The 57032-nt window shown below is 72.7% G+C and carries 49 protein-coding genes and 1 tRNA gene (2 of these 50 only partly in view); 21 read left to right on the forward strand and 29 right to left on the reverse strand.

Annotated elements, in window-relative coordinates; translation table 11 throughout:
• The 4 genes from ACH35V_RS08450 to ACH35V_RS08465 form a co-directional block, all read left to right on the forward strand.
• Positions 1–618: the 3' portion of a MaoC/PaaZ C-terminal domain-containing protein gene (locus tag ACH35V_RS08450; RefSeq protein WP_395971048.1), read on the forward strand. 174 nt of this gene lie to the left of the window's left edge; 618 of the gene's 792 nt are visible here — the last part of the coding sequence; the start codon falls outside the window, past its left edge; it ends in the stop codon at positions 616–618.
• Positions 619–765: 147 nt separating this feature from the next.
• A complete protein-coding gene (locus tag ACH35V_RS08455; RefSeq protein WP_395971049.1) occupies positions 766–1125 on the forward strand; it encodes an ArsR/SmtB family transcription factor in 360 nt (119 codons plus the stop codon).
• Complete coding sequence (locus tag ACH35V_RS08460; RefSeq protein ID WP_395971050.1) at positions 1115–1639, forward strand: SRPBCC domain-containing protein; 525 nt, start codon at positions 1115–1117, stop codon at positions 1637–1639. The genes ACH35V_RS08455 and ACH35V_RS08460 overlap by 11 nt, the downstream gene beginning before the upstream one ends.
• Positions 1636–1950: a YciI family protein gene (locus ACH35V_RS08465; RefSeq protein WP_395971051.1), complete on the forward strand. Its 315-nt coding sequence runs from the start codon at positions 1636–1638 to the stop codon at positions 1948–1950. The genes ACH35V_RS08460 and ACH35V_RS08465 overlap by 4 nt, the downstream gene beginning before the upstream one ends.
• Before the next feature lie 6 nt (positions 1951–1956).
• Here ACH35V_RS08465 and ACH35V_RS08470 read toward each other — a convergent pair whose 3' ends face one another.
• Positions 1957–3129 (reverse strand): FAD-dependent oxidoreductase, encoded by a 1173-nt coding sequence (locus ACH35V_RS08470; RefSeq protein WP_395971052.1) that lies wholly within the window; start codon positions 3127–3129, stop codon positions 1957–1959.
• Positions 3130–3191: 62 nt separating this feature from the next.
• On the opposite strand from ACH35V_RS08470, the gene ACH35V_RS08475 reads away from it, so the two are divergent.
• Both ACH35V_RS08475 and ACH35V_RS08480 read left to right on the forward strand, forming a co-directional pair.
• Positions 3192–3695, forward strand: coding sequence for a MarR family winged helix-turn-helix transcriptional regulator (locus ACH35V_RS08475; protein WP_395971053.1), 504 nt, complete (start codon positions 3192–3194; stop codon positions 3693–3695).
• A gap of 73 nt (positions 3696–3768) precedes the next feature.
• Complete coding sequence (locus ACH35V_RS08480; protein ID WP_395971054.1) at positions 3769–5352, forward strand: FadD3 family acyl-CoA ligase; 1584 nt, start codon at positions 3769–3771, stop codon at positions 5350–5352.
• On the opposite strand, the gene ACH35V_RS08485 is transcribed toward ACH35V_RS08480, so the two are convergent.
• On the reverse strand, positions 5336–6262 hold the full coding sequence (locus tag ACH35V_RS08485) for an acyl-CoA dehydrogenase family protein (RefSeq protein ID WP_395971055.1): 927 nt from the start codon (positions 6260–6262) through the stop codon (positions 5336–5338). The two genes, ACH35V_RS08480 and ACH35V_RS08485, sit on opposite strands and share 17 nt — an antisense overlap.
• Positions 6259–7389, reverse strand: coding sequence for an acyl-CoA dehydrogenase family protein (locus ACH35V_RS08490; protein ID WP_395971057.1), 1131 nt, complete (start codon positions 7387–7389; stop codon positions 6259–6261). The genes ACH35V_RS08485 and ACH35V_RS08490 overlap by 4 nt, the downstream gene beginning before the upstream one ends.
• 456 nt (positions 7390–7845) lie before the next feature.
• Between ACH35V_RS08490 and ACH35V_RS08495 the strand changes: the two genes are divergently transcribed.
• The 3 genes from ACH35V_RS08495 (at position 7846) to ACH35V_RS08505 (ending at position 11784) form a co-directional block, all read left to right on the forward strand.
• Complete coding sequence (locus tag ACH35V_RS08495) at positions 7846–9486, forward strand: carboxylesterase/lipase family protein (protein ID WP_395971058.1); 1641 nt, start codon at positions 7846–7848, stop codon at positions 9484–9486.
• Positions 9487–9759: 273 nt separating this feature from the next.
• Positions 9760–10152 carry a LytTR family DNA-binding domain-containing protein gene (locus ACH35V_RS08500; RefSeq protein WP_243719174.1) on the forward strand — a complete coding sequence of 131 codons (393 nt, stop codon included), beginning with the start codon at positions 9760–9762 and terminating at the stop codon, positions 10150–10152.
• A gap of 48 nt (positions 10153–10200) precedes the next feature.
• Positions 10201–11784 (forward strand): PQQ-binding-like beta-propeller repeat protein, encoded by a 1584-nt coding sequence (locus tag ACH35V_RS08505; protein WP_395971059.1) that lies wholly within the window; start codon positions 10201–10203, stop codon positions 11782–11784.
• A gap of 126 nt (positions 11785–11910) precedes the next feature.
• Here ACH35V_RS08505 and ACH35V_RS08510 read toward each other — a convergent pair whose 3' ends face one another.
• Positions 11911–13206, reverse strand: a complete 1296-nt coding sequence (locus ACH35V_RS08510) for a phosphodiester glycosidase family protein (RefSeq protein ID WP_395971060.1) — start codon at positions 13204–13206, stop codon at positions 11911–11913.
• Between the two features lie 188 nt (positions 13207–13394).
• Here ACH35V_RS08510 and ACH35V_RS08515 point away from each other — a divergent pair, with 188 nt between their 5' ends.
• Positions 13395–15590 carry a BTAD domain-containing putative transcriptional regulator gene (locus ACH35V_RS08515; protein ID WP_395971061.1) on the forward strand — a complete coding sequence of 732 codons (2196 nt, stop codon included), beginning with the start codon at positions 13395–13397 and terminating at the stop codon, positions 15588–15590.
• Positions 15591–15709: 119 nt separating this feature from the next.
• Positions 15710–16516 (forward strand): hypothetical protein, encoded by an 807-nt coding sequence (locus ACH35V_RS08520; RefSeq protein WP_395971062.1) that lies wholly within the window; start codon positions 15710–15712, stop codon positions 16514–16516.
• A gap of 82 nt (positions 16517–16598) precedes the next feature.
• Here the strand turns inward: ACH35V_RS08520 and ACH35V_RS08525 are convergent, their stop codons facing one another.
• The 3 genes from ACH35V_RS08525 to ACH35V_RS08535 all read right to left on the reverse strand — a co-directional run bounded on the left by ACH35V_RS08525 (position 16599) and on the right by ACH35V_RS08535 (position 20058).
• Complete coding sequence (locus tag ACH35V_RS08525; protein WP_395971063.1) at positions 16599–17561, reverse strand: DUF5954 family protein; 963 nt, start codon at positions 17559–17561, stop codon at positions 16599–16601.
• A 133-nt stretch (positions 17562–17694) separates the two neighbouring features.
• Complete coding sequence (locus ACH35V_RS08530; RefSeq protein WP_395971064.1) at positions 17695–18873, reverse strand: cation:proton antiporter; 1179 nt, start codon at positions 18871–18873, stop codon at positions 17695–17697.
• 132 nt (positions 18874–19005) lie between these two features.
• Entirely contained in the window at positions 19006–20058 is a 1053-nt protein-coding gene (locus tag ACH35V_RS08535; RefSeq protein WP_395971065.1) for a glucose 1-dehydrogenase, read from the reverse strand.
• A gap of 366 nt (positions 20059–20424) precedes the next feature.
• On the opposite strand from ACH35V_RS08535, the gene pqqA reads away from it, so the two are divergent.
• Genes pqqA through pqqE form a run of 5 tightly spaced genes read left to right on the forward strand, consistent with a single transcriptional unit; the run spans position 20425 to position 23592 of the window.
• A complete protein-coding gene (gene pqqA, locus ACH35V_RS08540; protein ID WP_131969690.1) occupies positions 20425–20547 on the forward strand; it encodes a pyrroloquinoline quinone precursor peptide PqqA in 123 nt (40 codons plus the stop codon).
• A 10-nt stretch (positions 20548–20557) separates the two neighbouring features.
• Positions 20558–21460 carry a pyrroloquinoline quinone biosynthesis protein PqqB gene (pqqB, locus tag ACH35V_RS08545; RefSeq protein WP_395971066.1) on the forward strand — a complete coding sequence of 301 codons (903 nt, stop codon included), beginning with the start codon at positions 20558–20560 and terminating at the stop codon, positions 21458–21460.
• A gap of 5 nt (positions 21461–21465) precedes the next feature.
• The gene (pqqC, locus tag ACH35V_RS08550) at positions 21466–22197 is read left to right on the forward strand and encodes a pyrroloquinoline-quinone synthase PqqC (RefSeq protein ID WP_395971067.1); all 732 of its coding nucleotides are present in this window, start codon (positions 21466–21468) and stop codon (positions 22195–22197) included.
• Positions 22187–22453 carry a pyrroloquinoline quinone biosynthesis peptide chaperone PqqD gene (pqqD, locus tag ACH35V_RS08555; RefSeq protein ID WP_395971068.1) on the forward strand — a complete coding sequence of 89 codons (267 nt, stop codon included), beginning with the start codon at positions 22187–22189 and terminating at the stop codon, positions 22451–22453. The genes pqqC and pqqD overlap by 11 nt, the downstream gene beginning before the upstream one ends.
• Positions 22450–23592 carry a pyrroloquinoline quinone biosynthesis protein PqqE gene (pqqE, locus tag ACH35V_RS08560; RefSeq protein ID WP_395971069.1) on the forward strand — a complete coding sequence of 381 codons (1143 nt, stop codon included), beginning with the start codon at positions 22450–22452 and terminating at the stop codon, positions 23590–23592. The genes pqqD and pqqE overlap by 4 nt, the downstream gene beginning before the upstream one ends.
• On the opposite strand, the gene ACH35V_RS08565 is transcribed toward pqqE, so the two are convergent.
• Positions 23529–24392, reverse strand: a complete 864-nt coding sequence (locus ACH35V_RS08565) for a DUF1932 domain-containing protein (RefSeq protein WP_395971070.1) — start codon at positions 24390–24392, stop codon at positions 23529–23531. The genes pqqE and ACH35V_RS08565 overlap by 64 nt on opposite strands.
• A 92-nt stretch (positions 24393–24484) precedes the next feature.
• Here ACH35V_RS08565 and ACH35V_RS08570 point away from each other — a divergent pair, with 92 nt between their 5' ends.
• Entirely contained in the window at positions 24485–25153 is a 669-nt protein-coding gene (locus ACH35V_RS08570; protein WP_395971071.1) for a GntR family transcriptional regulator, read from the forward strand.
• A 12-nt stretch (positions 25154–25165) separates the two neighbouring features.
• Here ACH35V_RS08570 and ACH35V_RS08575 read toward each other — a convergent pair whose 3' ends face one another.
• The 7 genes from ACH35V_RS08575 to ACH35V_RS08605 form a co-directional block, all read right to left on the reverse strand.
• Entirely contained in the window at positions 25166–26071 is a 906-nt protein-coding gene (locus ACH35V_RS08575) for an endo alpha-1,4 polygalactosaminidase (protein WP_395971072.1), read from the reverse strand.
• A 19-nt stretch (positions 26072–26090) separates the two neighbouring features.
• Positions 26091–26792: a spherulation-specific family 4 protein gene (locus ACH35V_RS08580; RefSeq protein WP_395971073.1), complete on the reverse strand. Its 702-nt coding sequence runs from the start codon at positions 26790–26792 to the stop codon at positions 26091–26093.
• Positions 26793–26803: 11 nt separating this feature from the next.
• Positions 26804–28426 carry a hypothetical protein gene (locus ACH35V_RS08585; RefSeq protein WP_395971074.1) on the reverse strand — a complete coding sequence of 541 codons (1623 nt, stop codon included), beginning with the start codon at positions 28424–28426 and terminating at the stop codon, positions 26804–26806.
• Complete coding sequence (gene pelF / locus ACH35V_RS08590; RefSeq protein ID WP_395971075.1) at positions 28423–30018, reverse strand: GT4 family glycosyltransferase PelF; 1596 nt, start codon at positions 30016–30018, stop codon at positions 28423–28425. Before pelF ends, ACH35V_RS08585 begins: the two co-directional genes overlap by 4 nt.
• Before the next feature lie 17 nt (positions 30019–30035).
• Positions 30036–32042, reverse strand: a complete 2007-nt coding sequence (locus tag ACH35V_RS08595) for a hypothetical protein (protein WP_395971076.1) — start codon at positions 32040–32042, stop codon at positions 30036–30038.
• Between the two features lie 218 nt (positions 32043–32260).
• The gene (locus ACH35V_RS08600) at positions 32261–32932 is read right to left on the reverse strand and encodes a LuxR C-terminal-related transcriptional regulator (RefSeq protein ID WP_395971077.1); all 672 of its coding nucleotides are present in this window, start codon (positions 32930–32932) and stop codon (positions 32261–32263) included.
• Positions 32933–33606: 674 nt separating this feature from the next.
• Positions 33607–33679, reverse strand: a tRNA-Leu gene (locus ACH35V_RS08605).
• 459 nt (positions 33680–34138) lie between these two features.
• Between ACH35V_RS08605 and ACH35V_RS08610 the strand changes: the two genes are divergently transcribed.
• On the forward strand, positions 34139–36712 hold the full coding sequence (locus ACH35V_RS08610) for a BTAD domain-containing putative transcriptional regulator (protein ID WP_395971078.1): 2574 nt from the start codon (positions 34139–34141) through the stop codon (positions 36710–36712).
• 137 nt (positions 36713–36849) lie between these two features.
• Here ACH35V_RS08610 and ACH35V_RS08615 read toward each other — a convergent pair whose 3' ends face one another.
• On the reverse strand, positions 36850–37266 hold the full coding sequence (locus ACH35V_RS08615; RefSeq protein WP_131966473.1) for a cold-shock protein: 417 nt from the start codon (positions 37264–37266) through the stop codon (positions 36850–36852).
• Positions 37267–37604: 338 nt separating this feature from the next.
• Between ACH35V_RS08615 and ACH35V_RS08620 the strand changes: the two genes are divergently transcribed.
• From ACH35V_RS08620 to ACH35V_RS08630, 3 genes are all read left to right on the forward strand, one after another.
• Positions 37605–38198 carry a lytic polysaccharide monooxygenase gene (locus ACH35V_RS08620; protein WP_395971079.1) on the forward strand — a complete coding sequence of 198 codons (594 nt, stop codon included), beginning with the start codon at positions 37605–37607 and terminating at the stop codon, positions 38196–38198.
• Between the two features lie 311 nt (positions 38199–38509).
• Entirely contained in the window at positions 38510–39079 is a 570-nt protein-coding gene (locus tag ACH35V_RS08625) for a TerD family protein (RefSeq protein ID WP_395971080.1), read from the forward strand.
• A 7-nt stretch (positions 39080–39086) separates the two neighbouring features.
• A complete protein-coding gene (locus tag ACH35V_RS08630) occupies positions 39087–40772 on the forward strand; it encodes a TerD family protein (RefSeq protein ID WP_395971081.1) in 1686 nt (561 codons plus the stop codon).
• Positions 40773–40838: 66 nt separating this feature from the next.
• Here the strand turns inward: ACH35V_RS08630 and ACH35V_RS08635 are convergent, their stop codons facing one another.
• From ACH35V_RS08635 to ACH35V_RS08695, 13 genes are all read right to left on the reverse strand, one after another.
• Positions 40839–42473, reverse strand: coding sequence for a carboxylesterase/lipase family protein (locus ACH35V_RS08635; RefSeq protein ID WP_395971082.1), 1635 nt, complete (start codon positions 42471–42473; stop codon positions 40839–40841).
• Between the two features lie 126 nt (positions 42474–42599).
• Positions 42600–43955 (reverse strand): cytochrome P450, encoded by a 1356-nt coding sequence (locus ACH35V_RS08640; protein WP_395971083.1) that lies wholly within the window; start codon positions 43953–43955, stop codon positions 42600–42602.
• Positions 43956–44009: 54 nt separating this feature from the next.
• On the reverse strand, positions 44010–45260 hold the full coding sequence (locus ACH35V_RS08645; RefSeq protein WP_395971084.1) for a sensor histidine kinase: 1251 nt from the start codon (positions 45258–45260) through the stop codon (positions 44010–44012).
• A gap of 8 nt (positions 45261–45268) precedes the next feature.
• Positions 45269–46003 carry a response regulator transcription factor gene (locus ACH35V_RS08650; RefSeq protein WP_395971151.1) on the reverse strand — a complete coding sequence of 245 codons (735 nt, stop codon included), beginning with the start codon at positions 46001–46003 and terminating at the stop codon, positions 45269–45271.
• A gap of 60 nt (positions 46004–46063) precedes the next feature.
• Entirely contained in the window at positions 46064–47065 is a 1002-nt protein-coding gene (locus tag ACH35V_RS08655) for a S1C family serine protease (RefSeq protein ID WP_395971085.1), read from the reverse strand.
• A 65-nt stretch (positions 47066–47130) separates the two neighbouring features.
• On the reverse strand, positions 47131–48078 hold the full coding sequence (locus tag ACH35V_RS08660) for a VWA domain-containing protein (RefSeq protein WP_395971086.1): 948 nt from the start codon (positions 48076–48078) through the stop codon (positions 47131–47133).
• Complete coding sequence (locus tag ACH35V_RS08665) at positions 48075–49013, reverse strand: DUF58 domain-containing protein (RefSeq protein ID WP_395971087.1); 939 nt, start codon at positions 49011–49013, stop codon at positions 48075–48077. Before ACH35V_RS08665 ends, ACH35V_RS08660 begins: the two co-directional genes overlap by 4 nt.
• Positions 49010–50035 carry an AAA family ATPase gene (locus ACH35V_RS08670; protein ID WP_395971088.1) on the reverse strand — a complete coding sequence of 342 codons (1026 nt, stop codon included), beginning with the start codon at positions 50033–50035 and terminating at the stop codon, positions 49010–49012. The genes ACH35V_RS08665 and ACH35V_RS08670 overlap by 4 nt, the downstream gene beginning before the upstream one ends.
• On the reverse strand, positions 50032–50298 hold the full coding sequence (locus tag ACH35V_RS08675; RefSeq protein ID WP_395971089.1) for a hypothetical protein: 267 nt from the start codon (positions 50296–50298) through the stop codon (positions 50032–50034). The genes ACH35V_RS08670 and ACH35V_RS08675 overlap by 4 nt, the downstream gene beginning before the upstream one ends.
• 93 nt (positions 50299–50391) lie before the next feature.
• Positions 50392–52044: an amidohydrolase gene (locus tag ACH35V_RS08680; RefSeq protein WP_395971090.1), complete on the reverse strand. Its 1653-nt coding sequence runs from the start codon at positions 52042–52044 to the stop codon at positions 50392–50394.
• A gap of 1 nt (position 52045) precedes the next feature.
• A complete protein-coding gene (locus tag ACH35V_RS08685) occupies positions 52046–55060 on the reverse strand; it encodes an aminotransferase class III-fold pyridoxal phosphate-dependent enzyme (RefSeq protein ID WP_395971091.1) in 3015 nt (1004 codons plus the stop codon).
• Between the two features lie 27 nt (positions 55061–55087).
• Positions 55088–56248: an ABC transporter ATP-binding protein gene (locus tag ACH35V_RS08690; protein ID WP_395971092.1), complete on the reverse strand. Its 1161-nt coding sequence runs from the start codon at positions 56246–56248 to the stop codon at positions 55088–55090.
• On the reverse strand, positions 56245–57032 hold the 3' portion of the coding sequence (locus ACH35V_RS08695) for an ABC transporter permease (RefSeq protein ID WP_395971093.1). The gene runs 40 nt beyond the window's last position; only the last 788 of its 828 coding nucleotides appear in the window; its start codon lies off the right edge, out of view; the stop codon is at positions 56245–56247. The genes ACH35V_RS08690 and ACH35V_RS08695 overlap by 4 nt, the downstream gene beginning before the upstream one ends.

The raw sequence follows: 57032 nt of genomic DNA on the forward strand, positions 1-57032 counted from the left end.
GACGCTCTGGGTTCGGCAGGCGCGTTCGATGCGCGAACCGCCGTCCACGGCTCGCAGCGCCTACGCGTCCTGAAACCGCTGCCACGCTCGGGATCCGTCGAAATGACCGCCCACGTCTCCGAGGTCTGGGACAAGGGTTCTGCCGCAGTCTTCGACGTCACCGTAGAAAGCCAATACTTCGAGGCCACCTGGTCTCTGTTCGCCCCAGGCTGCGGTGGCTTCGGCGGCGAACGAGGCCCGTCCGCACGCCGCCGTCCAGAGACAGAGCCCGACGAGACGACCCTCACCGTCAAGACAAGTCCAAACCAAGCAGCGCTCTACCGGCTCCTAGGCGACCGTCACCACCTGCACATAGACCCGGACGCAGCAAAGACCGCCGGAATGCCGCGCCCCATCATGCATGGCCTGTGCACACTGGCCGCCACAACCCTGCCACTAGCCAGATCCCTAAACGCACACCCAGCCGACCTGACCGAACTAGAAGGCCGCTTCGCCGCCCCAGTCTTCCCCGGCGACCTCCTCCAAATAACCACCTGGAAGTCCGCCGACTCCACCCTCTTCGAAGCGAATGTGGACGGCAAGAAGACAATTTCATCCGGCCGAGCCCTTTTCACCTGACCTCCCGCCGAGTTCGGTGGGCGCCCGGCCGCGGCTTCGACGTCACCATGCTTGACCTCTATGTCAGTCATCGCTAACGTTAGCGACAACTGACGAACTGGGGGGCGCGACCATGAGACGGCCGATCGCGTGACCTCCGCTGCCGACATGACCGGCGCTGACGACACGACCGACCGGGCGTTGCAGGCGTTGGCTGAGCCGCGGCGGCGTGCCATTTTGCGGCTGGTCGCGCATGAGGAGTTGCCCGCTACGCGGATCGCCGAGCAGTTCGAGGTGAGCCGGACCGCGATCAGCCAGCACCTGACGGTGCTCAAGGGCGCGGGGCTGCTGTCCGAACGCCGCGAGGGAACCCGCCGTTTCTACCGTGCCCGTCCCGAAGGGCTGGCCGGGTTGCGCGCCTTCCTGGACGAGATGTGGGCCGGTTCGCTGGACACCGCTCGCCGTCTCGTCGAGGCCGAGCGCGGGCTGTCCGACACCGACGAACGGGAGGAAGGCCGTGCCGGCTGACCCGTCCGTCACCCCGCTGCGACGGCCGCCGATACGCCAGGCCACGCTGGTCCGCAGCGACATCGGCCACACCTTCGACGTGTGCGTGCGCACCATCGGCGTGTGGTGGCCGGTGCAGCCCTTCTCCGCCGGCAAGGACCGGGTCCGCGACGTCACCCTCGAACGGCGGGCGGGCGGCGGCGTCTACGAGACCTGGGAGGACGGCACCGTCGTGGTGTGGGGCGAGCTGCTGGTCTGGCAGCCGCCCGAGCGGTTCGCCATGACCTGGACCAGCACCCCCGCCCCGACCGAGGTCGAGCTGACCTTCACCGCTCTCGGCCCCCTCCTCACCCGCGTCACCGTCGAGCACCGGGGGTGGGAGGCGCTCAGCGACGCCCAGCTGTCCGAGGACTGCGCCGTGCCCGGCGGCTACACCGGTGGCGCCTACCGCACCGGCTGGACGGTCATCCTCGGCCGCCTCGCCGACGCCGCGGGAGCGCCGCGGCGACACCCGCGACCGGAGAGGCGATCATGAGCTACTTCGTCTACAAGCTCGAACCGCACCGGCCCGACTTCCCGGCCGGCATGACCGAAGCCGAGGCGGGCACCATGGGCGAGCACGTCGCCTACTGGCAGGCGCTCGCCGACAAGGGCACCGCCGTCGTCTTCGGCCCGGTCGCCGACCCGGCCGGTTTCTGGGGCCTGGCGGTGGTCGAGGCCGAGGACGAGGACCAGGTCCGCGCCATACGAGCCGCCGACCCCGCCGTCCGCGACGGCATCGGTCGCGTCGGCATCCACCCCATGCCGGACGCGATCACCGGCCGGCCGAGACGGGCCGCACCCTGACTTCCCTCATTGGCGGGTTGTGCTTGCGGAGGACGGGTTCTGGTCGTCGGCGGGACGGCTGGTGGGGACGGTGAGGCGGTTGCTGAACCGTCCCAGCATGGTGGTCTGGGACGTTTCCGGGAAGAGGCGGCCGATCATGGGTGGGATGCGCCAGTTGGCGGGGTTGCGCTTGGCCATCCGGGAGACCCTGGAGATCTGCGGGTAGCGGGTCTTCTCGTATTCGCGCAGGCGCGCAGCAGGGTCCTTGTCTTCCTTGGCGAGTTCGCGTCCCAGGACCCAGACGTCCTCAAGGGTCTGGTTGGCGCCCTGGCCGAGGGTGGGCGGCATGGTGTGGGCCGCGTCGCCGACCAGGGTGATGCGGCCGTCTCCCCAGACGCGGCGGACCTTGTTCCAGTGGTGGCCGAAGAATTCGAGGTCGTCGTCGGTGGCGGCGGCGAGGACCTCCGGGACGGGCGACGCCCAGTGGCCGAAACGCTGCCGCAGGTCGTTCAGCGGGGAGGCGGGGCGCGGGTCGGTGGGGGACCAGCGCACGTCGAACCACCATTGGAGGAGGCCGTCTCCGGCGGGCATGAGGCCGCACGCGCCCTCCCGTCCGGTGATCATGCTGTGGTCGTGGGTGCCGGTGAGGTCGATGTCGATCGGGCTGAGGCCCTGCCAGGTGCCGAAGGTCGCCGGCTGGACGGCCCCGTCCCCCCAGAGGTGGCGCCGGACGATCGAGTGGTGGCCGTCCGCTCCGATGAGCAGGTCGGCGGTGTCGGTCGATCCGTCGTCGAAGGACGCCGTGACGCGGTCGCCGTCCTGGGTGATGCGCTCGCAGGTCATGCCGTAGCGGACGAGGTCGTCCGGCAGGCCGTCGGCCAGGCGTTCCAGCAGGTCGCGGCGGGCGATGGCCTTGGTCTCGAAGCCGAAGCGGGCGGCGGTGTGGGCGATGCTCTGGGTGGTGCGCAGGCGGCCGTCCGAGGTCAGGGCGTCGATCCTGTCGATGCGGTTGCCGACGCCGTCGAGGCTGATGCCGAGGTCGTGCAGGACGGCGGTGCCGTTGCTCCAGATCAGGATCGCCTTGCCGCCCGTCCGGCGGGCCGGGGCCTGCTCGTACACCCGGACGTCGTGACCGTCGGCCAGCAGTTCGCGTGCGGCGGCCAGGCCCCCGATGCCGCCGCCGATGACGAGAATCTCCATGTCCCCTCCGAAATGAAGTATCTTCGATATGAAGATACATCGGGGCGGAGTAGGGTGCGACAGTGGGTCAGCGGAAGCAGGCGGATCGGGTCCGGGCGGATCAGGTGCGGGCGGATCAGGTGCGGCAGGGCGAGGACGTGTTCCGCGATTTCGTGATCGCGGTCCTGCTGCACAACGAGGCGGTCGCCGACCGGCTCGGGCTGCAGCCCGTCGACGTCGCCGCCGCGATCCTGCTGGAGATGCGCGGGCCGCTCGCCGTGGGGACGATCTCCGAGGAGCTCGGGCTGCCGTCCGCCTCCACGACCCGGCTCGTCGACAGGCTGGAGAAGGCGGGCTACGTGCGGCGCGTGCGCGGCGCGCAGGACCGGCGGACGGTCACCGTCGAGCCGGTCGCCGGCGGCATGGACGACTACGAGGCGGCATGCGAGTCGTCCAGGCGCTACCTGGACGAGGTCGGCGCGCACTACACGCCGGAGCAGGCGCCGCTGCTGCTCGACATGCTCGTCCGCATCTCCGGGGCCTACCGGACGGCCGCCAGGGAGCTGCGCCGAGGCCCGGACCAGTAAGCCCTCGCGCGCGTACCGGTGAGCGGGACGAGGCTTCGCCCGACCGGCGCGGCCGCGCCCATGATGAAGGGTTATGAACGAGCTGACGATTCCGGGCGTTCTGGCGCGGGCGGCCGAGGAGTTTCCGGAGGCGAAGGCGGTCGTCGACGGCGACGTCCGGGTGACCTACGCCGAGCTGCGGGACCGGGCCCGGCAGGCGGCGGGCGCGTTCATCGGCGCCGGGATCGAGCCGGGCGACCGCGTCGCGATCTGGGCGCCGAACGGGCTGGCGTGGATCGTCGCCGTGCTCGGCGCGATGGGCGCGGGCGCGACGCTCGTCCCGCTGAACACGCGGTTCAAGGGGGACGAGGCGCGCTGGCCGCTCACCAGGGCCGAGGTGAAGATCCTCTTCGTGGAGGACGGGTTCCTCGGCATCGACTATCCCGGCATGCTCGGCCTGGACGAGTCGGGGGTCATGGCCGGGCTTCCGGCGCTGGAGGCCGTCGTCACGTTCAACGGCGCCGCGCGGCCGGGCGTCAGTACGTGGGACGAGTTCGTCGCCAAGGCCGTCTCCCGGGCGGAGGCCGACGCGCGAGCCGGAGCCGTCCGTCCGGACGACATCGCCGACGTCCTGTTCACGTCCGGGACGACCGGAAAGCCCAAGGGCGTCATGAGCACGCATGAGCAGAACGTCCGCACGTTCGAGGCGTGGTCGGAGCGGACGGGTGTCCGGGCCGGCGACCGGTACCTGATCGTCAACCCGCTGTTCCACTCGTTCGGCTACAAGGCGGGCGTGCTGGCCTGCCTGCTGAAGGGCGCCACGATGGTGCTCCAGCGGACGTTCGACGTCCCGGAGACGCTGCGGCTGATCGAACGGGAGAGGATCACGGTCCTGCCGGGGCCGCCGACGATCTACACCTCGCTGCTCGACGCCCCGGGCGGGGACGAGCGCGACCTCTCGTCCCTCCGGCTGGCCGTGACGGGCGCGGCGGACGTGCCGGTGGCGCTGGTGCGGCGCCTCCGTGCCGAGCTGTTCCCGCAGGTCGTGACCGCGTACGGGCTGACGGAGTCGACCGGCACGGTGTCTGTCTGCTCGGTGGACGACGATGCCGAGACCATCGCGACCACCTGCGGCAAGCCCATCGCCGACGTCGAGGTCGCCATCGTCGACGAGAACGGCGAGAGGGTTCCTGCGGGCACGGACGGCGAGGTGCTCGTCCGCGGCTACAACGTGATGAAGGGCTACCTGGGCGACCCGGCGGCGACGGCGGAGGCGATCCGGGACGGCGGCTGGCTCGACACCGGCGACCGCGGCCGCCTGGACGAGCGCGGCAACCTCGCCATCACCGGACGGACGAAGGAGATGTTCGTCGTCGGCGGCTTCAACGTCTACCCGGCCGAGGTCGAGGACGTCCTCGCCCGCCACGACGCCGTCGCCGAGTCGGGCGTCGCCGGTGTTCCCGACGCGCGCCTGGGCGAGGTGGGGCGCGCCTACGTCCGGCTCCGGCCGGGGCGGAGCGCCACCGCGGACGAGCTGATCGGGCACTGCCGGGAGCGGCTCGCGAACTTCAAGGTCCCGCGGGAGGTCGTCTTCGTGGACGACCTCCCGAAGACCGCGTCCGGCAAGGTCCGCCGCGTCGAACTCAAGGACGGCGGGGCGCTCAAAGAGCTGCCATGACGCGCGCCCTGTGCTGGGACACCGTGCCCCACGCCGAGTACAGGGCGCGGGCCTTGCGGATCCAGAGGGACGGGTCGTACTCGTCGGTGTAGCCGATCGCGCCGTGCACCTGAAGTGCGGTCTTGGCCGTCGCGTAGGACGCCTCGGACGCGGCGGCCTTGGCGGCGGACACGTCCCGCGCGAAGTCCGGCGTCCCGTACGCCAGCGCCGCCCCGTACACGAGCGGCCGCGCGAACTCGAGCTCCACCAGCGCGCTTGCCAGATGGTGCTTGATCGCCTGGTATTCGCCGATCGGACGCCCGAACTGCTGCCGAGTCTTGGCGTAGGCGACGGACACGTCCAGCAGCGCCCGGCCGAGCCCGATCTGCTGCGCCGCGCACAGCAGCGCACCGAGATCAGTGAAACCGGGGACGGGGACGTCACCTCGGATGCGGAAAAGGCGTCGCGCCGGGTCCAGTGATGTGGCGCGCTCTCCCGGCTCGCGTTCGACGCCGTCCGCGTCCAGGACGAGGTCGGCGACGTCGGCGTCCAGCGCGTGCGGGACGGCGAGCGACACGATCGCCTCGCCGTCCGCGATCCGCGGCAGCCACGGCGACCCGCCGCCCACGCCCATGCCGCCCAGGAGTTCGGCGGCGGCGAGAGTTTCCACGTACGGGCCGGGTGCGGCGGCGCGGCCCAGCTCCTCGGCGGCGACGCACAGCTCGACCGGCAGCGGCCCGGCGCCGCCGGAGCCCTCCGGCACGGCGACCGCGAACACTCCCGCCTCGGCGACCGACGACCACAGCGCCCGGCCGGGGCCCGTGTCCCCGGCCGCCCACGCGCGGACGGTTTTCGGTGTTTCCGACTCGGCGAGGATGTCGCGCAGCGTTTCCCCGAACATGCGCTGCTCGGCGGACAGGACGAACTTCACCGGGACCCCCTCGGCAGGCCGAGCAGCCGCTCGGCGATCACGTTGCGCTGGATCTCGTTGGTGCCCGCGTAGATCGGTCCGGCGAGCGAGAACACGTAGTTCTCCAGCCAGTCCGACTCCAGCTCGCCGTCCGGGCCGAGCAGGTCGAGGGCGGTCTCGTGCAGCGCCACGTCCAGCTCCGACCAGAAGACCTTGTTCAGGCTCGACTCGGAGCCGATGTCGTCGCCGCGCGAGATCGTCTCGAACCCCTTGAGCCGGTAGGCCCGGGACCTGATCCAGGCGTCGGCGACCCGGTCCCGCATCGCCGTGTCGGACGCGTCCGCCCGTTCCTTCCACAGCTCGACGAGGCGTTCCGCCGCCGCGGTGAAGCGCCCGGGGCTGCGGAGGGTGAGGCCGCGCTCGTTGCCCGCCGTGGCCATCGCGACGCGCCACCCGTCGCCGGCCGTCCCGATGACGTCCTCGTCCGGGACGAACACCTTGTCGAGGAACAGCTCGGCGAACGCGGGCTTGCCGTCCAGCCGCCCGATCGGGCGGACCGTCACGCCGTCCGCGTCCAGCGGGAACATCAGGTACGTGAGCCCGCGATGGCGCGCCGAGTCCGGATCGGAGCGGAACAGGCCGAAACCGCGGTCGGCGAACGCGGCCCGCGAGCTCCACGTCTTCTGGCCGTCGAGCATCCAGCCGCCGTCCGTGCGCGTGGCGGTCGCGCGGAGCGCCGCGAGGTCGCTGCCCGCGCCCGGCTCCGACCACGCCTGCGCCCAGATCACCTCGCCCGAGGCCATCGGCGGGAGGACGCGGGCGAGCTGCTCCGGCGTGCCGTGCTTGAGCAGCGTCGGGGCGAGGAGGTTGATGCCGTTCTGGCTGACGCGTCCCGGCGCGGCGGCCGCGTAGTACTCCTCCTCGAAGATCAGCCACTGCAGGACGGACGCGCCGCGCCCGCCGTACTCCTCCGGCCAGGACACGACGCCGAGCCGGGCCCGGCCGAGCGTCCGCTCCCACTCGCGGTGCGTGGCGAAGCCGTCCGCGGTCTCCAGCGAAGGCAGCGGCCCGGACGGGACGTGCTCGCGCAGCCACGCCCGCACCTCCGCGCGGAACTCCTCGTCCGCCGCCCCGAACTCAAGATCCATGTGCTGCCGCCCTCATGCTCGTCCCGGCTCGTCCCGGCATTATTCTAACAATTGTTTGGTAGAGTAAACGCCCGGCCGACGATGGCGCGAGCCGCCTCCCATCGACCGGGACTGCCGAACCCGCCCGCCTGCCCGCCGCCGCTTCTCGATCGTCCGCGCACGGCGCCCTCGGACGACCGTGCCGTGCGCCGGGGCCGTCCGCCGTTGGGGCGGTACCGCTTGGCGAGTGGACGGCGCCGCTCAACGCGGACGGCGCGAATTCGCCTGTCATATCGGCTTATGCGGGACTTATCGTCCAGCCGCCGGGGGGACGGGACGGCCGGCGCCGAATTACCGCCTGCCGGGAGCCCGTCGAACTGTAGTCGACGGTAAAGGACGCCGAGCATGAAAATGCCGAGAATGAGGACTCGCGCAACGGTCTCGGGCGCGAGAAGAACCGGCAGGAAAACGTCGGGTGTGAAAATCAGTAAATGGATCGTCCCGGCCATAGGCGCGGCGGCGGTCGCGTTCGCTCCCGTGCTCCCCGCGGCCCAGGCCACCGCCGACGCCGCGCCCGGCGCCGCGCCCGGCGGCGCGGGCAAGGCGCTGGTGTGCGCGGACGGCACCACCGTCCAGACGGACAAGGGCCCGGTGTGCGGCGGGATAGCCGACGGCGTCAAGACTTGGCTCGGCGTCCCGTACGCGACCCCGCCCTTGCGGAATCTGCGCTGGGCTCCGCCGCAGCCGGCCGCGCCGTGGACGAACACGCTTGAGGCCACCGCCGCGGGCCCGACCTGCCCGCAGCCGCCGGGGCTCGGGCAGGGCTCGACCAACGAGGACTGCCTCCGGCTGAATGTCACCGCCCCGGAGAAGACCGACGGCAAGCCGCTGCCGGTGATGGTGGAGTTCCACGGCGGCGGGTTCCGGTTCGGCGCGCCGTCCGACGGCAAGCACCTGGTGAAGAACGGCGGCGTGCTGCACGTCGGCGTCCGGTACCGGCTCAACATCTTCGGTTTCATGTCGGACAAGGCGTTCGGCGAGAACTCCGGCAACTACGCGTTCCGCGACCAGCAGGCCTCGCTGCGCTGGGTGCAGGCCAACATCGCGAAGTTCGGCGGCGACCCGAAGAACGTGACCATCTACGGCGCGTCCGCCGGCGGGTCGAGCGTGTGCGCCAACGCCGCCTCGCCGACCGCGAAGGGGCTGTTCCACAAGGGCATTCCGCAGAGCGGCGAGTACAACTCGCGGCGCGGCGCCGACGTCCAGTGGCAGCCGCAGGACTGCATGGCCGACCTGCCGACCCGGGATGAGGCGCAGCAGGCGGCCGACCGCTTCGCGGCGGCCGTGGGCTGCGCGAACACGGCCGACAGGGCCGCCTGCCTGCGCGCCGTGCCCGTCCAGCGGCTCCTGGACCAGACCGGCCGCGGCGTCGGGGCGGACGTCGGGACGCAGGGCCCCGTCGTCGACGGGGAGGTGCTGCCCGTATCGCCCGCGCAGGCGTTCGCCGAAGGGAAGGTCAACGACGTCACGCTGATGCACGGCGTCGACCGCGACGAGACCCAGCTCCCGGCCGCGAACACGCCCGCGGAGTACCAGGCGAACATCCGGCAGCAGTACGGCGACGCCGCGGACGAGGTCATGAAGCTGTACCCGCTGGAGCGGTTCCCGGACCCCTCGCCGTTCATCGCCTACCGGACGATCGTGGCCGACTCCAACTCCGTCTGCCCGGCGCTCATCAACGACCAGCGGATGGCCAAGCACATCAAGGTGTTCGCGTACCAGACCGACAACGCCGACGCCCCGCCGATGTTCTTCCTGGACGCGACCAAGCCCAACGGGTCGTACCACATCAGCGAGAGCATCTTCCTCAGCCCGTTCGGCAACACCACGCTGACGCCGAACCAGGCGTCGTTCGGCAAGCAGCTCACCGCCCAGTGGACGGGATTCGCCCGCACCGGGAACCCGACCGTGGACGGCACTCCGCTGTGGACGCCGTTCACCGAGTCCGACCAGGGCGTCATGTCGCTGGTGCCCGCGGGCGACAGCGAGATGACCAGGGAGATCGGAAGGCAGCACCACTGCGACTTCTGGAAGAAGTACATGCCGTTCGGTAAGTAATCGGGATAACTGGATATCGGCTGACTGAGCACTTCATCGACCAGGTGGATTGACGTGGAATGCCGCGGATTGTGCGCTACGTGCCAGATTTCGCAGCGGCCTCTTGAACGCCTCCGGCCGCGCGGATTCCATGAGCGCATGCGAGCCACAGCGGTTCATTCTCGCCCGGTCCCATTCCAGGGCCGGACAACCCCGCCGAATCGTACGCAGGCTCAGAGCCGTGCACGGCAGGGGCGATCGCCGTCCCGCCCGACCGGGGATGAAGAGCGCCTGGTGGTCGTGGTCGTCGTCAAGGACGCCGGCGCCGACGAGCTCATCCCGGTCGGGCTGGGACGCGCGACCCATTTCGTCCGGCGGTCGGACGTCCGGTACGCCGAGGCCCACGGCGACTACGCGCGCCTCTACACCGGGGCCGGCAGCCATCTCGTCCGGGTCTCCCTGGCCGCCCTGGAGGAGGCGTGGCGGGACGCCGGGTTCGTCCGCATCCACCGGTCGCACCTGGTCTCGCTCGCGCACATCGACGAGATGGTCGTCGAGTCGGGACGGTGCACGCTCAGGGTCGGCGGCACGCGGCTGACCGTCAGCCGGCGCAACACGGGCGCTCTGCGCGACCGGCTGCTCAGGGGCGCCCTGCCGGGCCCGACCCGGCGCTCCCAAGGTTCCTGAAGTTTCCTGAAGCACCCCCAAGCTCCCAATTCCCGAAGGGAACTGAACATGCGTCGCAAAAGACGGGCGGTCGCCCTGGCCGTCGCCGCTTGCCTGCTGGTGAGCGGGGCCGTCGCCTCCGGGCCCGCCGCGTCCGGAGAGCCCCCCGCCGCGGACTGGCCCACCTGGACGAAGGACCTCCAGGGCAGCCGCCACGCCGCCGCGGAGAACCAGATCACGCCGAAGAACGTCGGCGAGCTCAAGCTCAAGTGGGCGTTCGGGTTCCCGCGCCAGGCGGGCGGGCCGCGCAGCCAGCCCGCCGTCGTCGGCGACACGGTCTACTTCGGCGGGCCGGACGGGATCTACCGCGCCGCCGACGCGAAGACGGGCGCGGTCAAGTGGCAGTTCGACCTGTCCACGGTCGGCACCGGGTTCGCCCAGGTGCGGGACGGCGCGTCCGTCGCCGAGGGCAAGGTGTTCTTCGGCGACTCCCGCGGCTACCTGTACGCCCTCGACCAGGCCACCGGGAAGCTCGCCTGGGCCGAGCGGATCGACGACTTCCCCGGCGCCATCCTGACCAGCTCGCCGATCGTCTTCCAGGGCCGCGTCTACGTCGGCACGTCCAGCGGCGAGAACCTCAACGGCAAGAACTACCCCTGCTGCCGGTTCCGGGGCCACGTGGACGCCCGCGACGTCAAGACCGGCAAGCTCGACTGGCGGTTCTACACCGTCCCCGAGCCGAAGCAGGACGGCACCTGGCCTAACGGCCAGCCCCGCTACGGGCCGTCCGGCGCGGGCGTGTGGAGCTCGCCCGCGATCGATCCGTCCACCAAGACGCTCTACGTGGGCACCGGGCAGAACTACAGCGGGAGCGGGGGGCACTTCGACTCCGTCCTCGCGCTGAACACCGAGACGGGCGAGGCGCGCTGGACGCGCAAGATGACCGACGTCGACACCTGGCGCCGGGAATGCAACAGCCCGTCGCCCGAGGACCAGCAGTACTGCCCCAACCTGCCCGACGGCACCGCGCTCGACTTCGACCTCGGCGCCACGGCGAACATCTTCACCGCGAACGGGCGGCGCCTCATCGGCATCGGCCAGAAGGTCGGCGTCTACCACGTGCTGGACGCGGCCACCGGCGAGATCGTCTGGCAGCGCCAGCTGTCCGAGCCCATGCCGGGCGGCGGTCTCAGCGGCATCCAGTGGGGGTCGAGCTATGACGGCGAGCGCCTCTACGTGGCGACCTACATGGCGAACCCCGGCACGCTGTTCGCGATCAACCCCGCCGACGGCCACATCATCTGGAAGACGCCGAACCCGGCCGACGGCTGCACGACCGGCGGCGCGGCGCAGTACCCGAACGTGTGCCGGCTCGGTCACCCGCCCGCGGTGACGACCTCGCCGGGACTCGTCTGGGAGGGCAGCATGGACGGCAAGGTCCGCGCCTACTCGGCCGAGACCGGCGACGTGCTGTGGAGCTTCGACACCATCGCCGACTTCCCGACCGTCAACGGCGGCACGGGACGCGGCGGCGCGGTGGCCGGAGGCGGCGGGGCCGTCGTCGCCAACGGGATGGTCTACGTCCTGACCGGCGACATGTTCACCAACTATCCGAATGACAAGGGTCACGTGATGCTGGCCTTCGGCCGCTAGCCACCGCTCGGGCCACCCGCTTCGGCCGCTTGCCTCGGGCGGTCGAAACGCGCGGGCGGGGACGACGCCGTCGAGGGAGTCGTCCCCGCCCGCGCCTCTCCCGTTTCAGGGACGGGCGCTCCGGTTTCAGGGACGGGCGCTGTGGAGGAACACGCCGATGCCGTTGGCGACGGCGCGTTCCCGGCCGTCCGAGGGCTCGTTGCGGACGACCGACCTCCCGCCGCTCCGGGTGACGAACGTGGACGAGCCGCCGCCGTCCAGGTTGACGGCGTCGTCCGCGCCCGCCTCGTCCAGGAGCGCGGCGAGTTCGGCGACGGTCAGCCCGGCGCTGCGCTCCGACCGCCCGTCCGCGACGACGAGGTACATGCGGCGGCCGTCGCGGCTCACGCCCGCGGCCGTCCGCGGGGCCGGGCCCTTCGGGTCGAGCCCGGCGAGCGGCTCGCCGTCCCGCAGGACGGGGAAGCCGCCGATGGCGAAGCGGAACTTCATCGGGCCCGTGAAGCGGTAGCCGATCCGTACGCGATCGCCGGGACGCAGCTTGCGCAGGGCGTCCGCGCCGTCCTCCCGTCCGACCAGAACGGTCGTGTCGTCGGGGATGGCGCCCGCGCCGATCTCGTCCGCGACCTTCGTGACCACGCCCCGCCGGACGGTCACCTCGGCGGTGTTCGTGCTGCAGGGGTCGTTCCGGGCCGTGTCCGTCCCGCACACCGAGCGCCGGCGCGACACGCTGCCCCACTCGTCGGTGAACGCGCCCGCGCTCCCTACCGGCAGCGCGTACTGGTTGAGGCCGCGCACCGGGATCCGCGCGGTTCCGGCGCGGACGGTGCCGGTCAGGTGCAGGCGGCCGAGATGCCCGCGCCGGTCGGCGCCGATGCCGATGACGTCCTCGGCGGACGTTCCTGGCGGCAGCGCGGGGCCGAACCGCTGCCCGTCCGGCACCGCGCCCTTGAGCGGGCCGCCGGCGTCCACCTCCGGGCCGGACGACGCCCCGGTCGGCACCACGCCCGGACGCGTCTCGCTGATGTTGAAGAAGTCGCCGTTCACCCCGGCCAGCGCGCGCTGCGCGTCCGCCATGCCCGAGACCGTCTGCCGCGCCGCGACGTTCGGCGGATGCAGCAGGCCCATGCTGACGCCCGGGCTGCGCAGATCCACGTCGAGCAGGTCGCCGAGCACCGGGCCGCCGATGCCGGTCGTCTCGAACGTCTTGAACACCACGCCTGGCGCGAGCCGGGTCGTCGAGGTGAACCGCAGCTTCCCGATCGTGCTGGACGACGGCAGCAGGGCGGCCCGCGCGTCCGGGCGCTCACCCGAACCGGCGCCGTCCACGCCCGGCGGACCCGGCGCGTCCGCGCGCACCGGGACGGCCCCGACGCCGCCCACCAGCACTGCGGTGACCAATACGACCGTGAGTTTCCGTGGCATGGGCGACGCCCCTCTCAGCGAAGATCAAGCTCGCTGATGATTACGCAAGCGGGGTGAAGATCGGGCGATCCGGCAGCCAACAATCTCCGAAGATCACCTGATCCGGCGCTCGGGAATCTCCCTGTTTCCTGGACAAGCCGGTGCCGGGGATGGCATGAAGTATGGCCATCCGACCTGAAGGGACGCGCATGCACGAGGTCGTCTTCGCCGTGCTCGGGCCTGTGGAGGCGAGCGTCGGCGGCCGTGCCGTGGCTCTCGGCGGGGGGCGGCGGCGGGCGCTGCTCGTCCGGCTGCTGCTCAGCGCCGACCAGGTGGTGTCGGTCGACCGGCTGGTGGACGAGCTGTGGGGCGACCTCCCGCCCGCGTCGGCCCGCACCCAGGTGCACACGCTCGTGCATCGAGTGCGCCGCGCGCTCGGCGAGGCCGGTGCGCTGATCGAGACGCGTCCGCCCGGATACGTGCTGCGCCTCGGTTCGGCCCGCCTGGATCTGGCCGTGTTCACCGACCTCGTTGAGGACGCCCGGAAAGAGGCCGGGGCCGGACGTCCGGAAACGGCGGCGGGAACGTTCCGCGAAGCGCTCGGGCTGTGGCGGGGCCGCCCCCTGGACGGGATCGACGCGGCGTTCGCCTCCCGCGAGGCGGCGCGGCTGGAGGAGACGCACCTGACGGCCCTGGAGGAATGCCTGGGCCTCGAACTCGCCCTCGGACGGCATGCCGCGGTCGTGGCGGAGCTGTCCGCGCTGGTCGCCGAGCATCCGCTCCGCGAGGAACTGCGCGCCCGGCTGATGCTCGCCCTCTACCGGTGTGGGCGCCGGTCGGAGGCGCTGGAGGCGTACCGGGAGGGACGGGCGCTCCTGGTCGAGGAGACGGGGCTCGAACCCACGGCCGGGCTCCGCGCCCTCCACCAAGCCATCCTCCAGGGCGACGCCGCGTTGCGGCACCCGACGCCGGAGCCCTCGCCGTCAAGGCGGCCAGACGCGGAGAGCCGCCCCGGCTCCGCGCCGTCCGAAACCTTCTCCGGCACGCGGCCTGTGCCCGGACGGGTGGGCGCGCGGGGACGGCTCCGGGCGCGGGGAGCGATTCTCGTGCTGGCGCTGGCGATGCTGCCCGGCGTCGGCGGCGGCGCGGCGGGAGCAGACCCGTCCCGTCCGAACTCGTCCGGAACGGACGGGACGCCGCTCGGGCAGGGACGGCAGCGGATCGGCGGGCCGACGTGGGTGAACTCCCCGCCCCTCGACGTCCCGGCGGCGTTCTTCGGGACGACGGTCGGGAGCGGCAGCGGCGCCATGCCCGGGTTCCGCGTGGGCGCCGTCCGGTTCTGGGACAGCGGGACGCGCTGGTCCAACGTCCAGCCGCGGCGGGACGCGTTCGACTGGTCCGCGCTCGACCGGATGGCGGCCGGTGCGCGCCGGGCCAGCCTGCCGATGACCTACACCATGGGCATCACCCCGGCGTGGGCGGCGCCCGGCGGCCCGAGGAGCGCGTACTCCGACGGCTCCAGGACGGCGCCGCCCGACGACCTGGCCGACTGGGACCGCTACGTCCGCGCCGTCGTCTCCCGCTATCGCGGGCAGATCGAGGCGTACGAACTCTGGGACTTCCCCAACACCCCGTACCACTACACCGGCGACGTGGCGACGCTCGTGGAGCTGACCCGCCGCGCGGCCGCGATCATCAAGGCGGTGGACGCGCGGGCCACGGTCGTCTGCCCGTCGTTCGGGGAGATGTGGAAGCCGGAGGGGCTCCGATACCTCATCCGTTTCGGAACGCTCGGCGGATTCCGTTCCTGCGACGCGATCGCCGTCAAGCTGCATCCCCGGCTCGGCGACGGACGGCCCGAGGAGATGACCGAGCAGGCGATGCTCATCTACAACGCCCTGCATCAGGTCGGGGTGCACCTGCCGATGTGGGCGACCGGCCCCGCCCACGACATCCCGACCGTCGAGCCGCTGGGCGAGGACGACGCCAACAACTACGCCGTCCGCCACTACCTCGCCGGGCTGTACGCCCGCTACAGCCGCATGTACTTCTACAGCTGGGGGCCGCGGAACCTGCCGCTCGTCCTCCAGGCGGAGGGCGGGCCGCCGACGCGCGCCGCGCTGTTCGTCCAGCGGCTCCAGCAGTGGCTGGACGGCGCCCGGATCCGGTCCTGCGGGAAGGGGCCCGCGGTCGGCCTCCCCGAAGGCGCCTGGCAGTGCCGGTTCCTGCTGCCGGGATCGGTGGAGGCCGCGGTGCGGTGGATGGCGGACGCCACGGCCGAGACGAGCGCCGAGCCGGGCGCCCACCGGGTGGACCACCTCGACGGCCGGACGGTCCCCGTCCAGGCTGGGCAGGCGATGCGGATCACCGAGACCCCCGTCCTGATCCGCTTCCGCCCGTCCTGAGCTGCTTCCGCGCTTCTTGAGCCGCTGACCTGGTGTGACAGGGATCTGATAGCGGATGGACAGCCGTGACGCGCTATCCATGCGGGGCAAACTGCGCAGCGCGTCGGAGGTCTTTGTTCATGAAGTGGCGGGGGACGGGGGCCGGTATCGGCGTCCTCGTGTTGGTGCTCACCGCGTGCGGGCCGGCGGAGGAGTCACCGGAGGAGAAGGCGGCGGGAAAGCTGGAGAAGGCCCTCGCCGCCTTGAGCGGCCAGCCGCACCGGGCGGACGTCGAGGTCGACGTCTACGCCCTCAACGGGATGATCCCGGGTTTCAAGCTGACCGCGGAGATGCGCGGGACGCACCGCTCGATGCCGGGGAACCCGGCCACCGATCTCGACCTGTCCTCGGTCGCGACGGAGATCGAGCTGCGGCCCGGCCCGACCCGGAACGACTCCGGGGCCGTCCGCGTGATCACGATCGGCGACCAGACCTACGTCCGCAACACGCTCCAGTCCGGGCAGTGGCGGACGCTCCCGGCGGGCCCCCGGCTCACCGGGAAGGACGGCTACGACCCGGCGAGCACCGCGAAGATGGTCGACACCACCATGATCGCGGAGATCTACCGCGGGCAGATCGCGGCGCCCCGGCCGTCCCCGACGACGGAGGGCGGCGAGGCGATGAGCGTGTTCTCCGCGTCCTGCACCGTGGCGCAGTGCCTGGAGGACTCCCCGGAGGCGCGGAAGGCAGCGCTCAGCGTGTATCCGGGCGACGCGATCTTCAACTCCACGCTCTGGGTGGACGGCCGGGACCGCCCGCGGCGCCTGACGATGACCAGCGAGTTCTTCCTCAACGCCGGAAAGCAGAGCATGGACGTGAAGTTCAAGGCGACGCTGACGCTGCACGACCTCGGCAAGCCGCAGGACATCACTGCACCGTCCGGCTGACGCGACCGGCGGTGCGGAGGGTTCGGCCGACCCGATCGGCAGGGGGCGCGGTGGGCCGGCGCGGGGGCGCCGGCCGCGGGGGTCATGACTCGGCGGCGCCGGTGAGGCCGTAGCGTTCCTCGTCGCACGGGCGCGGGCCTTCGGGGCCGTCGCGGCCGAGGCGCAGCATCCGGGACACGCGGACGGTGCTGAACTCGCGTCCGCGCGCGAGGACCCGGTGCCCGGGGGCCGCCTTGATCTCCTCGGCGAGCGCCGTCCATTCCGCGAGCTCCTCGGGGGCGGCCGGGTCGTTCTGGAACTCGCGGAGCCGGGGCAGCAGGTCGGTGAAGTGGCGGGCGAGCCGGTCACGGGCCTCGTCGGGGTCGTCCCCGCCGGTGATCGGCGACCAGCAGCCGCCGTCGATCTCGACCACGACGAAGGTCGGCGGGAGCAGCACGACCCCGGGGTGGGTCTGGATCGCGTGGCGGGCCTCGGCGCGGACGATGTCGGGGACGGTCCCGGCCACCGGCATGTGCCCGACCAGGTTCAGCCGGAGCTGCGCCTCCCACTGCCCGCACGGGGCGGGCGGGTCGATCAGGTGGCCGCGCAGGCTGCCGTCCCCGGGCAGGTCGGCGTCGGTGGAGCGGGGCGGCTCCATGACGCGGTCGCCGATCAGGACGAACTTCTCCACGCGGATGATCCGGTAGCGACGGTCGCCGATCTCCCATTCGTCCTTTGCGAGCTGGTCGCCCTCCTCGGGGTCGAGCCGGTCGGCCGCGGCGAGCATGGCGCGGGCGGTCGCGGGGTCGGGGTCGCCGGGCGCGTCCGTCCGGAGGTCCATGGCGAGGCTGTACCGTGCTGAGGACGGGTCGTCGCAGCCGAGCGACGCGATCCGCCACTCCTTTCCTTTTTGCACCGCATGCCCGAAATCCGGGGAGCCGCCGGGCAGGAGTTTCGGGTATTGCCGAATTCGCTCGCCGAGTTCCCTGTCGCGCACCGCCGCGACGGGGTCGAGCTGGGCGACCACATTGATGTGGTCGTACCCGTGCATCAACGGGAAGGTCATGCCCGCATCCTGGCCGCACGGCCCAGGTCCGCGCATGATTTCGGCCACATTCGCCAGCCCGTAATGCCCGCATTAATCGGAAATGTGGAAAACGGCTTTTCGTACCTAGGACTTCGATTGGGAAGGCGGGTCTTTACCAGGCGGGAATCTCACGCTCCTCGTCGAAGCCGCGCGCCACCACGATGTCGGTGGACGAGTGCGCCAGGATCGACAGGACGATCGTCACCGCGACGAGGTGGAAGATCTGGTCGCCGTCCGGGATGCCCGATTCGAGCACCAGCAGCCCGTACACGACCGACGCGAACCCCTTCGGCCCGAACCACATCACCGCGGCCTGCTCGCGCGCGGTCAGCCCCGACCGCAGGAACGACACCCAGATCGCCGCCGGACGCGCGACGACCAGGGCCAGCACCGCGAAGACCCAGCCCGTCCAGCCGACGTCGCCGAGGAACGTCGGCGACAGCAGCGCGCCGAACACCAGCAGGGCGGCGAGCTTGAGCAGTTCGGCGAGCAGCTCGCCGAACTCCTCGAACGACTCCCGGTACCGGTCGCCGACCGACGCGACCGTGACGCCGGCCGCGAACGCCGCGAGGAACAGGTTCCCGTGCGTGACCTCGGCCAGCGCGAGCACCAGCAGCCCGATCGCGACGGCGTTCAGCGGCTCGTACTTGCGCGAGACCGCGAACAGCCGGGTCCGCTCCAGCGCGAGCGCCGCCAGCGGCACGGCGACGCCGATCGCGAGCCCGCCCGCCAGCTCGGCGCCGAGCTCGCCCAGGTGCAGGTCGTCCGAGCCCTGCGCGATCGCGAGGAACAGCACCACGAACGGCAGGACGAGCCCGTCGTTGACGCCGGACTCCACGTTCAGCAGGTGCCGCAGCCGCGGCGGCACCCGGTCGTTGCCGACGAGCGCCGCCGCGAACACCGGGTCGGTCGGGGTGAGGACGGCCGCGATCAGCAGCGACTCCGTCCAGCCGAGGCCCACGACGAAGTGCGCGAGGACCGCCGTGATGAGCAGCGTCAGCGGCAGGCCCCAGCCGAGCGCCCGGCCGGGCAGCCGCCACGCGCTGCGCAGGTCCGCCCAGCCGGCGTGCATGCCGTCGGTGAACAGCACCGCGAACAGCGCCAGCTCCGCCAGCGTGGCCACGATCTCGTCGTCCGGGTGCAGCGGCAGGACGCCGCCGACGCCGTCGCCGAGCAGGAAGCCGCCGATGAGGAACAGCGCGGCGGTCGACAGGACGGTCCGGTGGGCGAGGCTCGACACCAGCACCGCCAGCAGCAGCAGGGCGGCGAACACCAGCAGCAGGTTCGTCATCACCGGGGTCCTTCGGGGTCGACTGACGTGAGCGCCGACCAGGCTTCCCGGCTCACCGATCGACGACTCTAACGGCCGCGCTCGCGCTGGTCCACGCGTTATCCCGGCCTACCGTCCTGGCCGGGGGCCGGATCAGTCGTCGAGCGTGATGACGACCTTGACGTCGTCGGGGCGCGGGGTGAACGCGTCCTCGTAGCGCTCCAGCGGGACGCGGCGGGAGATCAGCCGTCCGAGCCAGTCCAGGTCGGCCTCCGCGAGGGCCCGCGCGGCGGCGGCGTAGTGCCCGAGGTTCGCGTTGACCGACCCGATGATCGCGTCGTTCTCCAGGACGATGTCGCGGTTGAGCGCGCCCGCGTCCACCTCCACGTGCCGGCCCGCCGACGAGACGCCGGTCAGGCAGACGATGCCGTAGGCGGCGTTGTTCGCCATCGCGCCGAAGACGAGCTGCGACACGCCCGTCGCCTCGATCACGATGTCGGGCATCGCGCCCGCGACCGCCTTGTCCAGGCCCTCGTGATGGTAGGTCGCGCCGAGGTCGGCGACGAGCCGCGGCTTCGGGCCGTCCGCGACCTGGTCGAGGACGTGCACGTCCAGGCCGCGCTGCACGCCGAGCAGGGCGGCGAGCAGCCCGATCGGCCCCGCGCCCGTCACCAGCGCCTTGCGCGGCTCGAACCAGCCCCGCGCGCCGACCTTCTCGATCTGGTCCCACGCCTTGGCGACGATCGTGGTCGGCTCCATGAGCACGCCCACCTCCGCCAGGCGCGGGTCGAGCGCGACGGCGTAGCCGGCCTCCACCGTCCACGACCGGCTCGCGAACCCGTCGATCTCCTTGATGCCGCGCTCGGTGTAGCGGCCGTTGCGGCACATGTCGAACTCGCCGTGCGCGCAGGCCCCGCACGGCACCGGGTCGGGACGCCGCACGACGCCGACGACGAGGTCGCCGGGCGCGAACCCGGCGCCGGACGGGGCGTCCCGCACCCGGCCCAGCGACTCGTGCCCGATGACGAGGCGGTCGCGGCCCGGCGGCGCCCAGCCGTAGTCGCCGGCGGCGATCTCCCGGTCGGTGCCGCACACCCCGACGGCGACCCCGTCCACGAGCAGGTCGTTCTCGCCGGGCTCCGGGTCCGGGACGTCGGTGACGGCGAGCGAGCCGCGCTTCTCCGGCAGGACGGTCAAGGCACGCATGACACATCTCCTTTCAGCGCTGGGCACCGCGCCTTCTCCGACGTATCCCGTGATGGTGGATCCATGCCCCGCCCACCCCATGTTCGGGTCAACTCATCGCCACCCGCCCGGCGCCGCCGCGACCCGCGGGCGATAAACCATTCGCGATCAGGCACGGGCGGCTTAGCATTCCTGGAATTCGCCACCGAACGTGATCACCGGCGGCCGTTCCGTAGACGTTGGCAGGGACTTCATGTCTTTTTTGGCACGGAGCGCCCTAGAGGGCCCGTTCCAACCGGGCATACGATCGGGATGAAGGGACTTGGAAAGCGCTTTCTGTAGTAGCAAGGCGCTTCCCCGGTACCAGTCGAGAGGAAGGAGCTTTGCATGGCCGTCCACAGCTCAGACGCGGACCGGACCGACGAACGCGCGGACCGCTGGGTCACGCCCGACTACCAGATCGTGGAGACCTCCTTGGAGGTCACGGCCTACTTCACAGCCGAGGGCTGACCCGTCCGCGATGCGGCTGCTGATTCTCGGCACCGCGGCGGGTGGCGGCGTGCCTCAATGGAACTGTGCCTGCGCTGGGTGCGTCGCCGCCCGTTCCGAGCCCTCCCTGCGGAGGCGACATGCCTCCATCGCCGTCGAGGCGGGGGAGGGCGGCTGGTACGTGGTCAACGCGACGCCCGACATCGGGGAGCAGATCGAGGCTTGCGCCGTCCTGCATCCCGGTCCTGCCCGGCGCGCCACCCCCATCGCCGGGGTCATCCTCACTGACGCCGAACTCGACCACACGCTCGGCATTCCGCGCCTGCGCGAGGCGTCCGGGCTGCGGATCGTGTCGACCGGCGCGGTGCGCGCGGCGCTGTCCGGCGGCCTCCGCCTGGACCGGGTCCTCGCCCCTTACGCGGGCCTTTCCTGGACGGTTCTGCCGGAGAAAGATCTGGCAGAACTCGACGGCGGGCCATTGGAGGTCCAGGGAATTCGCGTTTCGGGGAAACGGCCCCGCTACGCGGCCGAACTGGACGAGCCCGCGGGCGACGCCTGGGTGGTGGCGCTGCGCGTCCGGGACCGGCGCGACGGCAAGGTCGTCGTCTACGCCCCCGCGCTCGCCGACTGGCCGGACGCCCTCGACCGCGCCCTCCAGGACGCCGACTGCGTCTTCATCGACGGCACTTTCTGGGACGACGAGGAGCCCGTCCGCTCCGGGTTCACCCAGAAGACGTCCACCCAGATGGGACATCTGCCGATCACGGGCCCGAACGGCACCGCCGAGCGGATGGCCGCGCTGCCCGCCGAGCGGCGCCTCTACACGCACCTGAACAACACCAACCGCCTCGTCCACCCGGACGACGCGGGGCACCGGCGGCTGGCCGAGGCCGGGCTGGAGGTCGCCCGGGAGGGAGCGCTGATCGAACTGTGACCACCGTGACCACGGGGTTGAGCGGACGCATGGCGACGGAGGCCGAGCTCGAAGCGCGGCTCCGGGCGCTGGGCGAGGAGCGCTACCACCACCGGCACCCGTTCAACCTGCGGATGCACGAGGGCGCCCTCACCCGCGCGGAGCTGCGGCGCTGGGTCCTCAACCGGTTCCACTACCAGCGGCACATCCCGGTGAAGGACGCGCTGATCCTCGCCAAGCTCGGCACCAGGGAGCTGCGGAGGTCCTGGATCCGCCGCGTCCACGACCACGACGGCTCCCCGGACGGCGACGGGACCGACGGCGGCATCGAGCGGTGGCTGCGCCTCGGCGAGGCGGTCGGGCTGGACCGCGAGCTGCTGCTGTCCGGCGACGCAGTGCTGCCCGGCGTCCGGCTGGCCGTGGACGGCTACGTCAACTTCTGCCGGAACGCGTCCACCCTGGAGGCGGTCGCGTCGTCGCTGACCGAGCTGTTCGCGCCCGACCTGATGGCGACGCGGATCGCGGCCTGGGAACGCCACTATCCGTGGGTGGAGCGCGAAGGGCTGCGCTACTTCCAGGTGCGCGTCGGCCAGGGCCGCCGCGACTCGGAGGAGGCGCTGCGGCTCGTCCACGAGTGGGCGCGGACGCCCGGCGACCAGGAGCGGGCGCTGGCCGCGTTCGCGTTCAAGTGCGACCTGCTCTGGGCTCTGCTGGACGCGGTCGAGCACGCGCCGGGAGGGGGATCCGATGCCGGCTGACGGGCCGTGGCGCCCCGCCCTGGACAGGTCCGTCATGCTGCGGCACGACCGCGTCCGCGACGCCGACCTGCTCCTCATGCCCGAGCGCGCGGTGCGGCTCAGCGGCACGGGCGGCCGGATCCTGCGGCTCTGCGACGGCAGCCGCACCGTCGACGACATCGTCGCCGAACTCGGCGAGTCCTTCCCGGACGCGCCGCTCGCCGACGAGGTGCCCGCGTTCCTGGAACGCGTGCGCGCGGAGGGCTGGCTGCGATGACCGCACCGGCCGTCCCGGCGCCGTGGGCGCTGCTCGCGGAGGTCACCCACGCCTGCCCGCTGCACTGCCCGTACTGCTCGAACCCGCTGGAGCTCGTCCGCAAGAGCGCGGAGTTGGGCACCGACGACTGGGCGCGGGTGTTCGGCGAGGCCGCCGATCTCGGCATCGTTCAGGCGCACGTGTCGGGCGGTGAGCCGCTGCTGCGCCCCGACCTCGCGGAGATCGTGGCGGCCGCGCAGCGCGCCGGCGTCTACACGCAGCTCGTCACCAGCGGCGTCGGGCTCACGGCCGGGCGGCTCGGTGAGTTGCTGGACGCCGGGCTGAACAGCGTCCAGCTCTCCTTGCAGGACGCGCGGCGCCCCGGCTCCGACCTCATCGCGGGCCGCGAGTCCTACACCGACAAGGAGCACGCCGCCCGAGTGATCAGGGACGCGGAGGTGCCGTTCGGGCTGAACGTCGTCCTGCACCGCCGCAACCTCGACAACCTCCAGGAGATCATCGAGGTCGGCGCCCGCTGGGAGGCCGACCGGATCGAACTCGCCAACACCCAGTTCTACGGCTGGGCCCTCCACAACCGCGCCGCGCTGCTCCCCACCCGTGACCAGCTCGACCGCGCGAAGGCCACGGTCGCCGCGTGGCGCGACGCGCACGGGCCCGGCGAGGGGCCCGAACTCGTCTGGGTCATGCCGGACTACTACGAGGGCGTCCCGAAGCCGTGCATGGGCGGGTGGGGCGCGCGTTCGATCACGGTCGGACCGGACGGCACCGCCCTGCCGTGCCCGGCCGCGTACGCGATCCCGGACCTCGCGCCGCCGAACGTCCGGGAGAAGCCGCTCGCCTGGATCTGGACGGAGTCCGCCGCGTTCACCTCCTATCGCGGGACGGACTGGATGACCGGGCCGTGCCGCGAATGCCCGCGCCGCGAGATCGACTTCGGCGGCTGCCGCTGCCAGGCCCACGCCCTGACCGGCGACGCCGCCCGCACCGACCCGGCCTGTTCCCTGTCGCCGGACCACCATCTCGTCCGCGACGCCACGATCACTGTTCAGGACGGGCCAGGCGCGGACGACTTCGTCTACCGCAAGCCGGGCGCGTCGCTCCGGACCGATGGATCGCCGAGAGTCCCGGGATCTGTCTGATCCATCGGTGCCGTGGCCTTCGCGGAGAGGCGCTCCAGGAGGTCCCGGCTCGCGCTCGCCACGAGCGGCGGGACGCCGAGGTCGGTCAGCATGTCGGCCGCGGCGGCCATCTCGGCGGCGCGGCGGACGGAGTGCCGGTGCGTCCCGGTCACGAGCCGGTCCACTGTGTCGGCGCTTGCGCGGGTCAGTTCGGCGGTGATGTCGTCCCGCAACCAGCTCTCGCAGCCCGCGGAGCGTGCGGCCTCCAGCGACTCCACGACCGCCGCCGCCAGCCCCTTGAAGAAGACGCTGCGCAGGAGTTTCCTGGCGGCCGCGGCGCCGGGGCCGTCCGGCAGGACCTCGACGGCGGCGCCGAGCGGGGCGAGGACGGCCGCGACGTCGGCGGCGCCGTCCCCGCTCGCCAGCATCGGCGTGCGCAGGCCGCGCCCCGGGACCGGCGCCATGATCGCGACGTCCGCGAACCGGACGCCGTGCGCGCGGGCGATGCCGTCCAGGCTCCGCTTCAGGCCGGGGGACGCGGTGTTCAGGTCCGCCCACACCGCGCCCGCGCGGACGCCCGCGACCCCGGCCCGCAGGGCGCCGGCCGCGTCGTGGGCGCTGTTGACGCTGAGGACCAGGTCCGCGCCGTCCGCCGCCTCGGCCTCGCCGCCCACGCGGGCGATGTGCGCCGGGGCCGGGACCGCGGGGTCGTAGCCCCGGACGACGGCTCCGGCGGCGGCCAGATCACCGGCGATCGCGCTCCCGGCCTCGCCCAGCCCGAGGACGGCGATTGTCGGCTTCCAGGCGGTCTCCTCCGGCATCCGGCCTCCTTGGCGCGCGGCGGTCGCTACACTCGAACTGTAACAAAATTGTTGACAATCTCGTCCGTCCGATGCTGAGCCGGGAGTGGGCCGTGCCGAAGGGGAAACCGGAGGAGCCGGTCGTCGCGGGGATCCGGGACGCGATCCTCAACGGGGAGTTCGTCCCGAACCAGCGGCTGGTCGAGGCGGACCTGTCCGAGCAGTTCGCCGCGAGCAGGTCCAGCGTCCGGGCCGCGCTGATCGCGCTGACCAACGAGGGGCTGATCGAGCGCGTCCAGAACCGCGGCGCCCGGGTCCGCGCCGTGTCGCTGGCGGAGGCGATCGAGATCTGCGAGCTCAGGATGGTGATCGAGGGGCTGTGCGCCGCGAAGGCCGCGCAGCGGATCGGCGCCGGGGACGCCGCCGAGCTGGCCGACATCGGAGACGACATGCGCCGCGCCGTCGAGACCGGCGACGTGCTCGGCTACTCGGACCTGAACGAGCGGCTGCACCGCCGCATCCAGGAGATCAGCGGCCAGCGGACCGCGTCGGACGCGCTCGAACGGCTGCGGGCGCAGAACGTCCGGCACCAGTTCCGGCTCGCGATGCATCCCGGACGTCCGCGGGAGTCGCTGCCGGAGCATCTGGCGATCATCGACGCGATCCGCGCCCATGACGCCGCCGCCGCAGAGGAGGCCGCCCGCGCGCACCTGCGCAGCGTCCTGCGGACCCTTCCCGAGATCGACCGGGCCAGGCCGCAGCCGCACCGCGCGGGCGCCTGAAGGCCCCGCCCGCTAGCAGGGCTGGCGCCAGGCGTCCAGGTCGAGGCGCTTGCGCATGGACGCGAAACCGAGCGCGCGGGTCTGGCGGCAGAAGTCCGCCGCGGCCATGTTGTACTCGACGTGCAGGACGGCCTTGCCCGCGCGGACGAACGGCAGCAGCCTGCGGCACTCGCCGAACTCCGCGCACTGCTCGTTGACGGCGAAGTCGAACGTCCCGACCAGCGCCGGGACCTGCGCCAGGTCGTTCTTGAGCCCGACCGACATGCCGCGCTCGTGCGCGAGCTTCGCGATCAGCCGGTTGTAGCGGAGCTGGTGGGCGGCGGTCAGCGGGAACCCGGTGTCGGAGGCGTACCCGTCCAGGAGGTCGGGCTCGACCGCGTCGAACCCCTTGTCCCGGCACATGTCGAACCGGCGGGCCATGATGGGGGCGAGGACGTCCGTCCGGCGGATGTCGAGCCAGCGCTCGCCCGGCCACCCGTTCCCCTTGCCGAGGACGGCGGGCGGGAACGCGGCGTTGTCGGGACGGTAGCTCTCGGCGGCCCCGACGTTGATGTAGCAGATGACCCGGCGTCCCCGCCGGTGCAGTTCCCGGACGACGTCCGCGCCGTTCCCGAATCCGTCGATGTCGTGGACGGGCACGTCCACGCCGACGTCCACCGGCGTGGTGAGCTGCCACTGCCACCGCGTGCCCGGCGCCGGAGCCCAGACCCGTGCGCGACGTCTTTCCGCTTCCGCCTCGTTCGCCGGAGCGGATTTCTTGGGCGGGGGAGATGTGCGCGGCGAGGACGGGGTCGGGGACGCGGACGCGGCCGGTTGGGCGGATTCGTCCGGCGCCACCACCGAGAACAGGACCGCCGCCAGGACGGCGGCCGACACCACGACCGCGGCGGCGCCGAGGGCCCACCCTGGTATTCGCATGGCACCGGACGGCATGGGCTCACCGGTTCGCGTAGACGAGGGACAGCTCGCGGGAGAAGTATCCCGGCAGCCCGATCCACGGGTTCGCGCCCGCCCGGTCCGTCACGTAGACGACGCCCGCGTTGCGCCGCCCCGCCCGCGCCAGCGCCCGCGCGAGGACGGCCTGCGGCGCCGCGTAGATGAGGTGGCAGAACCGTTCGGCGGGCAGCCGCGCCGCCCACGCCGGCACCCGGACGTGCTGGTACGCCGACCACGGCCCCTCGAACGTGACGAGCAGATCGGCGAGATCCGCGTACGCGGAATCGGGGTACGTGCCGTGGTTGAGCACGACGTACGTCGCGCCGCGCCCCCGCACGCCCGCGACGACGCGCCGGTACCGCAGCACGTGCCCGGGGACGGCGGACACCTGGTCGAGGAACACCCTCCGGATGCCGTACCACTTCCAGTACCGCGCCACCTCGTCCTCCACCGCGCGGGGCGGGCGGGAGCCGTAGGCGGTGTCGACGTACCCGGCGAGCGGCACGCCCGCCTCCGCCATGCGGTGCGCGGTGGCCGCGAACGCGCGGTCCCTGACGGTGCCCGCTCCGCTGTCGACGTTGAGCACGACCGCGCCGAGCCGGGGGTCGGCGAGGGTCGTCCAGTCCAGCGCGCCAGGGGGGAAGTACGCGGGGACGGCCACCGACGCCACCCGTCCCGCCGGCTCGCCGGTCGTCCTCAGCATGGCGTGCCCCTTCATCGGTGTGAGGTCACGCGGGCCAGCACGCGGCCCGCGTACGTCGTGAGAAAGACGAGCAGGGCCCCGGAGACCACCAGCTGGACCGTGCCGGGCGTGAGGTGCGGGACGGTCAGCGCCGCGGCGACCTCGGCGGCCAGCGCACAGGTGTAGACGGGCAGGACGACATGGACACGCCCGCACGCCTGCAGCACCAGCGAGAGGAAGAACGCGCAGCCCAGCGCGAGGAAGCCGCCGAGCGTCCGCGCGGTCATGGCCGTGGCCGGCAGGCGGGCGAGCGGCGCGGCGACGGCGACGAGCACCACGGCGGACGCCGCGTACCGGGCGAGCGCGACGGCCAGCGCGGCGCGGGCCGACCGCGCGAACCCCGCCATCCCGGTGTGCGTGACCAGCAGCCGGTGGATGCGCCGCCGGTAGGCGTACAGGATCCACTCCGCGACGCCCATCGACAGCGAGAGCGACAGCACCGCCACGGTCGTGGTCCCCGGCGGCACCGGGCGCCCGGACAGCGCGCACAGCAGCGTGAACGTCAGCAGCCCGCCGGTCAGCAGCCCGAACAGGGCGAACGGCAGCGCCGCCGCGACGTCCCGGCGGGTCACCACCGGGCCCGGCGTCGCCCGGCGGTCCTGCACGCCCGCCCGGCCGCCCTTCGCGCGCCACCGGCGTACGCGTCCCGCCTCGGACGTGCAGGCGATCGCCAGCGCCAGCGTGGCCGCGAGCGACACCGCCCAGGCGATCCACACCGTGCCGGGCACGGCGCCGGACGCTGCCGCCGTGCCCGGTACGACCTCCGGCATCCCGTCGAGCTGCCCGGACGGCAGCGTCCAGCCGTTGCCGGCCAGGTAGATCATCACCGCTCCGACGCCCGGGAGCAGTGCGAAGAACAGCCTGATCTCGGCGCCGTTCACTTGCGCCACCGTCGCGGCGAGCAGGTAGCCGCAGAGCCCGGCGGATAGCGCGATCGCCCGCGCCCCCGCCCCGGACGCCACCCCGGCCGCGACCGTCACCGGCACCACGACCAGCAGCCCGGCGGTCAGCCCGTAGCGGAGCACCCGGGACGCCGCCTGCTTGTTCCCGAACCCCAGCCAGACGTATCCGAGGTAGGCCGTCCCCTGGCTCATCATCCAGGAGAGCAGCAGCGAGAACACGAGGAGGACGTTGTCGGCCCTGCCGTGCAGCATCGGGGTGCCCACGATGTAGCACAGCCCCGGCATGCCGAACAGGACGCCGCGGAGCAGATGCCGCCAGGGCACGGCCTGCCACGGCGCCGCGGACGCCGGCGGCGGACGCGGGCGCCGCGGCGTCCCGGCGTACAGGTCCTCGGCGAGCGCGAACACGTCCGGGTGGCCGTATTTCTGGGCCGCCTCGTCGTTGATGCCCTCGGCCTCCAGCCCGGCCGTGACCTCCAGCGGATCGACGGCGCTCGCGCACAGATCCGCCATGCGCTCCCGCAGCGCCTCGACGTCCCCCTGCGCGGCGGGCGCGGAGTCTCCCGCGGAGTCGTCCGCGGCGTCGGGCACGGGATCGGGCGCGGTGACCGTCGGCACCGAGTCGGGCGCGGTGGCCGCCGGGACGGAGTCGGGCGCGGTGTCGGGCAGGGCGCTCTGCGTGGACGCGGTCATGCCAGCCTCGCCTCGGACGCCGGGCGCCTCTCCGCACCCGGCGTGGTCAGGTCGGTGTAGATGCCGCGGAACGTGTCCACCGCGCGGTCGACGGTGAACAGCTCCAGCGCCCGGTCCCGGGCGGCGTGCCCGAGCCGCCGCCGCGACACCTCGTCCCCGAGCAGCCGCAGGCAGGCGTCCGCCATCTCGCGCGGCGACCGCGGCGGGACGACGAGCCCGGTGTCGGCGACCGCCTCCCTGACCCCGCCGACGTCCGTCGCGACGGTCACGCGGCCGCAGGTCATCGCCTCGATCAGCGTGTAGGGGAAGCCCTCGGAGATGCTGGAGAGCGCGACCACGGTGCCCGCCGCGTACGCGTCGTGGACGTCGTCGATCCGCCCCTCGAAGGTGGTCTGGCCGGCGACCCCGAGGTCCTCGGCGAGGGCCTCGCAGCGGGCGTGGTAGCGCTCGCAGCCGGTCGGCGTGCCCCCGAACAGGCGCAGCCTCGCGTCCGGCACCTCGTCCTTGACCAGCGCGAACGCCCGGATGAGCGTCTCCAGGTCCTTGATCGGGTCGACGCGTCCGGCCCAGCTGATCGTGGGCGCGGCGGGCTCGGCGCCGGCGGCGGGGAAGCGCGCCGGGTCGACGCCGTTGTAGACGGTCTCCATGGAGTCCGGGTCGGCGCCGCACCGCGCCTCCCACCGCTGGTTGTAGAGGTTGCAGGGCGTCAGCAGGTCGGCGGTGCGGTAGCCGACGCAGCACAGCAGCCGGATGAAGCCGAGCAGGACGGACTTGACCGGCCACGCGTACGGCGTCCGCCGCATGCCGATATACCGTTCCCGCAGGTAGATGCCGTGCTCGGTGAGGCACAGCGGCGTCCCGTACGTCCATTTCGCGGCCAGGCCCGGCAGGATCGGGATGCCGTTGGACACCGCGTGCGTGAGGTCGGCCCGCGGCGGCGGGCCCTGCAGCGGGCGCAGCAGGTGCTCCAGCAGGTCGATGGCGGTGAGGGCGTCGTGGACGGTCGGCCTGGTCCCGATCTGGTCGAACTCGGCGGCGCGGGCGTTCCACGCGTCCATCAGCCAGCGCACGGGCGCCTCGGTGCGCAGCGCTGCGCTCAGGTCGGCGGTCTGCCCGTACTCGAAGAGCCCGCGCAGGATCCGCTGGAAGACCTCGGCCTCCGGCACGTTCCTGGGAGACGCCCCCTGGCCGGAGACCGGGTCGGACGGGGTGAGGATCGCGTGCAGGAAGCCGCGGCACAGCCGCTCGAACCGCCGCGCGTCACTGCGCGACACCTGCCGTCCGCCGGGCGACGCGTGCCGCCCTTTCCGGGACGAGGGCAACCAGAGGCGTGACGACGGCAGCAGGTTGCGGGCCGCGCGCCGTCCGCCCGGCGACGCGTGCCGCCCGCGTGAGGAAGGCCGCCCATTGGGCGGCCCCCACATCGGAATGGGCTCGGACGTCACGTGCCCGGGAAGGTCCCAGACCACGGGTTCCGTCCCCGTGGTCGTGAGCGCCCTGACCTGGAAAGAATGTTCCGGCATACCCCGTACGAGCTGATCGCACCACACGCTCACGCCCCCGTAGCTGTGCGGATAGGTCCCTTCCGTCACCAGGGTGATGTCCAAAGTCAGGCTCCGGGCAAGGTGAGCGTGACGTCCCCGGCCCGGTAGGCGGACCGTTCACCGGCGTAGGCCTGCCCGAACGGCGCGCCGCCCGCGTCCTGCGTGCCCTCCGGCGCGGTCACCGGCGCCTCCAGCCCGGCCGGCGCCTTGACGGTGACCGTCCCGTCCTGGACGTACGCGGTGACGTCGCCCCTGTCCATCGCGCCGGCGCCGACCGCGGCGCGCCACGCGTCCTGCCGGCGCAGCTCGTCGCCGAGCGCCGACATCGGGGCGTTGATGATGGGGGTGTTGGCGGCGAACGACGACCAGTACTGGCTCAGGACCCGTTCGAGCACCGGGTAGAGGATGCGGCCCTCGGCCAGGTTCGACTGGTGCGCGTAGTGCGGCCGGGGGTCGTTGGCGAGGACGTGGGTCAGCGCGGTCCGCGTCTCCACCGGGACGATGTACGACTCGTACCCGCTGTCGGGGTCGAGCGGCTCGATGCACGACGAGTCCTCTTCGCAGATGCCGCTGCCGCCGTCAGACCGCCGCGTGTGGATCCAGTTGTACTGGTCCACCTCCTCTTCCGCGGTCCCGACGTTGTAGAAGATGTTCAGCGGGTGGCGCGGGACCGTCCGCACCGAGCCGATCACGCGCTGCGCCTTCTCGCGGGAGGCGTCGCTGGCCGTCCACTTCACGCCGGTCTTCGCCAGCACCGGGGCGAGGTTCGGGTTGTCGTCGGGCTGCTGCGGCGTGACCCGCAGGCCCGAGTGCTCGCCGGTGACGAGCTCGCTCGCGTCGACCGGGATGCCGCGTCCGGACGCCCACTGGACGTTCTTGGAGACCTCCCGTTCGATGTCGGCCGCGCTGACGTACACGATCTGGCCGGACTGGTTCCGTCTGCACTGCCACGGGCTCGTGCTGTTGTCCTGGACGCACCCGAGGAACGGGTGCGAGTAGGTGTGGTTCAACCACCGGAACTTGTCCCGGACGGCGACGAACGCCACGGTGAGCGGGTCGACGCCGTTCTTCAGGGCCGCCTCGTCGCTGCCGGCGCCGTTGTAGGCCATGTCGAGCACGAACCCGTGCTGCGTCTGCCACTGCGTGGCGAACGACACGTCGCCGGCCTCCATGCGGATGTCCTCGGTCTCCACGCCGTCTTCGCAGTCCTCGGTGGGCGTGCAGTTGTGCTCGGTGCTCCACCGCGCGTCCGGCATGAAGACGTCGTCGACGTGGACGCCGAAGTAGTTGCGGTCATAGCCGAGGTGGACGCCCTTGGTCAGCCAGGTGACGAGGCCGCGCCCGAGCGTCTGGAAGTGCCACTGCTCGCTCTCGGAGGTGAAGGTCAGCACCATCTCGCTGCGGCCGTCGTGGGTGTAGACGCCGGCGACGGCGCCCGCCGTCCCCTTGACGTTCGCGGTGACGAACGGCTTGAACGACTTCCCGGCGTCGGGGTCGTCCGGCAGCGGGGTCGCGACGAAACCGGTGGTCTCGCCGACGCCGGGCTCGACGTCGTCGAACCGGACGGGGCCGCCCAGATAGCGCAGCGCGTCCGCCCGCGCGGCCTCGGTGACCTGGGCGGTCACGCCGTCCATGGGGCCGGTGTAGGCGGGCGCGTTCAGCCCGACGGCGGCGGACGGGCGGACGTGCGCGTCGAGCTGCCGGATCCCGAACCGCTTCTCGTACGCGGCGAGCGCGGCCATCTCCGCGTCGTTCTCGAACGGCGCGGCGTTCGGCAGGACGACGCCCTGGAACTTCGCGCGCGGGGTCCCGTCCACCGTGTCGGACAGGAACGCCTCGTCGATCACAGGACGGCCGGCGGCGCGCAGGTCGACGGTCTTGTACGGCACGCCCTCGGCCTTCAGCTGCTGCGTCACCGCCGTCACCGAGGCGGAGCCGTTCGTGACGACGAGCACCTGAAGATCGATGCGGGGACCCGCGGCCGACGCGGACAGCGGCGGGCCGATGATCAGGACGGCCGCCGCCAGCACCCCGAAAAGGACGCTGAGAGCGGGACGGCGAACGACTTTCACCAAGCCTCCCCAGGACGCATGGACGACGGCGACTGAATTTCAACAGCCGTTCACAACCACGCCAGAAATGGAATTAATGGCCTTTGGAACGCGGCCCAACAGATCATGCGGTAACTGACTGTGCAAGTAAAGGGCACCCAGGGGCCCATCTTGGCCTGGGCCCGGTCCTAGGACCCGGGGGTGCGTGGCGGCGGATTATCAGCGGCCGCGGGCCGGGGTTAGGGCAGATCCGTTCCAGTGGGCACCGAATTCAATTCCAGCCAGCGCGCGACGGCGTGTTCCCGGCCGTCCGCGCCGAGCCGTTTGTAGATCTGGTGGGCGTGGTTCTTCACGGTCTTCTCCGTGATGACCAGCCGCCGCGCGATCTCCCGGTTGGTGAGCCCGGCGGCGATCAGCTCCAGGATCTCGGCCTCCCGCGCGGTCAGCCCCGGGTCCGGCCGCGGCCCGCCGCCGTCGTGCACCCACCGGACGAGCGCCGTCACCACCGGCCGGGACAGCGACGACTCGCCCCTACCGGCCGCGACCAGCACGTCTGCGAGTCCGTGGGGCTCGAAGTACCCGTACACGAGGCAGCCGTGGGCGCCCGCCGCGACCGCCTGGACGAGCATCAGCGGCTCCTGCTCGGCCGTCACCGCGACCACCCGGACGCCCGATCGGGCCAGCCGCGCGATGCCGTCCGGGGGCGGCGGGGAGGCGTCCAGGAGGACCACGTCGGGGCGGTGCGCGCGGACTCCGGCGACCGAGCGCTCGACCGGCCCGCCGCCCACGACGTCCACTCCGGGAGCCGTGCCGAGCAACGCCCGAAAGCCGATCCGCGACACCGGATTGTCGCTGACGACGACCACCCTGACCGCCTTCGATTCAGATTCGACCGCGGTCTCGGAGGTCATTGAAAAATCACTCTTCATGCCATCGGCTCGCAAAACCGATGCCGCTGCCGACTCAGCGGACATGTGGCGGGGGACGTCTCCGATGCAAGCCGACACCAGATCATGTGTCCAGAATAAAGGACGGTGCGTCCGGGCAGGCCGGCCGCGGCCGCTCGCTGTTATCCGGCCATTGCGGAACACTTTCGATCCGCCCGTCCCGGGACCGGGTGCGCGGGTACGCCATTCCAGACCGTCCGGCGGCGGTCCCGGAGGGCGGGCGCGGCGAGCGGGCGGCCGGGCGCCGTGGGGGCGGGTGGGCAAGGAGAGGGTGTGCGAGGGAGGGGCGAGGGGAGCGGGCAGGGGGGAGATAGGGAAGGAGTAGGGGATCGGTAGGGACCCGGCAGGGTGAGCGGGAGGCGTTTCGGCGGCGCGCCGGCACGACCGGCCGCCCTGACCCGAATTAATTTCACCTTTTGCCGCTTCCCCTCCCGGATGACGAGCCTCGACTGATCATCTGGACGAACGTGAAAGACGTTTCGGTAAATGGCGGGTGAACCGAACTCGACTCGGTATGCGTCCCCGCGCCCCGCTTCCGGAGCGGGGGCAAACGGCGGCACTCCGCCCGCCCTGGAGTGCCGACCGCCCGCTCGACCTCGGAAGATGTCCGCCATGACGCGCTCGACGGTGAAGTTCTGTGCCCCCGGTCGGATTTGAACCGACACTTCTACTCTTTTAAGGAGTATGCCTCTGCCGTTGGGCTACGGAGGCGGAGCGCCTGTCCCTGTCTCCCGCGGGATCTCCCGTGACCCTCGCCGGGAAGGGACGCGCAGCCTGAAGCCGTGCGGTCACCGGGCCCCGGGCGCCGCGCGGGTCCTGCCGTTTCGCGCGCCGCTCCGCGCGCCGGCCCTGGTCACCCGCGGTCCCGGACCGGCCTGCGTTCCGGCCGGATCCGGCCGCCCGCAGCCCGTATCCGGCTCCCTCCCGGTCAAGCCCCCGACACGTTCCCCGTGGTATCCCGCCATACCGAAGTCCCCGTCATTACGTTTTGTGTTCGCAATGTGACTATTGCTGGTGGTGGCTGATCATCCGCGACACCCAGGTTGCCCTGAAACGTGCATGGGTGCCGTATATTTTCCGCATAGGGCCGATGTCTTCCTCGACGGTGGGACCGGAACCCGAAGAGCGGCACGATGTGATCGCTCCTGACAGGGCCGGTTAGGGGATCAGATGGAATTCCGCATCCTTGGACCGCTGGAAATCGTTGCGGACGGCCGTCCGGTCAGCGCGGGCGGGCCGCAGCAGCAGGCGGTGCTCGCGGCGCTGCTGCTGGCGGCGAACCAGGTCGTTCCGATCGACCGGCTGGTGGACGCCGTCTGGTGGACCTCGCCCCCGTCCGCGCGGGCGAACGTCCGGGGATACATCGCCGCGCTGCGCCGGATGCTGCGGTCGGCGGGCGAGCCCGCGGACCGCCTCGTCACCCGCTCGCCCGGCTACCTGCTCCGCGTCGAGCCCGGCGAGCTGGACCTGTTCCGGTTCGAGGAGTCGTTCGCCAGGGGAGAGAAGGCGCTGCTCGCGGGACGGGCGGAGCAGGCCGCGCAGGACTTCGCCGAGGCACTGCGCCACGGCCGGGGACGGCCGCTCGAAGCGATGCCGCTGGGCGCCCCCCTGCAGGCCGACGTGGAACGGCTGGAAGAGCGCAGGCTCCTCCTCATGGAGCAGTACACGGACGCGTGCCTCCTGCTCGGCCGCTCCGACGCGCTCGTCCCCGACCTGCGGCGGCTCGTGGCGCGCCATCCGCTCCGGGAGCGGCTGTGGGAGCGGCTGATGCTCGTCCTTTACCGGATGGGCAGGTCCGCCGACGCGCTCGACGCGTACGCGCAGGTCCGCCGCCATCTCGCCGACGATCTCGGCATCGACCCCGGGCCGCGGCTGCGCTCGCTGGAACGGCGGATCCTCAGCGGCGACCCCGCGCTGGACACCGCACCGCATGGCGGCGGCGAGGAGGCGGGACGGCCCGCGGACGCGACGTCCGGCCACACGCACAGCAGGACGGGCACGCTGCGCCAGTTCCCCATGGACATCGTCGAGTTCACCGGCCGGGAGGCGGAGTTGCGCGCCCTCAACCGGCTCGCCGACGGCGCCGGCGGCCACGGCGACACGGCGCTGACGGTGATCGCCATCGAGGGCATGCCCGGCGCCGGCAAGACGCGCCTCGCCGTCCGCGCCGCGCATCAGATCAGCTCCCGCGGCCGGTTCGGCGCGGTGCAGCTGTGGGCCGACCTGCGCGCGATGGACCCCGAGGTCCCCGCCGCGGACCCGGCCGAGGTGCTGGAGACGTTCCTGCGGCAGCTCGGCGTGCCCGCCGCGCGGATCCCGCCGGACCTGGAGTCGCGGGCCGCGCTGTACCGGGACCGGCTGCACGGCCGCCGGGCGCTGGTGATCCTCGACAACGCCACCGACGAGGCGCAGGTGGAGCCGCTGCTGCCGGGCGACCCGACCGGCCTGGTGCTGATCACCAGCCGGCGGAGCCTGGCCGGGCTGGACGGCGTCTTCCGGCTCCGGCTCTCCGTCTTCGCGCCGCCCGAGTCCCGCGACCTGCTGGGCCGCATCGCCGGCCGGGAGCGGGTCATGGCGGACCAGGCCGCCGCCGCGCGGATCGCCGAGCGGTGCGGGCAGCTCCCGATGGCCGTCACGATGGCGGCCCGCCGGCTGCAGACCCGTCCCGCCTGGACGCCGGCCGAGTTCGCCGCGCGCCTGGAGGACGAGGAGCGCCTCCCGGACGAGCTGGAGTTCCGCAACCGCTCCATCAGCGCGTCCTTCGACCTGTCCTACCGGGCGCTGACCGGCGACCGGCAGCGCATGTACCGGCTGCTCGGCCTGCATCCCGGCGCGGACTCCACGCCGGCGTCCGCCGCCGCGCTGACCGGCCTGCCCCTCGCGCGGGCGGAGTCGGCGCTCGAAGACCTGCTGGACGAGAACCTCCTCCAGCAGGCGTCCCCCGGCCGCTACCGGATGCACCATCTGCTGCGCGTCCACGCCAGGCGGAAGGCGCACGAGCACGAGACGGCCGACGAGCGCGACGCCGCGGCCGGGCGCGTGCTCGCCTGGTATCTCCGCGCCGCCCACTCCGCCGACCTGGTGGTGAACACGCATGACCACCGCATCCCGCTAGAGATTCCCGACGCGGGCGCCGCGGGTACGGTGCCCGCGTTCGGCGCACGCGCGGAGGCGCTGGCCTGGCTGGACGCCGAGGCGGAGAACTTCCCCGCCGTGATCAAGGCGGCGCACGAGCACGGCCGCCACTCGGTCGCCTGGCGGCTCGCGGCCGTCCTGCTGACGTTCTTCCGCCTCGGCCGGAGCCGGGACGACTGGATCACCGCGTACGAGATCGGGCTCGGCGCGGCCCGCCGGGCCGACGACTGGCGCGGCGTCGCGTTCATGCTGAGCGGCCTCGGCATGGCCTGCAACGACGCGGACCGCTTCGGCGACGCCATCGGCCACCACCGGGAGGCCCTGGCCGTGCAGCGCCGGCTCGGCGATCTCGTCGGCCAGGCGTGGAGCCTGAACCGGCTCGCCGTCGCCTACCTCGGCGCGCGGCGGCCGTCCCGCGCGATCGAGTGCTTCGAGGAGTCGGTGCGCATCTTCCGGCGCGTCGCCGACCCGGAAGGGAACGCCGTCGCGGCGCCCGTCCTGGGGGCCGGGGACGCCGACGGCGGGCATATCCGCATGCGCGAGACCGTCACGTGCCCGGCCGCCGTCATGATCCCGGCGGCGGTCCGCACGGCGCACGGCGGGAACTGAACGCCGCGTCCGGAATGCCGGACGCCGCGGCCCGCAATCCGCACCCCGGCCATTCCCCGGGAATGGCCGGGCCGCCGCTCACGGCTCGCGCGCGGCGGCGGGCTCGCGGGAAAAGCGAAAACCGCTTCGCCGGACGATCAGTCGTCGATCCAGCCGTGCTTGTGCGCGATCTCCACGATGCTCCCGCGGATCTTGACGATCTGGCCGCCGGTGAGATCGGGCGCCTCCGCGAGCAGCACGTCGACGATCTCCCGGCTGAGCTCCTTGCGGGACAGGACGTCGCACAGCATGTCGTCGTTGGAGTCGCCGGCCGGAGCGCGGTCGACCACGGACGCGGAGCCGTTGGACGGCGAGCTCACCGCGCGCACCGCGAACGCCTTGAGGCCGCGCTCGCCCTCGGTCACCTCGAACTCGACCGCCGTGCCGGGCGAGAACGCCGCCTTGTCGTCGAGAAGCTCGTTCGCGTGGACGAACACGTCCTCGCCGCCGCCGTCGGGAACAATGAATCCGTAACCGCGGACTTCGTCGAACCTGAGAATCCTGCCTGAACGCACCGCCAGCCTCCACACGCCAACCAACAAGCAATACGCTGTTTCAACGATTTGCAGCGCACACGATAGCACAAGAATTACCACCGGAATCGCTAATGCGAAGGCGAATGACGGCAAAGTCGGGGTCGTCACTCCGCCCGCCGCGGGCCCCGCCGCCCCGGCGCCCGCACTATGCAACGCGTGCCAGAAAGACGCGCGCCCGTGACCGCGGGGTTGACGGAGGGCCGCGCAGGGTTCACCTTACTGAAAGGAAAGTTTCCTTTTGAGTCGGCCCCCGGCCGGCTCGCCTCCGCCTCCAGGTGCGCCGCCGTACGGCGCACCTCCCGCCAAGGAGAAGCAGGATGCCAAGGAAGACCAGCATCGCCGTGGCCGCGGCCGTGACCGCCGGGCTGCCGCTCGCGCTCGCCGTGCCGGCGTGGTCCCACGGCTACACCACCTCGCCCCCGAGCCGCAGCTACCTGTGCGGACAGGGCAAGGTCCAGAACTGCGGCCAGGTCCAGTGGGACCCGGACGGCGTCGAAGGCCCGAAGGGCTTCCCGTCCAGCGGACCGCGCGACGGCACCATCTGCGCCGGCGCGGACGGGCGCTGGGGAGAGCTCGACGACCAGCGCGGCGGCACCGGCTGGCCCGCGACCAAGGTGACGAGCGGCCAGAGCTTCAACGTCTCCTGGCACTTCACCGCCGCGCACTCCACCACGTCGTTCCGCTACTTCCTCACCAAGGACGGCTGGGACAACACCAAGCCGCTCACCCGGAACAGCCTGGACCTCACGCCGGTCATCAACAAGAGCTACGGCGGCCGGCAACCGTCCGACCGGGACGTCCACAGCGGGACGCTCCCGCAGCGTCAGGGCAGGCACATCCTGCTCTCCGTCTGGGACATCGCGGACACGGGCAACGCCTTCTACCAGTGCATCGACGTCGACTTCGGCTGACGTCCCCTCCCGACCTTCGGCGGGTCAGGCCGCGGGTCAGCCAGCCGGTTCTGCGCCGGCCCACCGTCCGAGCGGGGCTACGCGAGGGCTCCGACGGTGGGCCGGCGCCGCCGTTTCCAGGGGCGTGAACCGGTCCGTGGCCTGACCTCGCCGCCCCGGATCGTCCGGGAACGGGTGACAACGGGGCTGATAGGCTGCGAGGCTTTGCTCGTACCCCGGACGCCCCTGCGTGGTGGCCGGGGTGCCTACAGGCCGGAGCGCTTCGCGGAGCAGGCGCGGCGCGGCGAAGGGGACTCAAGGAGGCGACGGCTGTGACCGTCTCGATGGTGAAGGGCCAGCGGATCTCGCTGGAGAAGCCCGGCGGTGCGCTGAGCATGGTCAGGATGGGGCTGGGCTGGGACGCGGTGAAGAAGAAGGGCTTCTTCGGCTCGCGGGAGCGGGACATCGACCTCGACGCGTCCTGCGTGCTCTTCGCCGACGCCGCGCTGGCGGACGTGGTCTTCTTCGGCAAGCTGACCAGCGACGACGGGTCCGTCCGGCACACCGGCGACAACCTGACCGGGGCGGGCGACGGCGACGACGAGTCCGTCATCGTCGACCTGGGCCGGCTGCCGGTGCACGTCACGTCGCTGGTGTTCACCGTCAGCTCGTTCAACGGGCAGACGTTCAACGAGGTGGAGAACGCGTTCTGCCGGCTCGTCAACGAGATGGACGGCGGCGAGATGGCCCGGTACACGCTGACCGGCGGCGGCGCCCACACGGCGATGGTGATGTCCCGGATCTACCGGCACGGCGACGGCTGGAAGATGAACGCGATCGGCGAGCCGTGCCACGGCCGCACGTTCGAGGACATGCTGCCGGTGATCGCCAATCACGCCTGACCGCCCGATGACCGACCTCTCCCGCGGCGCCAACGCGCCGCTGCCCTCCCGGCGGGTGACCGCCTCGGTGTCCTGCGCCGTGCCCGTGGACGTCAGCGCCCTGCTGGTGGGCTCGGACCTGCGCGTGCGCACCGACTCCGACCTCGTGTTCTTCAACGCCCCCGAGGCGCCGGGCGTGCGCTGGGCGGACGGCGGCGGCCGCCAGCGCCTCGACCTCGACCTCGACGCCGTCCCCGCCGACGCGCACGCGGTGCTGATCGCGGTCAGCATCACCGGGACGTCGTCGTTCGGCGCGATGCCGCCGCCGCAGGTGCGGCTCACCGGGGACGACGGCGCGCCGCTGGCCGTGTTCGCCGTCGACGGGCTGGGCCCGGAGAAGGCGATCATCGGGCTTGAGGTGTACCGGCGGGACGACAGGTGGAAGGTCCGCGCCGTCGGGCAGGGCTACGCCGGCGGGCTGGCCGAGCTGGTCGAGGCGCACGGCGTCGAGGTGGACGACCCCGGCGACGCGGCCGACGCGAGCGCACCGCAGGAGGCCATGGCCTCCGCGCCGCCGGGCCCGGCCGTCGGATCCCCGCCCCCGCCGCAGGCCCCGCCCCCGCCGCAGGGGATGCCTGCGCCGCAGGGCATGCCGACGCCGCAGGGGATGCCTGCGCCGCCGTCCGGGAACGAGGTCGGCTACCTCGAACGGTGCTGGCTGGTCTGGGAGGACGCCAGCCGCTCGCTCGCCTCGTTCCGCGCGTCCACCGAGCACGCGCTCAACCTCCGCAACGAGGAGATCGCCGGACGGGCGCCGCGCGGGCGGTTCGAGCAGCTCATGGCGGCGGCCGACCAGCGGCTGCGCGCCGACGCGGCCCAGCTGCGCGACGAGCTGGCCCGGGTGGAGCCGCAGGTCACCGCCGAGGTCGCGCCGTTCGCCGCGCCGTCCTGGCTGACCTGGCAGCCGGGCGCCGACCTGGCCGAGGGGATGCTGGCGGGACGGCTGTCCACCGCCGAGCTGCCCGACCTCCTGGTGCCGCTGATCCTGCGCCTCCCGTGGCGGCGCGGCGTGTGGATCTCGCAGGGCACGATGCCCGGCGACTCGGCCGCCTACGCCTGGTCGCTGGTGACCCGGTTCCTGGCCGCCGTCCCGCCCGGGCTCGTCGGGCTTGAGGTGATCGACGCGGCGGGCCTGTCGGGCGCCGGCTGGCTGCACGGGTTCGACCCGATGATCAGCGCCCGGCTGCTCGGCGGCGGCGTCGCGACCGGGCCAGGCGCGGCCGAGCGGCTCCGCCGCCTGCTCGACCTGGTGGACCTGCGGCAGGTCGGCGGCGGGCAGGACGGCGAGCTGCCGTCCGGGCTGGCGGAGGGGCCGCCGGTGCGGCTCGCGGTGATCCTCGACGCGGGCGCCGCGCTCGACGGCGAGGACGCGCACCACCTGCTGCGCCTTGTGGAGGACGGGCCGCTGGTCGGCGTCCCGGTCCTGATGGTGGAGACCGACACCCCGGCTGCGGAGACGGTCCGCGCGATCCGGGTCCGGCAGTCCTGCAACAACCTGCCGTCCAGCGAGGGCGCCATCGCCGACTCGTGGGTCGGCACGGACTGGACGCTCACCCCCGAGGTCCTCCCGGACGCCGCCGACGGTACACGCGCCCCCGCGCTGCTGACCCATGTGCTCGGCGTCCACGCGCGCACCCTCGCGTCCTACGACTAGACCCCCGGTTCGGCCGAGCACCGGACGCCCCCGCGTCTCGCGCGGGGGCGTCCGGCGGTACCGGCGTCAGCCCGTGAACGGCGCGAGCTTGTGCCAGAAATTGCAGTGGTGCGGCCACGAGATCTCGCGGGTCATGCGGCTCGTCCCGGCGGGCAGCAGCGACATCTGGGCCTCCTTCTCGGCGGTGAACGGCGTCCAGGGCGGCGTGCCGTCCACGTTCGGGTCACCGGTGCGGGCGAAACCCGTCCACTGGGACGTGAGCTGGTCCTGCATGGCCAGCTGGTTGGGGTCCAGCGGGGGCTGGTTCGGGAACGTGCCGTGGTACAGGTAGCTGAACTCCCCGACATGGAACGCGCCGGCCGGCCTCGTCAAGTCGACGAAGGGCAGCGGCGGCGGGTTGGTGTCGTCGAACCGGTACGCGTACACCGGGACGTGCTTCGCGAGCCGCCGGTCGTTGAGCAGCGCCGGGCAGACGGACGTCGAGTCCGCGAGGACGGTCCGCGCCGCGATGAACGCCGACGGCTCCGGATACTGCGACAGCGGGTAGCGCTTGAGCACCTTGGGCGCGAACTCCCCGTACTGGCTGCGGACCTGTGCCTCGAACTCCGCGGGCGTCTCGGCGGGACGGATCTGCGACTCGTCCCTGGCCACGCCGTGGATGACCGGGACCTTGCTGAACTCCCCGGCGGCGAACGCCTGCCCCGGCGACATGGTCAGGGTCTTGCCGTCCACGATGGGCGCGAGCGTGCCGCTGTTCGGGCCCAGCCCGTTGCCGGCCTGATCGAGCAGGGTCTGCACCGGCACCTGGCGCAGGCAGGCGGCGACGTCCGCGGCGCTTCCGCAGCCGACCGCCGCGGCGAAGCGCGCCCCGGCGGCCTGCGCCTCGGCCTGCGTCGGCAGCTTGGTCGCGCAGTCCTGGGCCTGCCAGGTGGCGTGGACGCCGCGCAGCGAGTTGTACTCGCCGCTTTCGATGATGCCCTTGTGGAAAAGCCCGCGACCGGTGGGCGACGCCATGTTGGCGCACACGCTCGACCCTCCGGCGGACGGGCCGAAGATGGTGACGTTGCCCGCGTCGCCGCCGAATTTCGCGATGTTGCGCTTGACCCAGCCGAGCGCGGCCTGCTGGTCCTCGATCCCGTAGTTCCCGGCGTTCGAGCCCAGGGCCTGATGGGACAGGAACCCGATGATGCCGAGCCGGTACCGCACCTCGACCTGGATGACCTTTCCGGCCGTGGCGATCCGCGTCCCGTTGGACGGCGTCCCGAGCCGGAACCCGCCGCCGTGCAACTGCACCATGACGGGCAGCGGGCCGCTGCCGGCGTCCTCCGGCACGCGGACGTCCAGCTTCAGGCAGTTCTCGTCGGTCGAGCCGGGACGGAAGTCGCCCGGCTGCGGGCACATGCTGCCCGGCTCGGTCGCCTGGACCGGCGCCGTCCAGCCGGGATGCGGCGCGGGCGGCTCCCAGCGGAGGTCGCCGACGGGTGGGGCGGCGTAGGGGATGCCGAGCCAATTCCTGATCCCGTCGCCGTCGAGGCCGCAGACGGGTCCGGTGTCGGTCTGCACAAGGGTGCCGTCCGAGCACGGCGGCGGCGCGGCGGCCGGGGCCGCCGTCGCCGTGTTCGCCGCCGTCAGTCCGGCGCCGGCGATGATGAGGGACGCCGTCACCTTGAGCGCCGTCTTAAGGGCAGTGCGTGGTCTCATGGGGGTCCTCCGGTCGAGACCGTGGGGAAACCTGGCTGCCCCAGATCATCGCACCGCCGTTCGATACGATGTCATATCTGACTTGATTGTCATATATCGAGTTTCGACGCCGGGCTCCGGCCCTGGTCACGCGCGTGCGCGCGGCGTCAGGGTCATGTGGATGTCCTCGGCGGCCCACAGGACGAAGCGCTCGATCGGCGTCACCGTCTGCCCGGGCGCCAGCTGGAATTGGAAACGCCTCAGCAGAATGGCCAGCACGAGTTCCGCCTCGACCATGGCGAGCGCGGCGCCCTCGCAGCTGCGCGGGCCGAGCCCGAACGGGATGTAGGCGAGCCTGGGACGTCCGGCGGACGCCTCCGGGGTGAACCGGCCGGGGTCGAACACCTCGGGCTCGGGCCAGTGGTCGGGGTTCATGTGCACGGCCCAGAACGGGTAGAAGATCGTCGTGCCGGCGGGGACGGCGTGCTCGCCGAGCATGAGGTCCTCGGTGGTCTCCCGCGCGCCGTACGGGCCCGGCGGGTACAGCCGCATCGCCTCCTTGAGCACCCGCTCCAGGTAGGCCAGTTCCTTGAGGTCGCCGTAGCCGGGCGCGGCGCGGTCGCCGAGGACGCGGTCGAGTTCGGCGGCGGCGCGTCCTGCGGCGTCCGGGTGCCGGGCCAGCAGGTACAGCGTCCAGGAGATGGCGACGCCGGTGGTGTGGTGGGCGGCCAGCATGGTCATCAGCACCGAGTCGCGGATCCGCGCCGGCGACTCGCCCGCCTCGACCAGCGCCGCGATCATGTCGCTCCGCTCGGTCTCCCGGGACGGGTCGTGCGCGGCGAGGACGCGGTCGACGGTCGCACGCAGGTAGGTCAGGGCCTCGTCGGCGCGGACGCGTCGCTCCTCCGCGTCGCCCGGCAGGTCCGCGTGGTAGAGCCGCGCCAGGTGCTCGGTGAGGACGTCCTCGAACGCGGACACGACCCGTCCGGCGGACTCGTCCGACTCAAGGCCGCTGCCGAGCGCGTACTCGCAGATCATGCGGAGCGACAGCTCGCTCAGGTCCTTCTGCAGCGGGACGGCGTCGCCGGCGGCGGCACGGGCGGCCCAGCGGTCTGCCAGCTCGGACGTCAGCGCGGCGAACCGCGCGAAGTGCGCCTCGTGCGAGGGGCGTCCGGCCAGCACCGACAGCATCACCCGGCGCCACGGGCCGTGCTCGGCGGCGGGGATCGTCTGCAGGTTCCCCGACTCCTGGAGCGGCGCCAGGAACTCGAACAGCTTCTCCGGCCGCTTGTCGATCTTCGCCGTGGCCTCCAGCAGCACCGGGTCGGCGACCGACACCGCGACGTCAGCGCCGGGCAGCGGGAACCGGACGACCGGGCCGTACTCGGCGTGCAGTTTCAGCTGGTAGACGTGCAGCCCGCCCGCCGCCACGATCGCGTCGGCGCCGTCGTCCGTCACGGGCGGCCCGGGTATCCGCGCTGGGGTGCTGCCGTCGCCGCGCATCACGCTCTCCCGCGTCGGGCCCTCGACTCGCCATGCTTACACGCGCTGTCATGCTTACACGATCTGGCCCGATTCGCGAGGGCCGGCGTGGGGATCGGCGAGGGGATCGGCGTCGGGCGGGGCGGCGGCCGCCGTGCCGCCGCCGGGGGAGTGGACGGGGAACCACAGCACGAACGTGCTGCCCACGTCCGGTGCGGAGAACAGCCGGACCTGGCCGTTGTGCGCCTCCACGATGCTCCGGACGATCGCGAGCCCGAGCCCCGTGCGGCGGTCCGGGGAACGGGAGCGGCGCGTCTCCGAGCCGCGCCAGAACCGGTCGAACACGCGGTCCTGCTCGTCGGAGTGGATGCCGGGGCCCGCGTCCTTGACGGCGATCCACTGCCAGCCGCCGGCCTGGTCGGCGGCGACGGTGATGGCGGTGCCGACCGGCGCCAGCCGGACGGCGTTGGACAGCAGGTTGCCGACGGCGCGGCGCAGCGCGTCATGGTCGCCGATCACGGACAGGCCGTCCCGCAGCCGCCGCTCGATCACCAGCCCGCGCGCCGCGGCGAGCGTGTCGAACTCCTCCGCCGCCTCGCGCGCCGCGAGGCCGAGGTCAACGTCGGCGTCGCCGAGGGCGGGCGCGGACCGGCGCGCGGTGGCCAGCAGGTCCTCCACCAGCCGCGTCATCCGGGTGGTGGCGCGGTCGACGACCTGGACGGCGCGGCGCCGGTCCTCGGTCCCGGCGTCCGGCTCGCTGAGCACGGTGTCGACGTTGGCGCGGATGATCGCCAGCGGGCTGCGCAGCTCGTGCGACGCGTCGTCGATCAGCCGCCGCTGCGCGCGGAACGCCGCGTCCAGCCGGTCCAGCATGGAGTCGATGGTGTCGGCGAGGTGGCGCAGCTCGTCGCGTGGGCCCGACAGCCTGATCCGCCGGGACAGGTCGGTCGCCTGGATCTCCTCGGCGGCGCGGGCGATCGCGCCGACCGGCTTGAGCGCCCGGCCCGACAGCACCCAGCCGATGCCGAGGCTCGCGACGAGCAGCCCGCCGAGCGTGATCAGGGAGTAGCGGCGCAAGGTCTGCTGGGTCTCGTAGTTGACCGCCTCCTCCACCTGCTGCACCTTGACGACCTCGACCTGCCCGAGCCGCTGCTGGGTGCCGTCCGGCATCTGGACGATCTTCTCCGCGTTGAACGTCTTGGTGATCGGCCGCGCGTCGGTGCTGCGGTCCACGGCCAGGTAGACGCCGCCCAGCATCACCGCCGTCAGCGCGAACAGCAGCGCCGAGTACAGGACCGTGAGCCGGAACCGGATCGAGTGCACCACGCCCGGCCTCACTTCCCGGCGGGGACGGCGGCCGTCCCCGCCGTCCCCGACTCCCGCGTCTCCCGCAGGCGGTAGCCGTGCCGCACGACGGTCTCGATGACCTGCTCCTCGTCCGGCGCGGCGAGCTTGCGGCGCAGGGTGCCGACCGTGACCCGGACGGTGTTGGTGAACGGGTCGGCGTTCTCGTCCCACACGTGTTCCAGCAGCTCCTCGGCCGACACGACCTGCCCGGGGCGGCTCATCAGGTAGCGCAGCACGGCGAACTCCTTCGGCGTGAGGCGGAGCAGCCGCCCGGCGCGGAACGCCTCCCGGCGCCCGGTGTCGAGCCGCAGGTCGCCGACCGTCCACACCGCCGACCCGCCGCCGCTCTCCCGGCGCAGCAGCGCCCGGACGCGCGCCAGCAGCTCCGGGAACGCGAACGGCTTGACCAGGTAGTCGTCGGCGCCCTCGTCCAGGCCGCGGACCCGGTCGGCCAGCCGGTCCCGCGCGGTCAGCATGAGGATGCGCAGGTCAGGGCCGCTCTCCCCGTCCAGCCGACCGCTGCGGACCGCGCGGCACAGGTCGAACCCGTCGCCGTCGGGGAGGGCGAGGTCCAGCACCATCAGGTCGTACGCGGACGCGTACAGCTTCTGCGTGGCCTCCTCCAGGTCGTAGGCGACGTCGACGGCGTAGTCGGCGCGGACGAGCCCGTACCGCAGCGCCTCGACCAGGTCCTCCTCGTCCTCGACCACCAGCACCCGCATCCGGGACGCCACCTTTCTCACCAGGTCACTGCACTCGACGGTACGCGGACGGGGCGCGGCTCAGCGGGCCAGGCGGCGGGCGCCGTCCCGCGCCCGGTCGGCGGGAATCGCGAAGCCGATGCCGATCGAGCCGCCGCCGTCCCGCATCAGCGTCGCGATCGCCGTGTTCACGCCGACGACCTCGCCGCGCGCGTTGACCAGCGGCCCGCCCGAGTTGCCGGGGTTGATGGACGCGTCGGTCTGCAGCGCGTTGGCGACGCCGCCCTGCCCCATGCGGACCCTGCGGTTCAGCGCGCTGACGATGCCGCCGGTGACCGTCCCCTGGAGGCCGAGCGGGGAGCCGAGCGCGAGGACCTGGTCGCCGACCCGGACGTCGGAGAAGCGCCCGAACGCCAGCGGCGCCGGGCTGTCTCCGGCGGGGATCGCCAGCACCGCCAGGTCGAGCGCCCGGTCGGAGCCCACCACCCGCGCCTGGACGCGGCGCCGGTCGGCCAGCACGACGGTGACCGCGCCGCCGTCGTCGACGACGTGCGCGTTGGTCAGCACGTGCCCCTGCCGGTCGATCACGAACCCGGACCCGGTGCCGCGCGCGTTCCCCGACCGCACCTCGATCGACACCACGCTCGCCTGCACCCGCGCCGCCACCTCGCTGAGGTCCCCCGCCCCGCCGGTCACCGGCCCCGCGCCGGACTGCGACAGCGCCGTCGACGCCGGGCCGCCGGCGGTCACCCGTCCCGCGACGCCCCCGGCCAGGCCGCCCGCCAGCAGCGCGGCGAGCACGGCCACCACGACCGCCCGGCCAGAGCCGCGACCACGGCCACGGTCAGGGCCACGGTGTCGGCCGGGTTCATCGAAGCCCGGCGCCGCCCGCGGGTCGTGGCCCGGCGCCGCCCACGGGGCAGACGGCGCCGGACGCCTGAACGGATCGTCCTGCGGCCACGTACGGGGAGGAGGCGACAGGAAATCGGGGCCGCGCGGCTCGCCCAACCCGAACCGGGAATCGTCGTACGGGTCGTAGTGAGCGTTGCCGTACCGGGGATCGGCTTGCCGTGGGTAACTCATGGGGCTCCTCACGCTCAGGTCTCATTGGTCAGTACTCCGCTCCCCATGCGTTTCGTTCAGGTCGTTCACGGCAGCCGCGAGAACCACAGCAGCGACCCGGCCGCGACCGCGCAGGACAGCAGGAGCCCTGCGGCGATGAACCAGCCCCAGATCTCCCGCTGCTCGGTGCGGTAACCGATGCTGCTGCCGATGTCCTCGTACACGCCGCGCAGCTCGTCGCCGGACGCGGCCTCGTAGAAACGGCCGCCGGAGTCCTGGGCGAGGCGCTCCAGCGCGGGGCCGTCCACGGGCACTGGGATCTCCCGCCCGCCCTGGATCATGACGCCCTCGGGCGTGCCGTAGGCGATCGTCGACACCGGGACGCGGGCCTGGACGGCGCGCCTGGCGCCCTCCTCGGGGCTGCGCCCGGCGGTGTTGGTGCCGTCGGACAGAAGCACGACGCGTCCCGGCGGCGCGTCCTCGCCGAACTGCGCGCCGAACCCGGCGATCGCGTCCAGCGAGGCGATGATGCCCTCGCCGATCGCGGTGCGCGGGCCGAGCCTCAGCCCGTCGATGGCGGTGCGCATCGCCTGGCGGTCCGTCGTCGGCGGGACGGCGACCGACGCGGTGCCGGAGAACGACACGAGGCCGATGTTGAAGCGGTCGGGGACGCGTCCGAGGAACGTCCGGGCGGCGTCCTTGGCGGCCTCCAGCCGGTTCGGCTCCACGTCCGTGGCCTCCATGGACGCCGACACGTCGACCGCCAGCATGATCGTCGCCTGCTCGCGCGGCACCCGCACGTCCGCCGCCGGACGGGCGAAGCCGGTGACGAACAGCCCCAGCATCAGCAGGAACGCCGCCGCGGGGAGGTGGCGGCGCCAGCCGGGCTTGGCGGGCGCGACCTTGTCGAGCAGCGCGAGGTTGGTGAAGCGGACCGCGTACCTGCCGCGCCGCACCTGCATCACCACGTACGCGGCGATCAGGACGGGCAGCCCGAGCAGCAACAGCAGCCGGACGGGATCGAGGAAGCTCACGCCGCACCTCCCGGAGGCGGCGCCGCCTTGGCGATGCGCCGCTGCGCCAGCACATGCTGGACGAGGTCGCGAACCCAATCTCCGTCAGTGCGAAGCCGCAGGTGCGTCGCCCCGGCCCGGCGCAGCCCGCCCGCGATCTCCGCGCGTTGCTGGGCGGCGGCTTCCGCATACCGTTCGCGGAGCCTGCGTCCGGCCGTGGGGACCTCGCGCCTGCGGCCCGTCTCCGGGTCGACGAGCGTGAGCATGCCGACGTCCGGAAGCGTCAGCTCGCGCGGGTCGACGACCTCGACCGCGAGGAGCTGGTGGCGTGCCCCGAGCAGCCGCAGCGGACGCTCCCAGCTCTCCACCGGCTCCAGGAAGTCGGAGACCACGACCGCCAGGCCCCGGCGCTTGCCTCCGGTGCGATGCAGCAGTTCGGCCGCCGCGCCGAGCGACGCGTCCCCGCTCCCGGCCGGGCTGCGGGGGGCGGCCAGCAGCGTCCCCAGCAGGCCGAGCAGGTGCGCCCTTCCGGTGCGCGCCGGGACGCGGCGCATCCGGTCGTCGTGGACGATCTGCGCGCCCAGCCGGTTCCCGGTCCGCTCGGTAAGGAACCCGACCGCCGCCACGGCGAACACGGCGAGGTCGCGCTTTTCGAGCCGTCCGGTGCCGAAGTCCATGCTGGCGGTGGCGTCCACCAGGACCCAGGTCTCCAGCTCGCGGTCGGCGACGCGGTCGCGGACGTGCGGCGCGGTCATCCGGGCGGTGAGGTTCCAGTCCATGGCGCGGACGTCGTCGCCCGCGACGTACTCGCGGCCCTCGGCGGGCTCCGACCCGGGACCCGGCAGCAGGCCCAGGTGATCGCCTTGCAGCAGCCCGTCCAGGCGCCGCGTGACCGTCAGCTCCAGGCGGCGAAGCGCGTGCTCGGGCGCCAGATCGCGCAGGTGGGGCTCGTTCATGCTGCCCTGCCGTCGTCGTTCGCTTCCATGGGCGCGACCTGCGGCATCGGTACGGCGGCCACGATGTGCGCGACCATCGAGCGGACGTCCACGCCGTCCGCGAGGGCGTCGAACGACGGCACGAGACGGTGTGCGATCACGTCCCCGGCGAGGTCGCGCACGTCGCCCGGGAGGACGTACTCGCGGCCCCGGAGCAGCGCCAGCGCCCGTCCGGCGGCGATCAGCCCGAGCGACGCGCGCGGCCCGGCGCCGTAGGCGAGCATCCCGGCGACCTTCGGGACGCCGTGCCCGGACGGGTCGCGGGTGGCGCCCACGAGCCGCACCGCGTACCGGGCGACCTCGTCGTGGACGAACACGTCCGTGGCCGCGTCCCGCAGCGCCGTCACGTCGGCGGCGTCCAGGATCGGGCTCGCCTCGGGCGGGCGCACCCCCATCCGGTAGACGATCGCCAGCTCCTGCGCCTCGGACGGATACCCGACGTCGATCTTCAGGAGGAACCGGTCGCGCTGCGCCTCCGGCAGCTGGTAGACGCCCTCCGATTCGATCGGGTTCTGCGTCGCCATCACCAGGAACGGCGAGGGCACCGGGAACGTCCTGCCCGCGATGCTGATCTGGCGCTCCGCCATGACTTCCAGCAGCGCCGACTGCACCTTGGCGGGGGCGCGGTTGATCTCGTCCACGAGCACGACGTTGGCCATCACCGGGCCGGGCTCGATGTCGAAGGTCTCCGTGGACGGCCGGTAGATCCGCGTCCCGACGATGTCGGCGGGCACGAGGTCCGGGGTGAACTGGAGCCGCGCGAACGACCCGCCCACGACCGTGGCGAGCGTCTGCGCGGCCAGCGTCTTCGCCACGCCCGGCACGCCCTCCAGCAGGCAGTGGCCGCCGGCCAGGACCGCGACGAGCATCCGCTCGATCATCTGGTCCTGGCCGACGATGACCCGCTTGACCTCGAACAGCGCCCGTTCCGCGAGCGCGGTCGACGGCGGCAGGGCGCGGGCGGCGTCGAGGCCGCCGGTCACTGCACGCCTTCGGCCGGGGCCTGGCCGCCGCTCGCGCCGCCGCTCGCGCCCCCGCTCGCGCCGCCGCCCGCGCCGCCGTCACGCTCTGGGCAGTCCTTGCCGGGCGTCCCCGCCGTGGCGGGCTGGTAGTCGACGATCTGCAACTGCGTGCGGACGGGCTCCGGCCCGGAATCGGCCAGCGCCGCGCCGCCCGCGGTCACCGTGGCCGCGCCGGCCAGCCCCGCCACCACGACGACGATCCTCGTGCGTCGGCTGAGAGCCATGCTCTCTCCCCCTTGTCGCGTCCGGCCGCCCGCCGTCGGGACGGCATGCGACGATCACAACAAGAGGGAGCGAAAGCGGACTTAAGGAACGGCTCAGGCGGAGTGGACGACCCGTCCGCCCGCGAGGGTCAGGGTGGGCTTGATCTGCTGCAACGCGTCGTCGTCGGCGGTGAGGACGTCTCCGTCCAGGACGACGAGGTCCGCGAGCTTGCCCGGGGTGATCGTCCCCTTCCGGTCCTCGGCGTTCTCGATGTAGGCGCCCGCGGTCGTCCACAGCCGGATCGCCTGCTCGCGGGTGAGGCGCAGGTCGGGCGGGACGTCCGAGTACGGTCCAGGGGCCGCGCCCGCGAACGTGGCGATGCCGCGCCGCCAGTCGGGATAGGTGACCGGCGCGTCGGAGCTGTCGGCGACGTGCACCCCGGCGGCGAGCAGCGCACCGGCCGGGAACGCCCGCGACCACCGCTCGGCGCCGATCGACCGCGTCATGGACGCGCCGCTGTGCGACTTCATCAGCGAGCTGGTGATCACGCTGATGTCGTGCTCGGCGAGGCGGGCGTAGGAGTCCTCCGAGAGCAGCGTGCCGTGCAGGAGCGCGTGCCGGGCCCGCGGCCACGGGTCGGCCTTGAGCGCGCGGATGATCCCGTCCGTAGCGGCGTCCGCGGCCCGGTCGCCGGTGACGTGCACCTGGACCTGCAGCCGGTTCCGGTGGGCCAGCTCGATCATCTGGAGGAGCTCGTCGTAGCGGGCCTCGTCGTCGTCGCCGGGGGTGATGAGGTGGCCGTGGTCGCCGGACGGGTACGGGTCGTGCAGCCACGCGGTGCACTGCGTGGGGACGCCGTCCGCGAACAGCTTGCAGCCGCCGATCCGGAGCCAGTCGTCGCCCAGCCCGGTCGACAGGCCCGCGTAGCCGAGCGCCTTCTCCAGGCGGTCGGACGAGCTCGCGGGCGACGGCCAGTCCCAGTGCATCAGCGTGTTCACCCGGACCGTCATCCGGCCGTCCCTGCGCAGGGTGGTGTAGTCGCGCAGCAGCTCGGGCCAGACGATCGGGTCGGTGACGCTGGTGATGCCGAGCGCGTTGAGCGTCCGCATCGCGGTCTCGATCGCGTCCAGCCGCTCCTTCTCGGAGTGCGCCGGGACGTGGTCGTTGATCAGCCCCTTCGCCCCTTCGAGCAGCAGGCCGGTGGGCTCGCCGTCCGGGCCGCGGACGATCTGCCCGCCCGCCGGGTCCGGGGTGTCGCGGGTGATGCCGACGATCGTGAGCGCGGCGGTGTTGACGAGCACCGAGTGGCGGGACGCGTGGTGCAGGACGGTCGGCCGGTCCCCGGTGGCCTGGTCGATGAGGGAGCGGTGCGGGCCGGGGACGTCGGCGTCGAACTCGGGGATGTTCGCCTCCCGCCAGCCCTCGCCGATCAGCCACCGGCTGCCGCCGGGCCCCGGCGGGCCGCTCGCGAGCGCGTCGTTCAGCGCGCGGAGCGAGTCGATGCCGTTCAAATCGACGGAGAAGGGCGGCCCGGACAGGCCGAACAGCGCGAGATGCAGGTGCGCGTCGTTGATGCCCGGCAGCACCGTCTGCCCGGCCAGGTCGATCACCTCGGTGGACGGGCCCGCCAGCGCCCGGACCTCGTCGTCGCCGCCCACGGCCACGATCCGGTCCCCGGCCACCGCGACCGCGGACTCGACCGTGAACCCGGCGTCGACGGTCAGGACCTTGCCGCCGAGCAGCACCTTGTCGGCGTATTCAGCCATATCACCAGCCCGTTTCGAGAATGTCGTCAAGTGTGTCGGTGAACTCGTCGGCGTCCGCCCGGGTGAACGTCAGCGGCGGCTTGAGCTTGAGGATGTTCCAGGCCGGGCCCGTCGGGTACACGAGGACGCCCTCGTCCTTGAGCCGCTCGCAGATGATCAGCGTCTCGTCGGAGGCGGGCTCCTTGCTCTCGCGGTCGAGGACGAACTCGACCCCGCTGTAGAAGCCCTGGCCGCGGACGTCCCCGATCAGCGGGTGCCGGTCGGCGAGCCCGGATAGCCGGTCGCGCAGGTACTGGCCGACGACGAGCGCGTTGTGCTGGAGGCCCTCGTCCGCGACGACGTTCAGCAGCTCCAGGCCGACCGCGCAGGCGACCGGGTTGCCGCCGTAGGTCGAGAAGAACCGTCCGGTCGGGTCGAACGCTCGCGAGATCTCCCGCGTGGTGACCATGGCCGCCATCGGGAAGCCGTTGCCCATGGCCTTGCCCATCGTGACGAAGTCGGGGACGACGTCCGGGCCTTGTGTCTGGAAACCCCAGAAGGCTTCGCCGAGCCGTCCGAACCCGACCTGCACCTCGTCGGCGATCGTCAGCACGCCGCGTTCGGACGCCGCGGCGAAGATCGGCGCGAGGTAGCCGGGCGGCAGCACCACCTGGCCGCCGCCCGCCAGCAGCGCCTCGAACAGGTACGCGGCAGGGGCCCGGCCTTCGGTGGCGAGGCGGTCGAACTCGTCGATCACGTGCCGGGCGTACTTGGCTCCGGCGTCCGGGTCGTCGTAGCCGTACGCGCCTCTGTACCGGTCGGGGTTCGGGGTCGGGTGCGTGGTGTCGGGCTTGCCGTAGTGCTTGTAGCGGGACGGGCTCACATCGGAGACGACCGAGGTGTAGCCGTGGTAGGCGTCGTCGATGATGACGACGTCGTCCCGCTTCGTCAGGTAGCGGGACATGCGCAGCGCCAGGTCGTTCGCCTCGCTGCCGGAGTTGACGAAGTAGACGACGTCCAGGCCGTCCGGCAGTGTCGCGGTGAGGCGCTCGGCGTACTCGGTGAGCGTGTCGTACACGAACCTGGTGTTGGTGTTGAGGCGGCCGAGCTGGCGCGCCGCCGTCTCCACGAGCCGGGGATGGCTGTGTCCGACGAGGGTCACGTTGTTGAGGGCGTCCAGGTAGGAGCGGCCTTCCTCGTCGTAGAACCGGCAGTCCCGGGCTCTGACCATGCTGATCGGCCGCTTGAAGTACATCGGGTGGCTGTCCGGCAGATGGGTGCGGCGGCCCTCCAGCGCTTTGCCGATGCCGGACGTCCAGGGGGTGACCGCGTTCTGGGCGCCGAGCAGCGGTGTCGGGTCGGGGAACAGGCCCTGCCACATCGCCGACTCCGAGTCGGGGACGGCGGCGGGCACGCCCGTCCAGCCGTCGAGCGGCGCGACGCTCACCTGGACGCGCACATGCGGCGGCAGCGCACCGCCCGGCGCGATCTCCCCGATCCGCGCGCCCGCCGCGATCTCGTCGCCAACGGCCGCCGCGCCGGTCAGGCCCGTGTAGAGCGTCCTGAACCGGACGCCTTCGGTGGGCTCGTGCAGCAGGACGAGACCGCTGTCCGCCGCCTCCTCGACCCGGCCGGGCAGGGGCGCGCGGACGGGCGTGCCCGCACCCGCGAACAGGTCGATTCCGAGGTGGACGTTGGCGGGCTCGTCCGGTCCTGTGCTGCGGCGTCGGCGCGGGGCCAGGAAGCGCGGCTCGGCGTACCGTCCCACCGGCACGCCCGGACGGCGGCGCACGATCTCCGCACCGGCGGCGGTGCGCAAGGCGTCATGGTCGCGGGGATCGGCGTCGTCGTAGATCGCGGACGACGCGCTGAGGTCGACCGGGGCGAGCGAGCCGTCCACCGGGGCGACGGCGGACGCGGCGTTGTCCGCCAGCCAGGTCGTCACCGCGGGCCCGGAGGGGTGTGCGGGCAGCCCGCACGCGTGCCTGATCGCGGCGCGTCCCACGTCCGCCGGGACGTCCGAGAGCGTGCGCATCAGGTCCGCGGCGGCTGCCGAGCGGTGCCGCGGGTCGCCGTGCCGCCGCTCCGCGTCGAGCCGCGCGGCGGTGACCGCGACCGTCGCGGACCGCACCGCGACCAGCGGGAACAGCACGTCCAGCTCCGCCACCGTCAGCGGGCGGGCGTCGTGGTAGGCGGCGGCGAGCGTCGCCAAGACCGCCAGCGGGTTCGCGGCGCCGCGCATCACGCTGGACGCCAGCACCGCCAGATCCGCGATCCGCGCGGTCGGCAGCGCGTCACCGAAGTCGATCACGCCGGCGACGCGGCGCCGCCCGCCGTCCCGGCGGACCAGGATGTTGAACGCGTTGAGATCGTGATGGACGACCGCCACCGGCAACTCCGGCAACCGCTCGTCCAGCAGCGGCACGTACCGGTCGCGGAGCGACTCGGCGGCGGCCCGCAGACTGGCGTCGCCGACATGCCCGATCGACGCGGCCAGCACCGCGCCCGCGTGCGGGAACTCCCAGTAGTGCGGCGCCGGGGGATCGGTGTGGACGAACTCCGCCGTCGCAGCGGTCAGCCGACCGGCCACCGCGCCGACGTCCGCGAGCAGCTCGGACGACCGGCGTCCCACCTCCGCCAGCGGAGCCCCCGGAACCCAGGTGAGCAACCGGACCGGCAACTCGCGCCCGCCCCCGTCGGGGACGGACGTGACCGGCGCGCCCGACACGTCCGCGACGGCCCGGGGCACGACCACGCCCAGATCCCGCTCCGCGAGATGCGCGAGCAGCGCCGTCTGGAAATCGATCGCCCTGCGGTCGGCGGGGTCGCTGACCTTGAGCACGTACTCGGCGCCGCCGGCGTCCACGACGTGGGTGTTCTGGTCCGTCTCCCCGGCGAGCCGCCGCAGGGACGCGGCGTCGACGCCGTAGCGGTCGCGGAGGACCTCCCGCAGCCGCTCGTCGGCGAGTTCCGGGACGCCCGCGGTGATCCGCTCGAAACGCTCATCGGGCCGGGCGCCCTCGGTGGGGACTGCCATGCAACTAGCTCCTAGTGATCGGCGGGGTCAGGTGCCGGCGGTGGCGCCCAGGGGCTCGGCGGCGTGCCCCGAGGACGGCTCGTCGGCGGGGTCGGCCACGATCGACTGGTGCTCCGGGTCCCAGCTCACCGTGACCTCCTCGCCCGGCACCGCCGGGAGGGACCGGCCGGCCAGGCGCATGGCCGAGCCGCTCGTGCCGTCCCCGAACCGCAGCCCCACCTGGTGGTGGTTGCCGACGTAGACGATCTCGGTGACGGTGGCGCGCACCTGGTTGTGCCCGTCCGGCGCGGCGGCCTTGTCCGTGTGCAGTTCGAGCCGCTCCGGGCGGATCACGGCGACGCCGTCGCTGCCGTCGAGCCCGGCGTCCAGGCGCGGCGCCCGCAGCGTGAAGCCGCCGCACCGCAGCACGCCCCCGGAAACATCGACGGCGCCCCGGAAACACGTGGACTCGCCGAGGAACTGCGCGACGAACAGCGTCTCCGGCCGCTCGTACAGCTCGGACGGCGTCCCGACCTGCTCGACCCGGCCCTCGTTGAACACCGCGATCCGGTCGGACAGGGTGAGCGCCTCGTGCTGGTCGTGGGTGACGAAGATGAACGTCATGCCCAGTTCCCGGTGCATCCTGGCGATCTCGCGCTGCAGCTCGTCGCGGAGCTTGCGGTCCAGGGCGCCGAGCGGCTCGTCCATCAGCAGCGCCCGCGGGTGGTACACCACGGCGCGGGCGAGCGCGACGCGCTGCTGCTGCCCGCCGGACAGCTGGCTCGGCAGCCGGTCCGCGTACTCCTCCAGGTGGACGAGCTTCAGCGCCTCGCCCACCTTCGCGGCGATCTGCGCCTTCGTCATCTTCCGCTGCTGGAGCGGGAACGCGATGTTCTTCGCGACGGTCATGTGCGGGAACAGCGCGTACTGCTGGAACACCACGCCGAGGTTCCGCCGGTGCGGCTTCTGCCGCGAGACGTCCCGCCCGTCGATCTCGATCGACCCGGCGGACACCGAGACGAACCCGGCGAGCATCGACAGCATCGTCGTCTTGCCCGACCCCGACGGGCCCAGCAGGGTGATGAACTCGCCGTCCGCGATGTCGAGGGAGACGTCGTCCACGGCCGGCCGGGACGTGCCGGAGTAGACCTTCGAGACGCCCGCGATCCGGATCCCGTGGCTGCTGCTGTTGCTGTCGGAATGGCTCATGTTGTGCTCCGCTTGCGGCGAACGAACTGCGGCATCAGCAGGACGATGCTGGTCGCCACCACCATCAGGCTGGACGCCGCGGCGATGGTGGGGTCGATCTCCAGCGTGATCGAGTTGTACATCTGGACGGGCAGCGTCTGGATGTCGGGCGTCTGCAGGAACAGCGCGATGACGACCTCGTCCAGCGACATGACGAACGCGAACACGAACCCCGACAGCACGCCAGGCGCGACGAGCGGGACGGTGATCCGGAAGAACGTCTTCCAGGCGGTGGCGCCGAGCGTCGCGGCGGCGGTGTCGAGCGTCCGGTCGTAGCCGGCCAGGCTGGTCGACATGACCGTCACCACGAACGGCAGCGCCATCACGGTGTGCGCGACGACGTACCCGAGGGCGGTGCCGTTGAGCTGCCACTTCAGGAACACGCCGTAGATCGCGACCGCGACCACGATGCTCGGCACGATCAGCGGCGCCATCATCATCGAGCGGATCGCGCCGCGGCCCCGGAAGCGCGTCCGGTTCAGCCCGAACGCGACCGCGACGCCGAGGACGGTCGCCGTCACCGCGACGAGCAGCCCGATCTGCACCGACGTCAGCAGCGAGCGCATCCACCGCTCGGAGGTGAAGAACGACTCGTACCAGCGCAGCGACCAGCCGTCCGGCGGGAACTGGAACGTGGTCCCGGAGGAGAAGCTCATCGGGATGACCACGGCGGTCGGCGCGATCAGCAGCAGCCCGATCAGGCCGACGACGATCTTCAGGCCCCAGCCGAGGCCGCCGTCCCGCC

Source organism: Actinomadura sp. 1N219, from assembly GCF_044326405.1.
Lineage (GTDB): Bacteria > Actinomycetota > Actinomycetes > Streptosporangiales > Streptosporangiaceae > Spirillospora.

What these genes read in the sequence shown, in the direction of transcription:
- ACH35V_RS08525 (WP_395971063.1), bottom strand. Translation starts at nt 17,561, where the DNA reads ATGACCTTCCCGTTGATGCACGGGTACGACCACATCAATGTGGTCGCC.
- ACH35V_RS08565 (WP_395971070.1), bottom strand. Translation starts at nt 24,392, where the DNA reads ATGCCGGAGGAGACCGCCTGGAAGCCGACAATCGCCGTCCTCGGGCTG.
- ACH35V_RS08600 (WP_395971077.1), bottom strand. Translation starts at nt 32,932, where the DNA reads ATGACCTCCGAGACCGCGGTCGAATCTGAATCGAAGGCGGTCAGGGTG.
- ACH35V_RS08480 (WP_395971054.1), top strand. Translation starts at nt 3,769, where the DNA reads ATGAACGAGCTGACGATTCCGGGCGTTCTGGCGCGGGCGGCCGAGGAG.
- ACH35V_RS08635 (WP_395971082.1), bottom strand. Translation starts at nt 42,473, where the DNA reads ATGAGACCACGCACTGCCCTTAAGACGGCGCTCAAGGTGACGGCGTCC.
- ACH35V_RS08655 (WP_395971085.1), bottom strand. Translation starts at nt 47,065, where the DNA reads ATGAGTTACCCACGGCAAGCCGATCCCCGGTACGGCAACGCTCACTAC.
- ACH35V_RS08515 (WP_395971061.1), top strand. Translation starts at nt 13,395, where the DNA reads ATGCACGAGGTCGTCTTCGCCGTGCTCGGGCCTGTGGAGGCGAGCGTC.
- pqqB (WP_395971066.1), top strand. Translation starts at nt 20,558, where the DNA reads ATGCGGCTGCTGATTCTCGGCACCGCGGCGGGTGGCGGCGTGCCTCAA.
- ACH35V_RS08640 (WP_395971083.1), bottom strand. Translation starts at nt 43,955, where the DNA reads ATGCGCGGCGACGGCAGCACCCCAGCGCGGATACCCGGGCCGCCCGTG.
- ACH35V_RS08630 (WP_395971081.1), top strand. Translation starts at nt 39,087, where the DNA reads ATGACCGACCTCTCCCGCGGCGCCAACGCGCCGCTGCCCTCCCGGCGG.
- ACH35V_RS08685 (WP_395971091.1), bottom strand. Translation starts at nt 55,060, where the DNA reads ATGGCAGTCCCCACCGAGGGCGCCCGGCCCGATGAGCGTTTCGAGCGG.
- ACH35V_RS08650 (WP_395971151.1), bottom strand. Translation starts at nt 46,003, where the DNA reads ATGCGGGTGCTGGTGGTCGAGGACGAGGAGGACCTGGTCGAGGCGCTG.
- ACH35V_RS08470 (WP_395971052.1), bottom strand. Translation starts at nt 3,129, where the DNA reads ATGGAGATTCTCGTCATCGGCGGCGGCATCGGGGGCCTGGCCGCCGCA.
- pqqA (WP_131969690.1), top strand. Translation starts at nt 20,425, where the DNA reads ATGGCCGTCCACAGCTCAGACGCGGACCGGACCGACGAACGCGCGGAC.
- ACH35V_RS08665 (WP_395971087.1), bottom strand. Translation starts at nt 49,013, where the DNA reads ATGAACGAGCCCCACCTGCGCGATCTGGCGCCCGAGCACGCGCTTCGC.
- ACH35V_RS08535 (WP_395971065.1), bottom strand. Translation starts at nt 20,058, where the DNA reads ATGCGTGCCTTGACCGTCCTGCCGGAGAAGCGCGGCTCGCTCGCCGTC.
- ACH35V_RS08530 (WP_395971064.1), bottom strand. Translation starts at nt 18,873, where the DNA reads ATGACGAACCTGCTGCTGGTGTTCGCCGCCCTGCTGCTGCTGGCGGTG.
- ACH35V_RS08610 (WP_395971078.1), top strand. Translation starts at nt 34,139, where the DNA reads ATGGAATTCCGCATCCTTGGACCGCTGGAAATCGTTGCGGACGGCCGT.
- ACH35V_RS08465 (WP_395971051.1), top strand. Translation starts at nt 1,636, where the DNA reads ATGAGCTACTTCGTCTACAAGCTCGAACCGCACCGGCCCGACTTCCCG.
- ACH35V_RS08580 (WP_395971073.1), bottom strand. Translation starts at nt 26,792, where the DNA reads ATGCTGAGGACGACCGGCGAGCCGGCGGGACGGGTGGCGTCGGTGGCC.
- pqqD (WP_395971068.1), top strand. Translation starts at nt 22,187, where the DNA reads ATGCCGGCTGACGGGCCGTGGCGCCCCGCCCTGGACAGGTCCGTCATG.
- ACH35V_RS08675 (WP_395971089.1), bottom strand. Translation starts at nt 50,298, where the DNA reads ATGGCTCTCAGCCGACGCACGAGGATCGTCGTCGTGGTGGCGGGGCTG.
- pqqE (WP_395971069.1), top strand. Translation starts at nt 22,450, where the DNA reads ATGACCGCACCGGCCGTCCCGGCGCCGTGGGCGCTGCTCGCGGAGGTC.
- ACH35V_RS08490 (WP_395971057.1), bottom strand. Translation starts at nt 7,389, where the DNA reads ATGGATCTTGAGTTCGGGGCGGCGGACGAGGAGTTCCGCGCGGAGGTG.
- ACH35V_RS08455 (WP_395971049.1), top strand. Translation starts at nt 766, where the DNA reads ATGACCGGCGCTGACGACACGACCGACCGGGCGTTGCAGGCGTTGGCT.
- ACH35V_RS08510 (WP_395971060.1), bottom strand. Translation starts at nt 13,206, where the DNA reads ATGCCACGGAAACTCACGGTCGTATTGGTCACCGCAGTGCTGGTGGGC.
- ACH35V_RS08620 (WP_395971079.1), top strand. Translation starts at nt 37,605, where the DNA reads ATGCCAAGGAAGACCAGCATCGCCGTGGCCGCGGCCGTGACCGCCGGG.
- ACH35V_RS08585 (WP_395971074.1), bottom strand. Translation starts at nt 28,426, where the DNA reads ATGACCGCGTCCACGCAGAGCGCCCTGCCCGACACCGCGCCCGACTCC.
- ACH35V_RS08505 (WP_395971059.1), top strand. Translation starts at nt 10,201, where the DNA reads ATGCGTCGCAAAAGACGGGCGGTCGCCCTGGCCGTCGCCGCTTGCCTG.
- ACH35V_RS08680 (WP_395971090.1), bottom strand. Translation starts at nt 52,044, where the DNA reads ATGGCTGAATACGCCGACAAGGTGCTGCTCGGCGGCAAGGTCCTGACC.
- ACH35V_RS08520 (WP_395971062.1), top strand. Translation starts at nt 15,710, where the DNA reads ATGAAGTGGCGGGGGACGGGGGCCGGTATCGGCGTCCTCGTGTTGGTG.
- ACH35V_RS08690 (WP_395971092.1), bottom strand. Translation starts at nt 56,248, where the DNA reads ATGAGCCATTCCGACAGCAACAGCAGCAGCCACGGGATCCGGATCGCG.
- ACH35V_RS08575 (WP_395971072.1), bottom strand. Translation starts at nt 26,071, where the DNA reads ATGCGAATACCAGGGTGGGCCCTCGGCGCCGCCGCGGTCGTGGTGTCG.